This is a genomic window from Phycobacter sedimenti (assembly GCF_038148855.1).
GTDB lineage: Bacteria > Pseudomonadota > Alphaproteobacteria > Rhodobacterales > Rhodobacteraceae > Phycobacter > Phycobacter sedimenti.
In genome coordinates this window covers 1-57,671 of the sequence record NZ_JBBVGR010000009.1, presented here as the reverse complement: position 1 = coordinate 57,671, position 57,671 = coordinate 1, and the positions used below count along the sequence as shown (strand labels likewise).

Sequence of the window (57,671 nt, the reverse complement as noted above, 5' to 3'; positions counted from 1 at the left end):
CCGAACTCAACGGGGCACTGATGGCCGAAGACTGCGAAAGGGACTGAGACAGCGCACTTATTGTCGCCAAAGGTGAAACAATAAGGCGGGGTTGCCTCAATTTGGCCATGGGCACGGCGCATTGGCTGTCTAACTTCATCTCAACTCAAGAAATGAGGAGAGACAAGGATGCGCAAGTTTCTGGAACAGCTCTTAGGCGCGAAAGAGGCCGAAGCCAAAGCAGATGTGCCTGCGTTTTTGATTTCACATCAGTGCGACGGTGAGCGGCTGGACTCTGCCCATTGGCGAGAGGTGGCCCTGATGTCCTTCGACGACGGGCACAAGCCTCTGGCCTGACGCACGCCTCAAAGGGACCCTAGCCGCGAAACCCCGTGGCCACGACGAATTTCTCGGAGCTGTCCGAACGCGATGAGGGCGGCTTTACATTGGCAACCTTGGTGAACTTCTGCTTCAGGAGTTTCTGCAGTTCCCCTTCGGCACCGCCGGCAAGCACCTTGGCCACGAATGTGCCGCCTTCTTCCAGAACATCAAAGGCGAAATAGGCGGCTGCCTCGCACAGAGCCATGATTTTCAGGTGGTCGGTCTGCTTATGACCCGAACTGGCGGCGGCCATGTCCGACATCACAACATCTGCCATGCCGCCGAGCCATTCCTTGACCTTGTCGTCGGCGCCTTCATCCATGAAATCGAGCTGATGGAACTCGGCCCCCGCCAGCGGCTCCACCTCCTGCAGGTCGACGCCGATGATCCGTCCCACTGCCTTGCCCTGTTTTTCGCCCAGCGCATTGATCCGTTTGACGGCCACTTGTGCCCAGCCACCGGGCGCGCAGCCCAGGTCGACGACACGGGCACCGGGCACAAGGAAGCGGAACTTGTCGTCCAGTTCCATGATCTTGTAGGCAGCGCGACCGCGATAGCCCTCGGCCTGGGCCCGCTTGACGTAAGGATCGTTGAGCTGGCGCTGAAGCCAGCGGGTCGAGGATAGCTTGCGCCCGCGCGCGGTCTTGACCTTGACCTTGAGATCACGCTGGCCGCGACCCGAAGTGTTCTTGCCGCTCGGGCCCGTGCCGGAGGGAGTTTTTGCCATCTTTGATACCATCTTTACCAGTGCATCGATCCGCTTGCGCGGTCCATGACAGATCGGAAGCGAAAACTCAAATCGTTGGGGGCTCAGAACGGCCCGTCTTCCAGAACGCCATCCGCGCTCATCTGCGCATACAGCAGCCCCTCACGCAGGCCCCTGTCTGCCACCGACAGCCTGTCCGTGGGCCAGCACCGCAAAAGAGCCTGCAGGATCGCGGCACCCGACATGATCAGCGCCTGACGGTCCTCGCCGATGCGCGGATCGCTGCGCCGCCCCTGCGGGCCAAGGTCAAGGTAGCCGCGGATCACCTTGTCGATCTGATCGCTGGTCATCCGCAGGCCGTCCACCTTGGTGCGGTCATAGCGCTTGAGGCCAAGGTGAGACGCAGCGACCGTGGTGACGGTGCCCGAGGTGCCGACGATCTGGAACCCTTCGCGGGTCTGCTCGTCCTTGTAGGGGGCGAAATCGGCCAGGTGTTCCTCGAAAAACCAGCTCATCAGAGCAAAGCGGGCGGCGTCGTCCTCAACATCGTTAAACTGATCGCGCAAGGTTGCCACCCCCAGGGGAACCGAGATCCAATCCACGACCTTCGCGGCGGGAAAGGGGCTTTCGGGTGGATGAAACCCTGCGTGCAGGCGCATGATGGCAGAGGGGCGGTCGCGGCGCGGCACCGATGAGATGTCGATCCAGACCAGTTCGGTCGAGCCACCGCCGATGTCCACCACCAACAGCTGTTCGGTTTTGGTCGACACAAGGGGCGCGCAGGAAATCACCGCAAGGCGGGCTTCTTCCTCGGGCTGGATGATTTCAAGGGTCAGGCCGGTTTCCCGTTTGACCTGGCGGATGAACTCGCGGGCGTTCTTGGCACGGCGGCAGGCTTCGGTGGTGACCAACCGCATGCGGCGGACCTTGTTGCGCTTGAGTTTCTGCTGACAGATCCGCAGCGCCTGAATGGTGCGCGCCATGGACGAGCGGGACAGACGCCCCGTCCGTTCAAGCCCGGTTCCCAGTTGAACCGACTTGGAAAAACTGTCCACCACATGAAAGCCGCTGCCCTTGGGCTGGGCAATCAGCATGCGGCAGCTATTTGTGCCAAGATCCAATGCAGCATAAAGCGCATCCGGATCCGGACGGGCTGGTACAGGGGTTTCTACCGCTTTGGGAAACGCGCCCGCACCTTTGGAACGCCTGGGCGCCATGAGTCACGCCCTCCGATTATCGTGTTAACCTTAGAATATGCGCCGAAATCCGCCTGCGCAAGTGGCAGTGAGAGGCAAACGTGATTTGACCGGGAGGGCAGACGCCTGGCTCAGCCTTCCACCCATGCAGGCGGCTCATAAGCTTGATGAGAATTATGAGGGACAGGTTCTGTGGCCTTGGGCGGGCAAAAATTGTAACCAAGGGCAGAGCAAAACGTCGCTCACACCCCAAGTGTTGTCGAAATTCGGCGTACGCGATCCGTGCTGTCGCCGTAGAAACGCAAAAGAACAGACGAAAAGGATTGGCCAAGATGCCGGACGTCACCATCGTATACTGGCGCGATATTCCGGCGCAGGTCATTGTCGGCAAGGGGCGCCGCGGCGCCAAACGCCAGCTCGAAGAGCGTTTCGAGCAGGCCATCGACCGCGCGGCCATGAAGGTCAACGCCAAGGATGCCGATGCCTATCTGGCGGAATGGCGCAAGGCTGCGCCTTACCCGGTCGAAGGCGATCCGGCAGAGGTCGCCGAGGCCGAAGCCACCCGTCTGGAGCGTGAATACGACCAGGACCGCCTCAAGGCCCTGATCACAAATGATGGATGGGCATGAGCCTGACTGCACTATGGGAGGCCGCGATGGCTTTGTTGAACTTCAAGAAACGCGAGGCCAGCAGCCCGCAGCCGGTCAACCCTGAGGTTGAGGCCTTCCTGCGTGGCTATTCGATTGAGGTGATGCCGCGCACGGCCGCCAAGGTTGAGGATTTCCGCGATCTGCTGCCTGCGGGCACCCGTGTCTACATCGCCCATATCGAAGGCACGCCCATCGAAGACATGGTCGAGACCGCCAAGCGGCTCAACGCCGAAGGCTATCCGGTGATGCCGCATTTCCCCGCACGCATCATCAAGGATGAAGCGACCTTGGCCGACTGGATCGCGCGTTACCAGGGTGAGGCGGATGTGAAACAGGCGCTGTTGCTGGCGGGCGGTGTGGCAGCGCCTCATGGCGCCTTTGACAGCTCGATGCAGCTGTTGGAGACGGGCTTGTTCGACAAGGCAGGCTTCACCAATCTGCATGTTGCGGGCCATCCCGAGGGCAACAAGGACATCGACCCCGACGGTTCTGTCAAGAACGTGATGGAGGCGGTGCTGTGGAAACAGAAGTTCTCGGAGCGGACAGATGCAAAGATGGCGCTGGCCACCCAGTTCGCCTTTGATGCAAAGCCGATCATCCAGTGGGCCGACGGGCTGAAGGCTGCTGGTGTCGATCTGCCGATTCATATCGGGATCGCAGGTCCCGCCAAGCTGCAGACGCTGATCAAATTCGCCATTGCCTGCGGCGTTGGTCCCTCGCTCAAGGTGCTGCAGAAACGGGCGATGGATGTCTCCAAGCTCTTGCTGCCCTATGAGCCGACCGATGTGATCGCCGAGCTGGCCGCCCACAAGGCCGCAAACCCGGATTTCAACATCACCAACGTCCACTTCTTCCCGCTGGGCGGCATCAAGACCAATGCCACCTGGGCCATCAACAATGGCGGCGCCGCGGCGCAGCCGGTCAACCCCCAAGGATAAGACATGACCCGTACCGTCGTAGAATCAAAAACAAAAACCGCTGTCCTGGGCTTTGACGAGCCGTTCTGCGTGATCGGTGAGCGGATCAATCCCACGGGCCGCAAGAAGCTGGCGGCGGAACTGGAAGCGGGCGATTTCTCAACCGTGGAAAAGGACGCGCTGGCGCAGGTGATGGCGGGCGCGGATATCCTTGATATCAATGCGGGTGTTGTCTACAACTCAAACCCCAATCCGAACGAGACCGAACCGCCGCTGATGACAAAGATCATCGAACTGGTTCAGGGGCTGACCGATGTGCCGCTCTGCATTGACTCTTCGGTTCCGGAAGCGCTCGAAGCGGGCCTTGCCGCCGCCGAAGGGCGCCCGCTTTTGAACTCCGTCACCGGCGAAGAAGACCGTCTGGAGCTGGTGCTGCCGCTGGTCAAGAAATACAACGTGCCGGTGGTGGCGATCTCCAACGACGACACCGGGATCTCCGAAGACCCGGATGTGCGTTTTGCCGTGGCGAAGAAGATCGTGGAGCGCGCTGCTGACTATGGCATTCCGGCCCATGACATCGTGGTGGATCCCCTCGTGATGCCCATCGGCGCCATGGCAACCGCTGGTCTTCAAGTCTTTGCCCTGGTGCGCCGCCTGCGCGAAGAACTGGGGGTGAACACGACCTGCGGGGCGTCCAACATCTCCTTCGGTCTGCCCAATCGCCATGGCATCAACAACGCCTTCCTGCCGATGGCGATGGGCGCCGGCATGACCTCGGCAATCATGAATCCTGTGGCGCTGCCGGTGACGCAAAAGGCGATTGCCGAGAAAAAAGAGCAGGTTACCGCTGCCGGTATCATCCTTCCCGACGGTATCGATGACGAAACCTTCGTGACGCTCTTCGGCCTTGGCTCGACCCAGCCGCGTGCAGGCAAAGAGATGGAGGCGATCCGCGCTGCCAATCTGCTGACCAATAACGATCCGCACGGCGGGGCCTGGATTGCGGCGAACAAGGCACCTGCAAAGCCCGGGGAAGAGGGTCGTGGCCGTGGTGGCCGCACCGGAGGCCGCCGCCGCCGCGTCTGACCTCAGTGAAGTGACGCTTTCAGAAAAGGTCGGGATTATTTCCGGCCTTTTCTTTTGGGGTGCAGTCGAACTCGATGCACTCTGCATCGGGATCATGCAGATGCGGGATCTTTCCTTGGCAGGCGGTCGCTGGAGCTTTGCTCTGTGGGCGCGTATACCGGGCTGGCGATCCGGGTGACTGCGATCTTCAGACTCCGTTAGCGAGGATGCCATAAGAATTCCATCATGGAGCACCTGCCGTTGTGCCGGTGGGCATGTGTCTCTGTGTGTAAGGGACGTAAAGAGTGAAACGACTTCGAAAGACCGACATCTATGCTCTGTTGGATGCCGTTGGCCTGGCCGTGATCGTCCTTGAGGTGGGCGACGATGGAATCCCCAGATACGTCGCGATGAACAAACGCTCGCGTGCCATAACAAAGCTGCCCGCAGAAGGCTGGTTCGGGAAAACCGCCTTTGAGATATTCGGGGGGTCCACCGGAGAGCGTGCGCTTGCGAAGCATATCGAAGCAGCTCGCGCGGCAGAGGAAATAACCTACGAGATTGATCTCCCGTCGGTTCACAAGACACGCTACCTTCGTACAACGATGACGCCTGTGTTCGATGAAACGGGAAATCTGACCCACCTTGTGGGAACCTCATTGGACATCACCTCAGAGCGCGAACGCGACGCTGCCTTGGAACTCACACGAATTGCGCAACAAAAGGCCGAGGCGGCAAACGAGGCAAAGCAACGTTTTCTGGCCGAAATGAGCCACGAGATCAGGACACCGATGAATGGGATCCTTGGGATCTGCGAGTTGCTGAAGGAAACCGGGCTGAACGAAGAGCAGAACCTGCTCGCCGATACGATCCTGAGTTCCACAACGGCCTTGCTGAATATCGTCAATGAGGTTTTGGATTTTTCGCAGATCAACGCGGACCGGATTTCCCTGCACTATGAAGCTTTTTCGCTTCGGGACCTTGTTGCTGAGATTGTGACGCTTTTCTCGGCCAAGACCTCTTTCAAGGGGTTGGGTTTTCAACTCGACTACCCGGAGGCCGTTCCCTCGGTTTTTGTGGGGGACGCCAGCAAGACCCGCCAGATCCTCCTGAATGTGATCGGAAACGCAATAAAGTTCACCGACGAGGGCGCGGTGTCGCTTGTGGTGTCCTATGATGCGAACTCCGCCAATGGGGCGTTGGGTTTCATGGTTTCCGACACTGGTTGCGGAATTGAAGAAAGCAAGCTGGGGAAAATATTCTCTGCATATGAGCAAGCCTCAAGCTCCCCCAGGTCCCGCGAACAAGGAACCGGCCTAGGGCTTGCGATCACTCAGGCTCTTGTGGAGCGTATGGGCGGTAGCATAGCCGTCGAATCCGCACCGGGGCAGGGGGCACGTTTTTCCATTTCGCTGGATTTCGCGGCGCAAGGTGACAGCGACGTCGCGCCCAGGTCAAAGGCACCGACAGGCATCCCCTCTGAATTCGGGGCGGCCCCTTCAGCCGTGGATGCGCCTGCTGACGCCGCCTCGTCAAACCGGCTGCATGGAAAACGGATCCTTGTGGCAGAGGACAACAAGACCAACCAAATGGTCGTGGACCGGATGCTCGGCAAACTGGGAGTCGAGGTGACCTTGGTGGAAAACGGGGCTGATGCGGTGGACACCTATATCGCATCGGATTTCGATCTGATCCTCATGGATCTGTCCATGCCCGTCATGGGGGGGCTTGAGGCAGCCCAAAGGATCCGGCGCCACGAACAGGATAGCGGCCGTAGCCCCTGCCAGATCGTCGCTCTGACCGCGAATGCGCAAAAGAGCGATGCGACAGCCTGTTATGCCGCTGGAATGAACGGTTTTCTGAGCAAGCCGTTCCGGAAGAGTGAACTGCTGGAGTATCTGAGTTCTTTTGAGTGAACGGAGCGCAAATGGGTGCGAACGTGCAAACACGCGACTGACGATGATGGCTTCGGCCATGGCCTGATGGAGCGGCACCGGCCGTGTGACATGCCCGTGATCAGCATGGGTCCATCCCTCAGCTGCGTTTTCGCAGATTGGGCGGGTCATATCGCATCGCGGGATCGTTGCGGCGCTCGAAAAAGGATGAATCAATCAAGGCATCTTCGGGGATATGCCGGTACTGACCCCAGGGGATGTAGTAGCCAAGCCAGCCCTTCTGGTCGGGCCATGTGCTGCGAGAGGTCAGGCCGGGAAAGATCTCGAGGATCGGCCAACCTTTGCGCAGCTTCATCTGGCTGTGCAGCCGCGCTTTGGCGCTGGGTTTGGAGATCTCGAGTTTCATTCGCTCGGTAACCTTGTCCTCCTTCCCGCAGACATAGCGCTGGTAGAATTGTTCGCGGAACACCAGGCTGTCGACGCCGAGTCCGTCCAGCTCTTCCCGCATCCAGACCATGGTCTGCTTGGACAGCCCCGCCTCGGGCTCGGGCACGCTGCCGGCCATGTCCGTATGGGTACCGGGGAACCAGACCTGTTTCACGTCCTGCGGCGGTGGCTCCTTGCGGGTCTTGAACCGGTTGCCGTAGTACATCTGGCCCTCGCTCCAGACCTGATGGCGAAAGAAACGGCGGGTCTCGTCGATCGACAGGACATGGCGCACCGCCTGAACCGAGGGGTTTTCATCTACGCTTGAATGGGTGCCGAACTCGATCAGGCTGCCGCCGCCGATCTTGAAGCGGATCATGGAGCTGACCGTGTCCCAGAGCCCGAGAAACCGGATCGGGACGTGGCGGATGTGAAAGAACTGTTCGGCAATGCGCAGGGGGGCGTATTGCGTGCGCGGACCATCCTGGCGCAGTTTTCGCCAGGCCCTGAAGACAGGTCCGATCAAATGCAATTCATGCGGCGCGACCAGGCCAAAATCATTGATGAACCCAGCCAAAACCCGCGCCGTATAGGCGCCGCGCGAATAGCCGAAGAAATAGAGCTTGTCGCCCTCGCGGTAGTTCTCGCAGAGGAAGGAATAGGCATGCAGCACGTTGGCATGGAGGCCAAGACCAAAGGCGAGCCCAAGCACGAGCCGGGTCTTTGCGAACAGGGGCTGGGCAAAGGGGCGAGGGGACAGGGTTCCGACACCCGGCTCATAGTAGATCAGCTGGTTTTCGTCATGCTTCAGGCACTTGTAGAGCCGCAGGATATTGCTTTCGTTCTTTTCGACCTCATTGCCCGTGCCATCGAGGCAGATGATCAGTTTGCGTGACATGAAAAGGCTTTCCGGGAATCCCTGCCGGAAAGCCTAGCCCCAACTCTCCCCGGAACGCAATCTTTGGTTGATCGCCTGTCAGCCGCGCCGCCGTCTGCGTCTGCGCCCGCCTTCGGCCGCGCCATCGCCGCCGCCGGTGTTGAAATTCACCTCTGGCAGGGTGACGACGGTTTCAAGGATCGGGAATGGCTCGACCGAGTTCGGGATGGCCGAGGCATTGACGAAATGCTCCTGGAAACGTGGCTCGACGGCTGTTTCCACCTTTTCGATCTGGCGCACGGTGTTCTCGATCTCGCGGCGGGCCTTGGTGTTCAAAAGAGCAATCCGCGCGCCCGTGCCGGCGGCATTGCCTGCGCTGGTGACCTTTTCCAGCGGGCAATCTGGGATCATCCCCAACACCATCGCGTGTTTGGCCGAGATATGCGCGCCAAAGGCGCCCGCCAGAACCACCCGGTCCACGGTATCGACCCCGAATTTGTCCATCAGCAGGCGCGCGCCCGAATACAGGGCCGCCTTGGCCATCTGGATCGCGCGGATGTCCGGGTTGGTGACAGTGATGGTCGGCCCGCCATCGGCAGATCCGTCCCACAGAACATAGGCGTTGGTGCGCCCGTCCTCTATGCAGCGCGCAGACCCCGTCTGCTCGGCCGAGCCGATCAGACCGGAGGCATCCAGAACACCGGCAAGACGCATCTCGGCAATCGCCTCGATAATGCCTGAACCACAGATGCCGGTGATCCCGGTGGTCGCAACCTCGGTTTCAAAACCCGGATCATCCGACCACAGGTCGGATCCGATGACGCGAAAGCGGGGTTCCTTGGTCACGGCGTCGATCTCGACACGTTCGATGGCTCCGGGCGCGGCGCGCTGGCCACTGGAAATCTGCGCGCCTTCGAACGCTGGCCCCGTGGGCGACGAACAGGCGAGAACCTTTTCGGTGTTGCCAAGCAGGATTTCCGCATTGGTGCCCACATCGACCACCAGCACAAGGTCCTTGGATTTGTCGGGCGCCTCGGACAGGGCAACGGCGGCGGCGTCGGCCCCCACGTGTCCGGCGATACAAGGCAAAAGGTAGACGCGTGCGGCCGGGTGAATGTTGAGATCCAGCTCACTGGCGCGTAGTGACAGGGCATTTGAAGTGGCCAGGGCAAAGGGCGCCTGACCCAGTTCGAACGGGTCGATACCAAGGAAAAGGTGGTGCATGACCGGGTTGCAGACAAAGACCGCATCAACAATCAGATCGGTCGAGATGTCAGCCTCTTCGGCGATCTGGGTGAACAGCTGCCGCATCCCCTCGCGCACTGCGCGGGTCATTTCCTGATCACCCCCTTTGTTCATCATGGCGTAGCTCACCCGGCTCATCAGGTCTTCGCCAAATCGGATCTGCGGGTTCATGATGCCCGAAGAGGCCACGACCTCACCGGTTTTCAGATCACACAGATGGGCCGCGATGGTGGTGGATCCCAGATCCACTGCCAGCCCATAGAGCGCGCCCTCGTACAGGCCGGGCCAGATGTGCATGATGCGGGGCGGGGTGGTTTCGTCGCCCAGGTGAACGGCAACGGTGACCTTCCACGCGCCTTTGCGCAGGATCGGCTGCATCTGTTGGAGAATATGCAGATCACACTGGACTCCGTCCAGCTCCCACTGCACCCGCAGCGCCTCGACCAGGCGCTCCAGATCGCCCGAGGGCTTGTGCATGTCAGGCTCTTCCACCTCGACATAGAAGAGCCGCGTGGAGGGGTTCATCACGATATCGCGCGCTTCGGCCCGTTTGCGCACGACCTGGCGGTGAACCTGGCTTTCGGGGGGCACATCAATGACCACATCGCCCTCGATCAGGGCCTGACAGCCAAGGCGCCGCCCGTCGATGAGGCCGCGCTTGTCCTTGTAGCGCTGTTCCACCTTGTTCCAGGGGCTTAGCGCGCCTTCTTCAACCGTAACGCCAAATTTGGAGAACTCGCCGTAAGAGGGCGTGATCTGGCATTTGGAGCAGATACCGCGTCCGCCGCAGACGGAATCGAGATCGACGCCGAGCTGCCGTGCAGCGGTCAGAACTGGAGTTCCGACCGGAAACCGCCCGCGTTTGCCAGAGGGGGTGAACACAACAAGAGGATCGTCAGCCATACCTGTGCCTTGAGTGAGTGCGCTATTGACGCGGAGCATAAGTTCTTTTTGGCCAAGGGAAAGGCGGGCCGCGTCATTTTGCGGGTCGGCACCGGCATTTTTTGCAAAAGACGCATGCGGAATGTGAATGAAACCCGCTCGTCGCGGCGGCGCAGGTGTCAGCTTTGCTTTAGCCAGTCCAGGATCGCGGCCCGGTCCCCATCCAGGCGCGGCGCCGGGGCGCGGGTCTTTGGGTCCACAAGGCCGGACATCTTGATGGGGTTGCCCGCCGCCGTATAGGCGGGCTTGCCGCTCTCATCCAGCACGTCCACCACCATGTTGCGGGCCAGGATCTGGGGGTCCTGCAACACCTCTGCCACGTTCTGGATCGGGCCGGTAGGAATTCCCGCGGCCGTCAGAAGCGTGATCCAATGATCGGCAGGCTGGCCGATCGTAACGGCCTCGATCAGGCGCTTCAGCAGGCGCGCGTTCTTGCAGCGTTCGGGGTTGGTGGCAAAGCGGGGATCCTCCGCCAGTGGAAGCTCAAGGGCCTCGCATAGTTTCGAAAATAGCGTATCGTTGCCGGCGGCGATGACAAAAAGCCCGTCGCTGCCGTGAAATGTCTCGAACGGGGTGATGGAAGGGTGGCGTGCACCCGAAGGGCGCGGGGGCTCTCCGGTGACCGAGGTGATGGCTATGGCGTGTTCCAGTAGCGCCAGTTGGCTGTCCAGCATGGCCACGTCGACCTTCTGGCCCGCGCCGGTTTTCTCCAGATCGATCAATGCGGCCAAAACGCCTTGAACCAGATACATCCCCGCGACGATATCCCCGATCGACGCACCAACGCGCACAGGCTCGCGGTCTTTCTCTCCGGTGATCGACATCACCCCGCCGCGCGCCTGCACGACCATGTCATAGGCCGGTTTCAACGCATCGGGGCCGGTATGACCGAACCCGGAAACGGCGCCGTAGATCAGCCGGGGGAAACGGACCTGCAGGTCGTCCCAGCCATAGCCCAGCCGCTCCATCACACCGGGGCGGTAATTCTCAAGCAAGACATCTGCGCGTGCCAGAAGCCGGTCAAAGATGGCGCGGTCCTCTTCCGCCTTCAGGTCTAGCGCGATGCTTTCCTTGCCATGGTTGATCGTTGCGAAATAGGCGCTTTGGCCGTCCTTGAAGGGGGGGAAGCTGCGGGTGTCGTCACCGATGCCGGGGCGCTCGACCTTGATCACCTTGGCGCCGAGATCCGATAGGATCATCGTGGCATAGGGCCCGGCCAGCACATGAGTGAGATCGAGGATGGTGATACCTGCAAGAGGTCCGGGCATGGCGGAGGGTCCTTATTATTGTTCGAGCGCGGTTCTAATCCAAACCGGGATACAGATGCTTTGTGACAGGGGCTTGCGGCATCGACCTTGACCCAGATCAGGGCCTTGGGCCAGCCGCAGGCGGGAATAATTGTCGCGGCCTCTTTTACCTGCCGGACTTCTGTGCAATAGGGTCACCGCCAAACGGTGTTTTGCATGGGGATGACAAATGCAGATTCGTGAGGCTCTCACCTTTGATGACGTTCTTCTGGTTCCAGGGGCATCCGAAGTGCTGCCCAGCACCGCCGACACGCGCACCCGCGTCACCCGGTCGATCTCTCTCAATATTCCGCTTCTGAGCTCGGCCATGGACACGGTCACCGAGGACCGTATGGCTATTGCCATGGCGCAGGCGGGCGGCATGGGCGTCATCCACAAGAACCTCGATGTGGCCGAACAGGCCCGTCAGGTGCGCCGGGTGAAGCGTTTCGAAAGCGGGATTGTCTACAACCCGATCACCCTGACGGCCGATCAGACCCTGGCTGACGCCAAGGCCCTGCAGGAGCGCTACAGCGTCACCGGCTTCCCCGTCGTGGACAGCAACGGCCGCGTTGTGGGCATCGTCACCAACCGTGACATGCGCTTTGCCAGCGACGACCGCACGCCGGTATCTGTGATGATGACCTCTGACAAGCTTGCGATCCTGCAGGAACCCGCAGACCGCGAAGAGGCCAAATCCCTGATGAAGTCGCGCCGGATCGAAAAGCTGCTGATCACCGACAAGAACGGCAAGCTCACCGGCCTTCTGACCCTGAAGGACACCGAACAGGCCGTTCTGAACCCCACCGCCTGCAAGGACGATCTGGGCCGTTTGCGGGTGGCGGCGGCCAGCTCGGTTGGCGATTCCGGTTTTGAGCGCTCCGAGGCGCTGATCGACGCGGGCGTGGATATTGTCGTCGTGGATACCGCCCACGGCCATTCCGCCGGGGTGATCGAAGCGGTCAAGCGGATCAAGGCGCTGTCCAATGAGGTACAGGTCATCGCGGGCAACGTGGCCACCGCCGAAGCAACCCGTGCCCTGATCGATGCGGGCGCGGATGCCGTGAAGGTCGGTATCGGGCCGGGTTCGATCTGCACCACCCGCATGGTGGCCGGTGTCGGCGTGCCGCAGCTGACGGCGATCATGGATTGCGCCGGTGCGGCGGGTGATACTCCGGTCATCGCCGACGGCGGGATCAAGTTCTCGGGCGATTTTGCCAAAGCGATCGCCGCCGGTGCGTCCTGCGCCATGGTGGGGTCGATGATCGCGGGCACGGATGAAAGCCCGGGTGAGGTGATCCTCTACCAGGGCCGGTCCTTCAAATCCTACCGCGGGATGGGTAGCCTCGGCGCCATGGCGCGCGGCTCTGCCGACCGCTACTTCCAGAAAGATGCCGCCAGCGACAAACTGGTGCCCGAGGGGATCGAAGGTCAGGTGCCTTACAAGGGGTCGGCCAGCGCGGTGATCCACCAGCTGGTCGGTGGCCTGCGTGCCGCCATGGGATACACCGGCTGCGCAACGGTGGAAGACATGCGTCACAAATGTGAATTCGTGAAGATCACCGGCGCGGGCCTCAAGGAAAGCCACGTCCATGACGTGCAGATCACCCGCGAAAGCCCGAACTATCGGATCGGGTGATCCGAATGTGTGAGGGCTTTGGCATCGGGGCAGGGGCGTGACCCCTGCTGCACGCCTGCAGGCGGCGATAGAGATCCTGGACGAGGTGATCGCGGGAGTTGCAGCGGAAAAGGCGCTGACGGGCTGGGCGCGGCGCAGCCGTTTTGCGGGCTCAAAGGACCGCGCGGCGGTGCGCGATCATGTCTTTGCGTCGCTGCGGGCCATGCGCAGCTTTGCCGTTCTCGGTGGCGGCATGACCGGGCGGGGCCTGATCCTTGGCATGTTGCGCGCGCAGGGCACTAACCCCGATGAGGTGTTCACCGGGGAAGGGCATGCTCCATCGCCCGTGACAGACGCCGAGCGTGCGGATCCGCGACCCTTTGCCAGTGTGGCGGAGGAACGCGACATCCCGGACTGGCTCTGGTCCTCGTTCGAAAGCAGCCTTGGACCGGATGCGCCTGCTGCGGCAGCAGCCCTGCAAAACCGCGCGCCTGTCCATCTGCGGGTCAATCTTGGCAAGTCGGATCGGGAACAGGCCATCCGTATGCTTGCCCAGGATGGGATCGTTGCTATCCCTCATCCGGCCTCGGCGACCGCGCTGGAGGTGCAGGAGGGCGCGCGAAAACTGCGCAACGCCAAGGTCTACACCAACGGACTTGTGGAGCTGCAGGACGCAGCCAGCCAGGCCGTTGTCGACCTGTTGCCGCTGGCCGACGGCATGAGGGTTCTGGACTACTGCGCCGGCGGCGGCGGCAAGAGCCTTGCCATGGGCGCGCGGGCGGACCTTCACCTCACGGCACATGATATCGATCCGCGCCGGATGAAGGATCTGCCAGAGCGGGCAGCGCGCGCGGGTCTGTCCGTCACATGCCTGTCCGGGAGCGCGCTCAACGCGGCGGCGCCCTTTGATCTGGTCTTGTGCGACGCGCCCTGTTCCGGCTCCGGTTCCTGGCGACGCGCACCCGAAGGCAAATGGCGCCTGACCCGCGAACGCCTGGATGAAATCCGCGGGATACAAGCGGGCATCCTGGATCAGGCTGCCGCCATGGTGTCCCCCGGCGGTGTTCTGGCCTATGCGACATGCTCGATGCTGGATGAGGAAAATCAGGCCCAGGTCCAAGCCTTTCTGGCGCGCACCGAAGGCTGGGAGCTGGGTGTGCAGCGTGGCTGGCGGGTTCAGGACGGAACCGACGGTTTCTATGTTGCTCTGTTGACGCGATCAAAGCCCGATTGATAAGTATCGATCCCAATTGGGCGGGTTTGCATTAACCTCGCTTTAACCTTGATCGCTGCGTATTGGCGGCATCTTGTTTTTAAACGGAGCCGCAATGACAGGTCGCCCCACTTCCTCCGTCCCTTCATTGCGGGTCGCATCCCCCGAGCAGAAACGCCTTGCGGTGGTGGCTTTGTTGGCGGCGGCGCTGCTGGTGTCACCCTGGCTTGTGCCCGTGCCGGATTGGGTTGCACGCGGGTTGATGGCGGTTGCGCTGACTTTGGTGGCTGTTGCGCTTTTGATGGTGGTGCAGGCGCGGGTGCGGTTGAATGCGCGGGCCATGGCGGCCGATCTTTTGACCGGCTTCATCGAAAAGGATGCAACGCCCACGTTTGTCACCGATGACGAGGGAAGCATCCATGCCTGCAATGATGCCTCTCTGAAACGGTTCCAGGACGGCAAGCAGGAAACCCTTGCAGGGACGCTGCGGTCCGTGCTGGCAAACCCGACGGCGGTGCTGCTGCGTCTGCAGGGCCAGGCAGCCAAGGCTGGTTCGGCCCGCGAGGATATCGTCACGCGACGCGGGCATGTGCGGCTTGCGGTGCATCAGATGCAGGGCGGCAGTTTCCTGTGGCGGGTTGAGGATATTGCCGAACGCAGCGGCCCGGGCCGCGGTGCCGAAACCGTGCCGATCCCGATGATCACGGTCGGGCGCTCTGGCGCCGTCCTGTTCATGAATGAAGCGGCCCGAAAGGTGATCGGAGAGCGGGTAAAGTCAACCGAGCGCCTGTTCAGCGACCTGCCAGTTCGCTCGGGCCAAGTGAATACCATTGTGACCAAATCGGGCCCGGTTGAGGTTCTTGTGACCGAAAGGAACAGCACACAGGGGCGCAGGGAACTTTATATGATGGAAGTGGATACCTCTGGATTGAGCGTCTCCACGGGGGGCTTTGAGAACATGCCCGTGCCCTTCCTCAAGGTGGCGCCATCCGGGGATATCCTGTCCCTGAACAAAATGGCGGTGCATCTGCTGGGTGTGGAATTACGGGATGATCTCAAGCTCGGCCAGCTGATGGAGGGGCTTGGGCGGCCGATGTCCGATTGGCTCCGCGACACGGCGGACGGTCTTGCCTCCAACAAATCCGAGTTCCTGAGACTTTCGCGTCGGGACAAGGAGGTCTTTGTTCAGGTGACCCTGACCCGCACCTTCGAAGACGGTGTGCCGGTGCTGATCGCGGTTCTGAACGATGCAACCGAATTGAAAACACTGGAAGCGCAATTCGTTCAAAGCCAGAAAATGCAGGCCATCGGCCAGCTGGCGGGCGGTGTGGCGCATGATTTCAACAACCTGCTCACTGCGATTTCCGGCCACTGTGATCTTTTGCTCCTGCGTCACGACCAGGGCGATCAGGACTACGGAGACCTGATCCAGATCCATGAGAACGCCAACCGGGCGGCCTCGCTGGTCAGCCAGCTCTTGGCCTTCTCTCGCAAGCAGACACTGCAACCCGAAGTGCTGGATGTGCGCGACACCCTGTCTGATCTGACCCATCTGCTGAACCGTCTGGTTGGTGAAAAGGTCACGCTGACCCTGAGCCATGACCCCGTCATGCGGTCGATCAGGGCTGACAAGCGCCAGCTTGAGCAGGTTTTGATGAACCTTGTGGTGAACGCCCGTGACGCCATGCCGAACGGCGGGGAGATCCGGGTCGAGACCGAGGCCGTTACCTTGAAGGCGCCATTGGAACGCGACAGAGCCACCGTGCCCGCCGGGGACTGGGTGACGATCAAGGTCTCTGACGAAGGGGTGGGGATCGATCCCGACAAGCTGCAAAAGGTGTTCGAACCCTTCTACACGACCAAACGCACAGGTGAAGGCACGGGGCTCGGCCTGTCTACCGCCTATGGCATCATCAAACAGACCGGCGGTTTTATCTTCATCGACTCGATCAAGGGACAGGGCACGCGGTTCACGCTGTTCTTCCCGGTTCACAAGGCCGAGGCCACAGAGACCGTTTCCACGGCCCCCTCGAAACAAGACAACGCAACAGCGCAGCATGGCGAAGGGGTTGTCTTGCTGGTGGAGGATGAGGCGCCGGTGCGGGCCTTTGCATCACGGGCCTTGCGGATGCGTGGGTATACGGTGCTGGAGGCCGAGTCGGCCGAAGATGCACTGCGGACGCTCGAAGACCCGGGCCTTCACGTGGACGTTTTCGTAACGGATGTTGTCATGCCAGGGATGGACGGGCCAAGCTGGGTGCGCGAAGCCCTGAAAGACCGCCCGGACACCCGTGTTGTGTTTGTGTCAGGCTATGCGGAAGGGGCCTTTGGTGAGGCCGAGCCCGATGTTCCGAATTCGGTATTCCTGCCGAAACCCTTCTCTCTGAGCCAGCTTACGGAAACCGTGCATTCCCAATTGAACTGAGGCCACCGCCGAGGCTTGAGCGCGCCTTGATCAATGCGGGACTCCCCGCACCCCGGTTACTGAATGGATTCGTAGAGTTCGAAATCCGCCGGGCGTTTGCGGCGGAGGATCTGTTCGATCTCAGGGCTGAGTGACAGGTCCATCTCCGGGCTGGCATTCAGTTTTTCAAGGTGGAATTCGGTCTTGAGGCGGTCCTCGAGAAAGGCCTTGATCGCCGGTTGATCCTCATAGCGGAAAAGATGCGTAACCGCACAGCCGTTGGGTCTTGCTTCCAGGAATTTGGCCTGACTGCCGACATTCGCGAAAGCCGGGACATCGCCCTTGCAGTAGGCTCTGACGAAATCGTCGAAGGACAGCCCTTTTGTTGACATGGGCTTGCCATCCAGAAAAGGCCGCTGGCGGAACCTGTACCAACTGCCAAGCCAGCCTATCGGATGACGCATGACCGCCATCAATTCCAGTTCGACGCCGCATACGCGATCGAACATGGGACGCAGCCAGCGATTATACCGGTAGACCGGGGCGTGTTTCAGCTCTGGCGGATCGGCAATGACGATATCGGCTCGGTCCTTCAAGGCGGCCTGATAGGCTGTCGTGCCTGTCTTGGGAACCGAAAGAACGACAAGCCTTTCGTCATAGAAAACCATCATCTGAACCGAACTCCGTGAAAACGCAGCGCAAAAAGAGACCAACTCGCCGCGTTACATTGGCCCGAGTGCCCGGGCGCTGCAAGTTTGTTATTGCAATGTTCCTGTTTTGATCCCATAAAGAACAAGAGGCGAACAAAGCAAGTGATTGCCGCGACCCCAAGGGTATGACACATAGAAGGGGACAAGGGACTATGGCGGATCTTTTGACCATGAAAAACAAAGTGAGCGGTGACAAGCAGAAGGCGCTGGACAGCGCGCTTGCCCAGATCGAGCGGCAGTTCGGCAAGGGCTCGATCATGAAGCTTGGCGATGGCAACCCCCTGCAGGAGATCGAAGCGAGTTCGACCGGGTCTCTCGGGCTGGACATTGCGCTGGGGATCGGTGGTCTGCCCATGGGCCGGATTGTGGAGATTTACGGCCCTGAAAGCTCCGGCAAGACGACGCTGACGCTGCATTGCATTGCGGAACAGCAGAAAAAGGGCGGTGTGTGCGCCTTTGTCGATGCGGAGCATGCGCTTGATCCGCAATATGCGGCCAAACTGGGTGTCGATCTTGATGAGCTGCTCATTTCTCAGCCCGACACCGGCGAGCAGGCGCTCGAGATCACCGATACGCTGGTTCGGTCCGGCGCTGTGAACATGGTCATCGTGGATTCGGTTGCGGCCCTGACGCCGAAATCGGAACTCGAAGGCGACATGGGGGATTCGAGCGTGGGCGTTCAGGCCCGCCTGATGAGCCAGGCCATGCGCAAGCTGACCGGCTCGATCAGCCGCTCCAAATGTATGGTGATCTTCATCAACCAGATCCGGATGAAGATCGGCGTGATGTTCGGCTCGCCCGAAACCACCACGGGCGGTAACGCGCTCAAGTTCTATTCCTCCGTGCGTCTGGATATTCGTCGCATCGGTTCGATCAAGGATCGGGACGAGGTCGTCGGCAACGCAACCCGCGTCAAAGTCGTGAAGAACAAGGTGGCGCCGCCCTTCAAGCAGGTGGAATTCGACATCATGTACGGCGAAGGCATCTCCAAGATGGGCGAGCTTTTGGATCTGGGGGTCGCCGCGGGCGTCGTGAACAAATCCGGTGCTTGGTTCTCTTACGGGGATGAGCGGATCGGGCAGGGGCGTGAAAACGCCAAACAGTTCCTGCGCGAGAATCCGGAAATCGCCTATGACATCGAGGACAAGATCCGGGCGGCCCATGGGCTGGACTTCGATCGTCCAGACGGCGCGGTGGATGATGATATCCTGGAGGCCTGAGACCTTTTTCCCAGGTTCAGCAGTTCAGTGAAAAGGGTGCGGCATCGGCTGCACCCTTTTTCACTTTCAACGCAGTGGACAGTGCCCGCGCGGGGGGCTAAACCTGCCTGAAACCCTGACAAAGCCCGAAAAGGGATCCCGCATATGGCGACGCTGAACGACATCCGCTCAACTTTCCTGAACTATTTTGCCAAGCAGGGCCACGAGATCGTGCCGTCCAGCCCCCTGGTGCCCCGTAACGACCCGACCCTGATGTTCACAAACTCGGGCATGGTTCAGTTCAAGAACCTCTTCACCGGGGTCGAGCATCGCGACTACAAACGCGCGACCACTGCGCAGAAATGCGTGCGCGCCGGCGGCAAGCACAATGACCTCGACAATGTCGGCTACACCGCGCGTCACCATACGTTTTTCGAAATGCTGGGGAATTTCTCCTTTGGCGATTACTTCAAGACCGAGGCGATCCCCTTTGCCTGGGAGTTGATCACCAAGGAATTCGGCATCGACAAGAGCCGCCTTCTGACCACGGTCTACCATACCGATGATGAGGCTTTTGAAATCTGGAAAAAGGTCGGCGTGCCCGAGGACCGGATCATCCGCATCGCCACTTCTGACAACTTCTGGCAGATGGGCCCCACCGGCCCCTGCGGCCCCTGCACCGAAATCTTCTACGATCACGGCGATCACATCTGGGGCGGGCCTCCGGGCAGCGCCGATGAGGACGGGGACCGTTTCATCGAGATCTGGAACGTCGTTTTCATGCAGAACGAGCAGTTCGAAGATGGCTCCATGAAGGCGCTGGACATGCAGTCCATCGACACCGGCATGGGGCTAGAGCGGATAGGCGCGCTTTTGCAGGGCAGCCATGACAATTATGACACTGACCTGTTCAAGGCGCTGATCGAGGCATCGGCGGATGTCACCAACGTCGACCCATATGGCGATCAGAACGTGCATCACCGCGTGATCGCGGACCATTTGCGCTCCACCTCTTTCCTCATTGCAGATGGGGTGATGCCCTCCAATGACGGTCGTGGTTATGTGCTGCGCCGTATCATGCGCCGCGCCATGCGTCATGCGCACCTTCTCGGCGCCAAGGATCCGGTCATGCACCAGCTGGTGCCTGCGCTGGTGCAGCAGATGGGCGCTGCCTATCCCGAACTTGGCCGCGCCCAGGCGCTGATTCAGGAAACGCTGCACCTTGAGGAAAACCGCTTCAAGCAGACGCTGGACCGTGGCCTCAAGCTGCTGGATGAGGAACTTACCGGTCTGGAGGAAGGCGCGCCGCTGCCCGGTGAGGCGGCTTTCAAGCTTTATGACACCTACGGTTTCCCGCTGGACCTGACGCAGGACGCCTTGCGTGAAAAGGGCCGTGAGGTGGACACCGCAGGGTTCGATGCCGCCATGGCCGAGCAAAAGGCAAAGGCGCGTGCCGCCTGGTCCGGTTCGGGGGAAAGCGCCGACAGCACGATCTGGTTCGATATCGCGGATGAGCACGGCACGACCGAGTTCCTCGGCTACGAAACCGAGAGCGCCGAGGGACAGATCGCGGCCATCGTCAAGGATGGCGACATCGTGCGCGAGGCGGGCAAGGGCGATGTGGTTCAGGTGGTTCTGAACCAGACGCCGTTTTACGCGGAATCCGGCGGTCAGGTCGGCGACAGCGGTGAGATCCGTGTTGAAGGCGGGAAACTGCGTGTAACTGATACGAAGAAGGCCGCAGGCGTCTTCATCCACTTTGCCGAAGTTGTCGATGGTATCGTGACTGTCAACGCTCCGGCGCAGCTGGTGGTGGACCATGCCCGCCGCAGCGCGATCCGCGCCAATCACTCGGCCACGCACCTGCTGCACGAGGCCCTGCGTGAGGCGCTTGGCGATCACGTGGCTCAGCGCGGCTCGCTCAATGCCGATGACCGCCTGCGGTTCGACTTCAGCCACGGCAAGGCGCTGAGCGGTGAAGAACTGGCAAAAGTCTCGGCCGATGTGAATGCCTTCATTCGCCAGAACACGGCCGTAGAGACCCGCATCATGACCCCGGATGACGCCCGCGCCCTTGGCGCTCAGGCGCTGTTCGGTGAAAAGTACGGCGACGAGGTTCGCGTGGTCTCGATGGGCCGCGCCGCGACCGGCAAGGGCCACGACAAGGAAACCTATTCGATTGAACTCTGCGGCGGCACCCATGTGAAGCAAACCGGTGATATCGGCACCTTCGTGATCCTTGGCGACAGTGCGTCCTCTGCCGGGGTGCGCCGGATCGAGGCGCTGACCGGGGCGGCTGCCTCCGAATACCTTGAGGCCGAGGCGGGCCGCATGGCTGACGTTGCCGCCATGCTGAAGGCGCAACCCGCTGATGTGATGGATCGCATCAAGGCCCTGATGGAGGAACGCAAGGCGCTCCAGAACGAAATCTCGCAGTTGAAACAGCAGGTTGCCATGGGCGGTGGTGCCACGTGCGGCGGCGATACCAAAGAGATTGGCGGCAAGACCTTCCTGGGCCAGGCGCTGGAAGGCGTGTCGGGCAAGGACCTGCGTGGCCTCATCGATGCGCATAAGCAGAAACTTGGCTCGGGTGTGATCCTCTTGATCGCCAACGATGATGGCAAGGTCGCTGTTGCCGCTGGCGTGACCGAAGATCTGACCGATCAGATTTCGGCAGTGGATGTGCTGAAGGCCGCCGTTCCCGCCGTCGGTGGCAAGGGCGGCGGTGGCCGTCCCGACATGGCGCAGGGCGGTGGCAAGGATTTCGCCGGGGCCGATGCGGCCATTGCGGCGGCAGAAAAACTTTTGGAGGGATAATCATGGGCGCACTTTGGATTGCTCACGTCACCGTCACCGATGCGGAGGCCTATGGTAAATACGCCGAACTCGCTGGTCCGGCCATCGCCAAACACGGCGGTGAGTTCATCGCCCGGGGTGGCAAATTCGTGCAGCTGGAAGGCAAGGAACGGCCGCGCAACGTGGTTGCCAGGTTCCCAAGCGTCGAGGCTGCCGTGGAGTGCTACAACAGCCCCGAATACCAGGAAGCGCTGGATCACGCGCGCGGCGCGTCCGAACGCGAACTGATGGTGGTCGAAACCTCCGAGTAACGCATCGGTCCCAGGATGCAGAATCGACAAGAGCGCGGGGTGGCCTCGCGCTCTTTTTGTTTTGTCAGTATGGGTTGCGGGGGCTTCGGTCGTCTGAGAGGCTGTTCTGACGCCGCTCCACCAACAGCTCAATCGCGTCGACCAGATGCACTTCCTGAATGTTGTAGTCACCGCGCTCGACGCGGATTTTGTGGGCCTCGATCATGACGTCGGCATGGGTGCAGCCGACAGGGGGCTCGAACTTGTAGCAAGCCAGTTCAATGAGCAGCCCCATGGGATCTTTGAAGTATATCGAGTCCATGAAGCCGCGATCCTTGTGGCCGGAATGTCCGATACCCCGCTCACTCAGCCGGGCTTCGATCTGGGTGAAGGTCGCTTTGCTGACATTGAAGGCCAGATGATGAACGCATCCCGGTTCGGTCGGTGTGCGGCGTCGATCGGGGGTGCGGGTTTCATTTGTAAAGACCGTGATCAGCCGCCCGTCACCGGGATCGAAGTAAAGGTGGCCTTCGTCCGGGTCATCAAGATTGGGCTGATCAAAGACAAAGGGCATGCCCAAAAGCCCTTCCCAGAAATCAATGGATGTCTGCCTGTCGGCGCCGGTCAGCGTGATGTGGTGCACGCCCTGTACCTGGATCTTGCGCATGCCATGTCTCCTCATGTGTTTGATGGAAACCTAGCATGGATGCGAGACGGAAAAAGGCCGCCCTTGGGGGCGGCCTCTCGATTGTGATCGTCTGTCAGGATCAGGCGTTGGCCTTGGACATCCGCTTGCGTTCGTGCGGGTCGAGGTAGCGCTTGCGCAGACGGATCGAGTTGGGCGTGACTTCGACCAGCTCGTCGTCGTTGATATAGGCAATTGCCTCTTCCAGCGACAGCGTGACCGGGGTCGTCAGGCGCACGGCCTCGTCCGTGCCGGAGGCCCGCACGTTGGTCAGCTTCTTGCCCTTCAGTGGGTTCACTTCCAGATCATTGTCGCGCGAGTGTTCACCGATGATCATGCCTGTATAGACATCGACCTGGGCGCCAATGAACATCTTGCCGCGGTCCTCGAGGTTCCACAGCGCATAGGCGACGGATTGACCGTTCTCCATCGAGATCAGAACGCCTGCGCGGCGACCCGGAATCGGGCCCTTGTGCGGTGCCCAGCCATGGAAGACGCGGTTCAACACGCCGGTACCACGGGTGTCGGTCAGAAATTCGCCGTGATAGCCAATGAGCCCGCGCGAGGGCACATGGGCGATGATCCGCGTCTTGCCCGCACCGGCGGGTTTCATCTCGACCAGTTCCCCCTTGCGGGCGCCGGTCAGTTTCTCGATCACCGCGCCGGAGTATTCGTCATCGACGTCAATGGTGGCTTCCTCAATGGGTTCCATCGTCTGGCCGTCTTCTTCGCGCATGATCACCTGCGGGCGGGAGATCGACAGTTCGAAGCCTTCGCGGCGCATGTTTTCGATCAGAACGCCCATCTGCAGTTCGCCTCGGCCTGAAACCTCAAATGCCTCACCACCGGGGGTGTCGGCGATCTTGATGGCGACGTTGCTTTCGGCCTCTTTCATCAGGCGGTCACGGATTACACGGGACTGCACCTTCTTGCCGTCACGGCCCGCCAGCGGGCTGTCGTTGATGCCGAAGGTCACGGTGATTGTGGGCGGGTCAATTGGCTGTGCGTCCAGCGGCTCATCCACGGCGAGGGCACAAATCGTGTCGGCCACGGTGGCCTTGGCCATGCCCGCGATGGAGACGATGTCCCCGGCCTGAGCCTCTTCGATGTCCTGCTGCGAGAGGCCCCGGAAAGCCTGGATGCGGGTCACGCGGAACTGTTCGATCTTCTGGCCGACGCGGGTGAGGGCCTGAACGGTGGCACCCACTTTCAGCGTGCCGGATTCAACGCGGCCGGTCAGCAGGCGGCCAACAAAGGGATCGCTGCCCAGCGTGGTGGCCAGCATGCGGAAGTCTTCGCCCTGACGTTTGATCTGCTTGGGTTCCGGCACGTGGTTCACGATCAGGTTGAACAGCGCATGGAGATCCTTGCGGGGGCCGTCCAGTTCGGCATCGGCCCAGCCGTTGCGGCCCGAGGCATACATGTGCGGGAAGTCGAGCTGGTCCTCGGTCGCATCCAACGAAGCAAAGAGGTCAAAACATTCGTCCAGCGCGCGGTCAGGCTCGGCGTCGGGCTTGTCCACCTTGTTCAACACCACGATGGGGCGCAGCCCCAGCGCCAGCGCCTTGGAGGTCACGAATTTGGTCTGCGGCATCGGGCCTTCGGCGGCATCGACCAAGAGCACAACGCCGTCCACCATCGACAGGATCCGCTCCACCTCGCCGCCGAAATCGGCGTGGCCGGGGGTGTCGACGATGTTGATCCGGGTGCCTTTCCATTCGACCGAGGTCGGTTTGGCAAAGATGGTGATGCCCCGCTCGCGCTCCAGGTCGTTGCTGTCCATGGCGCGTTCCGCCACAGCCTGGTTTTCGCGGAAGGCGCCGGATTGTTTGAGCAATTCGTCGACCAGGGTGGTTTTCCCGTGGTCCACGTGTGCAATGATCGCAATGTTGCGCAGGTCCATGACGTCAGCCTTTGTAAGGAAGTTGCGCCGCGCATAGCCCGATCCCGGCCCAAAGGCCAGCGAAAATGCAAATATCGGATCGGATGCCTGCCGCGCTGCAGCGACAAAATGCCGTCAGTGGCCGGAAGAGCGGGAAAACAGATGGATTATCAGGATCCCGGCCAGAATCATGGCCATTCCCAGAACCGCCGGCAGATCCAGTCGCTGTCCAAAGACAATATAGCCGATGATGGCGATCAATACGATCCCGAGGCCCGACCAGATTGCATAAACGATACCGACCGGCATGATCTTGAGGGTCTGACCAAGCATGAAAAAGGAAAACCCGTATGCAAACAGCACGATCAGGGATGGGATAAGGCGCGTGAACTGCTGGCTGGCCTGAAGGGCCGTCGTGCCTATGGTCTCGGCAACGACAGCGACAAAAAGATAGAGGTAATGCAGTGGCATCCGTTCACTCCCGTGTCGGCGGGGGCAATCATCCTCGCCTGATAATGCCTGATTAGTTGGTATGGGAGCATCATGCCAGCCTGCAATCGACGGGGTGTGAAGCTAAAGCGCGCTGTCCGCAATCACCGGTTTTTGGAACGCACAGCAAGTGCCACTGAGATTTTTACAGAAATTCGCAAGATGCGCAGACTTTTAGCGAATTTGGTAACGGAACATGAACGCGCGAGGTGTAACTACCATACTGGAGAGGTGTTCTATGCGGTCTTTGCTCTTGGGTGGTGCGGCGTTTGTTGCGGTGGGGTTGTCCCCGCTGCTGGCCTTGGCCGCTCATCAGGGGGTTCGTGAGGGGCAACCGGTTCTGGTGATTGCCGCCCCGTGGAGCGCTGGTGCTGCCGAGGTGATAGTCCGGAGCGGGCTTGAAGAAATCTCGCCGGAGCGGGCGCCATTCGGTGCTCTGACGGTGCTTGGTGATGTCGCGGACGCGGGCCGACTAAAGCAAAATGGCGCCTTGTTCGTGATTGACGGGAAGATGATCGCGCAGATCTGCGCGGAGTGATTGAGTTGGAATAGGGGACGCATCGATATGCGGACATTGGTACAGAATATGAAACGCTCGGGTTCGGCGTCCGCAAATGAGGACGCAAGCCAGCAGTTTCAGCGGTTGACGGGTATGGCCTTGGTGCCGGTTCCGGCGCTTGTGGCCTACTTTGTGAATGGCGCAACTTCATGGTGGATGATTGGCATTCTTAGCCTCGGGCTGGGTGTGTTAGCACTTCTGTCCGGCGGTATGGCGAAGAAAACCCGCGACTACGTGATCAGCTTTTGCCTGATCGGACATAGCATTCTCTTTACAACGTCGTTCTCAGGTCACCCTTGGCAGCTGGACAGCCACATGCTGTTCTTTGCACTTCTTGCTGTTGTTGCGACGCTGCACAACATGGGCGCGGTGGTCTTTGCCACCGGCCTGATTGCCGTGCACCACCTGTCGTTCAGCCTTCTTATGCCTAGCCTGGTTTATCCGGGCGGCTCCGTGCTCGAAAGCGTTGAGCGCACGATTATGCATGCGGTGATCGTGCTGGTGGAGGCCGGGATCCTGCTTCTTAGCATCAAACAGCGTGCTGAAGCACAAAAAGAGCTCGAAACCCAGCAGCAGAAACTGCAGGAAGAAGCGGCCAAGGCCGAAGAAGCTCAGGAAGAGGCCATGCAGGCCAAGCGCGACACCGAGACCGTCGTGCATGTCTTCGACACCAGCCTCCAGACAATGGCGTCCGGTAACCTGCGTACTCGGATCATCAACGATTTCCCGGCCGAATACGAAACGATGAAAGCCAATTTCAACGCGCTTGCCGACAGCCTGAATGCAGGCCTTGGCTTGGCGATGTCGATTTCGGGTGAGTTCCGCAGCAATGCGCAGGCTGTGTCGGACTCCGTCCAAAGCCTGTCGAGCCGCACTGAGTCCCAGGCGGCGACGCTGACGGAAACAACCTCGGCTCTTCAGGAACTCAGCGAGTCCGTCAAGAAAAGTGCTTCTGACTCTGGCAAGGCTGCCGAGAACGCCCGCAGCGCCTACACAGGCGCCGTTGAAAATGGCGACCTGATGAGCGCCGCCGTCAAGGCCATGGGCAATATCGAGAAATCCTCGACCGAGATTTCGACCATCATCAACGTGATCGAAGACATCTCCTTCCAGACGAACCTTCTTGCGCTGAACGCGGGTGTCGAAGCGGCGCGTGCCGGTGAAAGCGGCCGTGGCTTTGCCGTGGTGGCTGCCGAGGTCCGGGCCCTGGCACAGCGCACCGCAGATGCTGCCAATGAAGTGAAATCGCTGATTGGCACCAGCGCGCTTCAGGTGAAGGAAGGTTCAGAGCTGGTGAACCGCGCCGGCAGCGCGCTGCAGGATATCGTGGAGCGTGTTTCCGAAACGAGCAAGCTGATCGAAGAGATCTCCGGCACCTCGAACGACCAGGCTTCGGCTCTCTCCGAAATGGCGACAGCGCTCAGCACGTTGGATGGCGCAACCCAGACCAACGCGGCGATGGTCGAGGAAATGACGGCCATGAGTATGACAATGGACAGCAAGGCCCGTGAACTGGAGCAGACTCTGTCCAAGTTCGAATTGGATGGCGGCTCTGCTGATAAGACGTCGAACCGAAAGATGCGATTGGTCGGATGATTTTGCCATAGCAGGGCGAACGGCAACCGGATGCAGCACCCGGATGTAAGACAAGGGGACGGCGCCGCGGCGTCGTCCCTTTGATTCAGATTACGGGACTATCGGAGAAAGCTAAACGCGCCCTGCAGCTTCGAACCAAGGGCGCACCTCTGTCTGAACGTAATGCCAGACATCAGGTGCCCCGCGGGCAACCTTCAGCCCGACACGTTCCTCCAGCTGGCTCAGGCTGACGTCGTACTCCACCCAGCTGCCCCCTCCGTTCACGAGGTTCAGGAACAATGGCTGTACCCTGTCGATCGATTTGGCAAATATGGCATCGGGACTTTGGGCCGCTTCGAACTCGCTCCATAGCGTGTGAAAGGCAGTCCCGTGAGGTGGCGGAAGCAGGTTGAAAAGCCGTGTGGCAGCGGCGGCTTCCTTTGCCTCGATGGCGGCGAGCGCGGCCGGATCCTGCTGGCCGTGGATTGGCGTGTCACCAGCGTCGATCTCAACGATGTCGTGGAGCAGCAGCATCCGCAAAACACGCGCGACATCGATGTCATGGGCGGCGTGTTCGGCCAGGATCCAGCCATGGAGCATGATGTGCCAGCTGTGCTCGGCCGAGTTTTCACGGCGGCTGCCGTCGCCGAGTTTGGACGCGCGCAGCACCTGCTTCAACGCATCGGCCTCGTTCAGGAACCCGAGGCGGGCGGTCAAGTCGGGGCAGCTTTGACCGACCCCTTCGCCGAGAAGGTTCTTTGCATGGTGAAAGGCCTTGGGAAAACTGTGCTCCAGCGCGGTCGCGCGCCCCTCGGTCAGGTTCTGACGCACCACATCGATGTGGAATGCGGGCACGCTGCTGCAATAGAGGGTCTGAAAGATTGGCTGACAGTGGTCCAGCTGCTTTGCGAAGCGGGCATCGGCGGTCTCGGCGGCTTCGAACTCCAGCCAGAGGGAAAGAAGGGCATCGCCCTGATCCTGTGGCAGCAATCCAAACAGGCGCCGTGCCGCAGCGGCCTCTGCGCGCTGGACCGCCGCCCAGTCGACGTCATTGGTGATGGGATGATCGCCCACATCAATCTCGACCAGATCATGCAAGAGCAGCATCCGGATGACGCGGTCCACGTCGACATCCGGAGCGGCGAGCGGGGCAAGGGCCATGGCATACAGCGCCAGATGCCAGCTGTGTTCGGCCGAGTTTTCAACGCGCGAGCCGTCGAGAATCAGGTTTTGCCGTTCTATGCGGCGGAGTTTTTCCGCCTCGCGCAGGAATGTGAACTGGGCGTCAAGCCGTGCGCTCACGCGTCACCGCCTTGTTGCCGAGCCTCTGCTTCGGCCTGCAAGGCGGCAATCTTCCGGTTCAGGAAATCGCGCGCTTTTCGTTCCGCCAGACGCACACGTACTTCGGTCAGAAAGGCTTCTTCGAGGGATTGAGACGCGGCTCCAAGCACCTGACCGACTTCGACATAAAGCCGGTCCTCGTCGATGGCGTCCTGTATCTTCAACGTATCGACGGCCAGTTTCTGGGCCAGCGTCTCGATCGTGCCCATCAGCGGCTGGTCTCGGTCAGGCGGCGTTTGACATAATCGCTGACATTGCCGATCAGCGTGTCCATGTGCGGTTCCTGGAAGAAGTGGTCGGCACCTTCCACCTCGGTATGGGTGATGGTGATGCCCTTCTGCTCGTGCAGCTTGTTCACAAGGTTGACCGTATCGGCGGGCGGTGCCACGCGGTCGGCTGTGCCATTGATGATCAGGCCGGACGAGGGGCAGGGCGCCAGGAATGAGAAATCGTACATGTTCGCGGGCGGCGCAACCGAGATGAAGCCGGTGATTTCCGGGCGGCGCATCAGCAGCTGCATGCCGATCCAGGCTCCGAAGGAAAAGCCTGCAACCCAGCAATGCTTGGAGTTGTTGTTCATCGACTGCAGGTAATCGAGCGCCGATGCCGCGTCCGACAATTCACCAATACCCTGGTCGTATTCACCCTGGCTGCGGCCCACGCCGCGGAAGTTGAACCGCAACACGGTAAAGCCCATGTTGTAAAAGGCGTAGTGCAGGTTGTAGACGACCTTGTTGTTCATCGTGCCGCCGAACTGCGGATGAGGATGCAGGACGATCGCGATGGGGGCGTCTTTTTCTTTTTGCGGGTGATAGCGGCCTTCCAGGCGGCCTTCGGGTCCGGGGAAAATGACCTCAGGCATGTAAGCTTCGTTCCTACTCTGAATTTCCAAGACTGCCGAGCCGGGAAACTTGACGAATTCCCTAAGGCACCTTAGAACTGTTCTAATTGCTGCGAGGGCCTCGGGCACACGCGCTGTCAAGCTGAGATATGCGTTGCAGCAGTCAAGGTCAATGTTTTCGCGGCTTGGGCTGCCATTTGGGGGAATAGAAAATGAAGCTGTCGACCAAGGGACGTTACGCCATGGTGGCGCTTGCGGATATTGCCCTGCAGCCCGAAGGCTCCCTTGTCGTCCTGGCGGATATCTCCAAGCGACAGGATATCTCGCTTCCTTACCTTGAGCAGCTTTTTGTCAAGCTGCGGCGTGCCGATCTGGTCTCCTCGGTACGGGGGCCCGGAGGCGGCTATCGCCTGGCCAAACCGGCGTCCGAGATTCGCGTGGTGGATGTTCTGTCTGCGGTGGATGAAACCGTGGATGCGATGCACAAGGGGGCAGGGGCCTCGGGGGGCGCTTCGGGCTCGCGCGCGCAATCCTTGACCAATCGTCTGTGGCAAAGCCTCTCTGCGCAGGTCTATGTATTCTTGCACCAAACGCGCCTGTCGGACGTAATCGAGAATGAACTGGCGCCCTGTCCTGCGGTGCCAAACCTTTTTGCCGTGGTGGATGCGGATCAAGACTGAATGTCACGCCCGTAGGGACAGCCTTTGTCCTGGGCCCTTCTAAAAGATGACTGTATGAAACGGGTTTACCTCGATCACAATGCCACAACACCGCTCAGGGCGGAGGCGCGCGATGCGATGATCGCGGCGATGGAGATCTGTGGAAACCCGTCTTCGGTCCACGCCGAGGGCCGGGCGGCCAAATCGCTGATCGAACGAAGCCGCGCACAAATCGCCACGGCTTTTGGGGCGGATGGGGCCGACATTGTTTTTACCTCCGGGTCGACTGAGGGCGCGGCCCTGGCTCTGTCGGGGCGCGGTCTGCACGGCGCGGTGGTTGAGCATGATGCTGTAAGGGCCTGGATCAATGAAGATCTTTCCGTATCTTCAGGTGGGGCGGTAGACGTGCCTCAGCCGGAACAGGCAACCCTGCAATTGGCGAATTCCGAAACCGGCGTCATTCAGGATCTGCCTCAGGGGCTGGCAGTCACCGATGCGACGCAGGCCTTCGGCAAGCTGCCTGTGGCCTTCAACTGGCTTGGGGTCGAAATGGCTCTGCTGTCTGCCCACAAATTGGGTGGACCCAAGGGATGCGGTGCGCTGGTCCTGAGGCGCGGAACCGACTTGGCGGCGCAGATCAAGGGGGGCGGACAGGAAATGGGGCGCCGCTCGGGTACTGAAAACGTGATCGGAATCGCGGGCTTTGCCGCTGCCGCAACCGCCGCAGCACGGGATCTGGCGGACGGAAAATGGGATCGCGTCGCTGAACTTAGAAATATTCTAGAAAATGCGCTTGCAGACGGCGCTCGGCAGACTATTTTTGTCGGGAAAGAGTCACGACGCCTGCCCAACACCTCATGCTTTGCGACCCCCGGTTGGAAGGGTGAAACGCAGGTCATGCAGATGGATCTGGCCGGTTTTGCCATCAGCGCGGGCAGCGCCTGTTCCAGCGGCAAGGTAAAAGCCAGCGCCGTCCTGACCGCGATGGGATATGACGAGACGACCGCTCAGGGCGCCATCCGGGTGTCGCTTGGGCTGGAAACAACCGAAGAAGATGTGCTGCGCTTTGCCGAAGTGTGGCTTGAGAAACAAAAGAAACATCGCGCCCGCGCGGCGTGACTGCAGGAGAAGATCATGGCCGCTTTGGACCAGACCCAAGTCAAGGAAGGTGTTGACCAGGAAACCGTTGATGCGGTGGCTGAGGTGAGCACGTATAAATACGGCTGGGAGACTGATATCGAGATGGAATACGCCCCCAAGGGCGTGAACCCTGATATCGTTCGCCTGATCTCGGAAAAGAACGAAGAGCCGGAATGGATGACCGAATGGCGTCTTGCGGCCTTTGAACGTTGGGAAAAGATGGATGAGCCGAACTGGGCCATGGTCAGCTACCCGGAAATCGACTTTCAGGACCAGTATTACTATGCGCGCCCCAAATCGATGGAGGTGAAGCCGAAATCCCTGGATGAGGTCGATCCCAAGCTGCTCGCCACTTACGAAAAGCTCGGCATCCCTCTGAAAGAACAGATGATTCTTGCCGGTGTCGAAGGCGCTGAGAATGCTCCCGCCGAAGGGCGCAAGGTGGCGGTTGACGCGGTGTTCGACTCCGTTTCCGTCGGAACCACCTTCCAGAAAGAGCTGAAAGAGGCGGGCGTGATCTTCTGCTCCATCTCCGAGGCGATCCGTGAACATCCCGAACTGGTGAAGAAATACCTTGGTTCAGTGGTTCCGGTCTCCGACAATTTCTATGCCACGCTGAACTCGGCAGTCTTCTCGGATGGCTCCTTTGTCTACGTGCCGCCTGGCGTGCGCTGCCCGATGGAACTGTCCACCTATTTCCGCATCAACGCGGAAAACACCGGTCAGTTTGAACGCACCCTGATCATTGCCGATAAAGGCAGCTATGTCAGCTACTTGGAGGGCTGTACCGCGCCGCAACGCGATGTCGCGCAGCTGCACGCCGCCGTGGTCGAGATCATCATCGAAGAAGACGCCGAGGTGAAATACTCCACCGTTCAGAACTGGTATCCGGGCGATGAGAACGGCAAGGGCGGCATCTACAACTTCGTGACCAAACGCGCAGATTGCCGCGGCGACCGCTCCAAGGTGATGTGGACCCAGGTGGAAACCGGCTCTGCCGTAACCTGGAAATACCCTTCGTGCATCCTGCGCGGTGAGGAAAGCCAGGGCGAGTTCTATTCGATTGCCATCGCCAACAACATGCAGCAGGCCGATACCGGCACCAAAATGGTGCACCTGGGCAAGAACACCAAATCGCGCATCGTCTCCAAGGGGATCTCGGCCGGCAAGGCGCAGAACACCTATCGCGGCCTCGTGTCGATGCACCCTAAAGCGAAGAACTCGCGCAACTACACCCAGTGCGACAGCCTGTTGATCGGTGACAAATGCGGGGCGCATACCGTGCCTTACATCGAAGTGAAGAACAACTCTTCCCGTGTGGAGCATGAGGCGACGACATCGAAGGTGGACGACGATCAGCTGTTCTACTGCCGCCAGCGCGGCATGGACGAGGAAGAGGCGGTCGCTCTGGTGGTGAACGGTTTCTGCAAGGACGTGCTGCAGGCCCTGCCGATGGAATTCGCCATGGAAGCGCAGCAACTGGTTGCGATCAGCTTGGAAGGTTCGGTGGGCTAAGAACGTGATTGAGGCAGAGGGAATTGAGGCGATGGTCACGGCTCACAAACAAGCCGAAGTTGCCGCCGCAAAAAGATCTCTGCTTTTCTTGCTACCTTTTCTCTCTCTTGTTGTCTGCGGTTTGTTCGCGCTGACCGGCATTGAGGTAATCGAGCCATGGCATTGGTTTCTGGGCCTTTTCCCGGCATTGTTGCTCGGCTGGACCGGATGCCGTCGGCTCGCAAGGGTAAAAAAGGTGAACCAAGAGGCCTTGAGAATAGCTGTGGAAAGCTTGGAAAAGAGGATCCGCAAATGATCGTAACAACCACTAACTCGGTCGAGGGCTATCAGATCGCCGAATACAAGGGCATCGTCGTGGGTGAGGCGATCATGGGCGCCAATGTGGTGCGCGATGTCTTTGCTTCGATCACCGATATCGTCGGGGGCCGCTCTGGCGCCTACGAAAGCAAGCTGCAGGACGCGCGCGAAACGGCGCTGGCAGAGCTGGAAGACCGCGCCCGCGCCAAGGGGGCAAACGCCGTGGTCGGCGTTGATCTGGATTACGAAGTGGTGGGCCAATCCATGTTGATGGTCTCCGCCAGTGGAACGGCCGTGCTACTCGGCTAAGGAATTCGCCCCTTGGGGCATGGGAACAACCGGGGGCAGCCCCGAAGAGACAAAAACGAGGAAATCATGCTGGAAATCAAAAACCTGCAAGTGAAACTTGAAGAAGAGGACAAGCAGATCCTCAAAGGTGTGGACCTGACGGTTGAGGCTGGCAAGGTGCACGCGATCATGGGGCCGAACGGGTCGGGTAAATCGACCCTCTCCTATGTCCTGTCGGGCAAGGACGGCTATGAGGTCACCGGCGGCTCTGCGACCTTGGATGGTGAGGATCTGCTGGAGCTGGAGCCGGAAGAGCGCGCCGCCGCTGGCCTGTTCCTTGCGTTTCAGTACCCTGTGGAAATCCCCGGCGTGGGCAACATGACCTTCCTGCGTACCGCTGTAAACGCACAGCGCAAGGCGCGCGGCGAGGAAGAGCTTTCTGCCGCCGATTTCCTCAAAGAGGTGCGCGCAAAGGCCAAGACGCTCAAGATCGACGCCGAGATGCTGAAGCGCCCGGTCAATGTGGGCTTTTCGGGCGGTGAGAAAAAGCGCAACGAGATCCTCCAGATGGCCATGCTGGAGCCGAAGATGTGCATCCTGGATGAAACCGACTCCGGCCTTGATGTGGATGCGATGAAACTGGTGGCCGAGGGCGTGAACGCCCTGCGCGACGAAGGCCGCGGTTTCCTGGTGATCACCCACTACCAGCGCCTGCTGGATCACATCAAACCCGACGTGGTGCACATTATGGCCAATGGTCGCATCGTGAAAACCGGTGGCCCCGAGCTGGCGCTTGAGGTGGAAAACAACGGCTATGCCGATATCCTGGCAGAGGTGGCGTAAATGGCGCTTCCAGAGGTAAAGCAAACCGCGACCGATGCGCGGCTGGCCGCGCTGACCTTGCCAACGGGCGGTTGCCTTGAGGATGCGCGCCGCGCGGCCCTGTCCCGCGTGCAGACCCTGGGCCTGCCGGGGCGCCGCGACGAGTATTGGAAATACACCCAGCCGGATACTCTGACGCAAGCTGAGGCGCCCAAGGCGGCTGTCTTTGAAACCGACGAAGCGCCGATGTTCGACGAATTCGACCGCATCAAGATCGTATTCGTCGATGGTGTGTTCTCGGCGGAAGAGTCCGATGATCTGTCCCTCGAAGGCATTTCGATTGATCGCATTTCAGATATCTGTGGCAAAGATATCCATTGGGCCAAGGACTTGTACGGCGTTCTTGAGGCTCGTGGCCAATCCCCTGTTGCGCGCCCCTTGGCGGCGCTCAATACTGCTTTTGCACAAGACGGCCTTGCGATCCATGTGACCGGCAAACCGTCAAAGCCGATCAACATGATCTATCGCCATTCGGATGACGGCTCGGATGCGATCCTGCACCACGTGATCCGCGTGGACGCGGGTGCCGAAGCCACCATTCTTGAGAACGGCCCTGCCGCCTCGCGCTTCAACAAGTGCATGGAAATCGACATCGCCGACACCGGCAAGCTTCATCTGGTCCGGGCCCAAGGCCGCGATCATGAACGCCGCGCAGCGACGCATTTGTTTGCCCGTCTTGGGTCCGAGTCCGAGTTCAAGAGCTTCACCCTGACAGTGAACGGCGTGTTGACCCGCAACGAGGCCGTCATTGAGTTGACCGGTGATGATGCCATCGCCCATATCGCGGGTGCCTGTGCTGGTGACGGCGATTTTCACCACGATGATACGGTTTTCATCACTCATGACGCGGTGAACTGCGAAAGCCGTCAGGTGTTCAAGAAGGTGCTGCACAACGGTGCCACGGGGGTCTTTCAGGGCAAGATCCTGGTGAAGGAAGGCGCGCAAAAGACTGACGGATATCAGATTTCCCAGTCTCTTCTGCTGGATGACGACAGCCAGTTCCTGGCCAAGCCGGAACTCGAAATCTACGCTGACGATGTGGCCTGTTCGCATGGCTCCACCTCCGGTGCGATCGACGAGGACGCGCTGTTTTACCTGCGCTCACGCGGGGTGCCGGAAGGCGATGCCACCGATCTGCTGACACTCGCCTTTTTGGCCGAAGCGGTAGAAGAGATCGAAGACGAAGAGATCGCCGCCGCCATCGTCACGCGCCTTGAGGGCTGGTTGGCCCGGCGTCGCTGATGGCCGTGACCACCGATATCGTGGCAACCTATCGGGGGCCGCGCCGTGTCATCGCGCGGCTCCTGTCCATGGGGCCGCGTGAGGATCGTCTGCTGGCCTTCCTGATGTTCGGCTGCACGCTTGCCTTTGTCGCGCAGATGCCGCGCCTCTCACGCGAGGCGCATCTCACGGGGCAGGAGCTGAACATGCTGCTGGGCGGCGCTCTGCTCGGCCTGATTTTCATTGCTCCCCTGGCGCTTTATACGGTGTCCTGGGTCGTGCACCTTCTGGCCCGACTTTTCGGAGGGGCAGGGGACTCCTATCGGTCCAGGCTTGTTTTGTTCTGGACGCTTTTGGCCTCCAGCCCGCTTCTTTTGCTGAACGGATTGGTCGCCGGGTTTATTGGGCCGGGACCCGCGCTCAGCAGCGTCGGTATCTTGTGGCTTGCGGTCTGCCTGTGGTTCTGGCTCTCTGGCATGATCGAGGCATATTGGACCCGGACATGACTGCCATTCTCACTCTTGGTCGTTTGACTCTGCGCAATCCCTCTGCAGCTGCGCGGATCGTTTTGGCGCAGAACTTGCGGGGAGAGGCGACTTGGACGGCGCTGTTCCTTGTCGCGGTTTTGAATGCGCTGACGTATGCGATGATGACGGTCCTGTTTCCCATTCCGGCGGAACTGGCGTTTCTGAACCCATCGCCCATTACCTATATGACCCTGTCCGCTGGCATAGTGATCGCCTTTTCCGCAGCCGTAACGGTTTCAGGGCGTATGATCGGCGGGCAGGCTCGCTTTTTCGACGTGTTGTCGATGATGATCTGGCTGCAGTTCATCCGCGTTGGCATCCAGGTCGCATTGATCGTGGTTATGGTGTTATCGCCCGGGCTTGGCGGTTTGCTGAGCCTCGCGGTCAATCTCTACCTTGTTTTTGTACTGCTCCATTTCGTGAATGAGGGGCATCGTTTCAACTCTCTCTGGCGCGCCTTTGCCGTTCTTCTGATGGCGAGTCTTCTGGCGCTTTTTGCTCTGACATTCGCTATGGGTCTCTTTGGCCCTGACAACCTGGGACTGCCCGCATATGTATGACGTCGAAAAGATCCGCTCCGAGTTTCCGATCCTGTCCCGGCAGGTGAACGGCAAGCCGCTGACCTATCTTGACAATGGTGCGTCTGCGCAAAAGCCGTCGGTGGTGATTGACGCGATCACGCGTGCCTATTCCGAAGAATATGCAAATGTTCACAGGGGCTTGCACTTCCTTTCGAACCTGGCGACCGAAAAGTATGAAGGCGTCCGGGGCGTCATCGCGCGCTTCCTGAACGCAGGCGATGAAAACACCATTGTCCTGAATTCCGGCACCACCGAGGGGATCAATCTGGTGGCCTACAGCTGGGCCATGCCCCGGTTCGAACCGGGTGACGAAATCGTTCTGTCCGTTATGGAGCATCACGCCAATATCGTGCCCTGGCATTTTCTGCGAGAGCGGCAGGGAGCGGTTCTGAAATGGGTCGAAACCGGGCCGGATGGCAGCCTGGACCCGCAGGCGGTGATCGATGCCATCGGACCCAAGACCAAGCTCGTGGCCGTCACCCAGTGTTCCAACGTCCTTGGCACCATTGTGGACGTAAAGGCGATCACCGAGGGCGCGCATGCAAAAGGCGTGCCGGTTCTGGTGGATGGCTCACAAGGTGCGGTTCACATGCCGGTGGACGTGCAGGACATCGGCTGTGATTTCTATGCGATTACCGGTCACAAACTATACGGCCCCTCCGGGTCTGGCGCGATTTACATTCGGCCCGAACGCATGGCCGAGATGCGTCCCTTTATCGGGGGCGGTGACATGATCAAAGAGGTCACACGCGATGGGGTCATCTACAATGATCCGCCAATGAAGTTCGAGGCCGGCACGCCCGGAATTGTCCAGACAATTGGTCTTGGCGTGGCGCTCGAATACATGATGGATCTGGGGATGGAGAACATCGCGGCCCACGAAAAGGATCTTTGCACCTATGCCACCGAACGCCTTTCGGGGCTCAACTGGCTCAGCGTTCAGGGGCAGACCAAGGAGCGTGCGGCGATCTTTAGCTTCACCATGAATAATGCGGCGCATCCTCATGATATTTCGACCATTCTCGATAAAAAGGGTGTCGCGGTGCGGGCCGGGCAGCACTGTGCCGGTCCGCTGATGGAGCACCTCGGTGTGGCTGCAACCTGCCGCGCGTCCTTTGGCCTTTACAACACCAAGGAAGAGGTCGACACGCTGGTCGACGCGCTTGAACTGGCCCACGAGCTGTTCTCGTAGGCCAGTTTGAGTTTCGATTGACCCTCAGGCGGTGACGACGCGGTCTCCGCCCAAGAGATCCATCCGCGGCATCAGATCCAGCAAGTGGCGCGAGTAGTCGTGGGTCGGGGCCTCGAAGAGGGTCTCGGCCTCTGCGATCTCGCAGATCGTTCCATGACGCATCACCGCGATCCGGTCACACATCTGGCGGATCACCGGCAGATCGTGGCTGATGAAGATCATCGTGAGGCCAAGTTCCTCTTGCAAATCCTTGAGAAGGTTCAGAATCGTCGCCTGGACCGACACATCCAAAGCTGACGTGGGCTCGTCACAGATCAGGATGCGCGGGCGCGATGCAAGCGCGCGGGCGATGGAGATCCGCTGCCGCTGACCTCCCGAGAATTCATGCGGGTACTTGAGGCCTGCCGCCGCTCCAAGGCCCACATGATCCAGAAGATCGCTGACCACCTGTCGGGTTTCGCTCTCGCTTCCTGTCATACGGTGATATCGGATCGGCTCTGCTACGATATCCATGACTCGCATCCGCGCATTGAGCGAGGAATAGGGATCCTGAAAGATCATCTGCAGGGCGCGGCGCGCCTGCTGTGCGGACTGGCTGCCCGGACGCGAGCTGACATCCTGCCCAAGAACCCGGATGTGCCCTGAGTCAGGTTGATAGAGCCCCGCGATCAACCGAGCGATGGTGGACTTTCCTGAGCCGGATTCTCCAACGATGCCAAAGGTTTCCCCTTCGGAGACCGAGAATGTGGCATTATTCACCGCCTGCAGCATGCGCCGGTTTTTCTTGATGAACGACTTTTGCAGCACAAAGGAGAGGTTCAGGTTTTCCACCTCGACGGCGGCCTTTCCTTCAGAATCGCTGCGGGCCTGGCCAAGCCAGTGGCTCTGAATATCGATACGCTTGAAAGGCTTGGTGTCGCCTTCGATGTAATCGACTGAGGTGAACCGGTCCAGTTTGCGGTCTGCGCGGGGAACGGCGGCAATCAGGGATTTGGTGTATTCGTGATTGGGTGCACCCAGGATCTGTGCGACATCGCCGGTTTCTACCACTTCGCCTCGGTACATTACCACGACCCGATCCGCGATATTTGCAATGACGCCAATGTCATGGGTGACGATGATGACTCCGAGGTTCCGCTCACGACACAGGCGTTTGAGCAGGTCAAGGATCTGCGCCTGGATCGAAACATCGAGCGCGGTGGTCGGCTCATCTGCGATGATCAGATCGGGATCACCGGCCAGGGCCAGGGCAATCACGACCCTTTGACGCATTCCGCCCGAGAACTGGTGTGGATAGGCCTTGAGTCGTGCCTTGGCTTCGGTGATGCCGACCTGACCCAACAACTCTTCGGCGCGGGCTACCGCCTTTGCATCTTTTAGTCCGGTGGTTTTCTCAATGGTTTCAACTAGCTGTGCGCCAATTGTCATCAAGGGGTTGAGCGAGGTCTGCGGGTCCTGAAAGATCATGCCGATCCGGTCGCCCCGGATCAGGCGCATCTCATCCTCGTCGCGCCCGCGCAGCTCTTCACCCTGAAACTGGATCGAGCCGCTCGCAACGCGCCCCGGCGCTTCGAGCAGGTCGATGATGGCATTGCCGATGGTGGATTTTCCGGCCCCGGACTCACCGACCAGACCGACAACTTCACCTGGGTTCACGGTCAGCGACACATTGCGTGCCGCCTTGACCGTGCCACGACGGGTGGGGAACTCGACATCGAGCCCTTCGATTTTCAAAAGTTCTGTCATCGTAGCTTCGGATTGAGGGCATCCCGCATCCAGTCTCCAAGCAGGTTCACTGCGAAGACCAGGACAACAAGTGCGATTGCAGGGAAGAAGGTGATCCACCAGAGGCCGGAGAAGAGGTATTCGTTACCCACCCGGATCAGCGTGCCCAGCGACGGGGTGGTGGGCGGAATGCCCTGGCCGAGGAACGACAGGGTTGCCTCTGAAATGATCGCCAGCGCAAGACCGATGGTGGCAATGACCAGAACCGGCCGCAGGGTATTGGGGAAGATGTGGCGCACCATGATCAGCCAGCGGGGTAGGCCGATGATACGCGCGGCTTGCACATATTCCTTGTTGGCCTCGACCAGCGTGGCACCGCGCGCCACACGGGCGAACTGTGGCCAGTCGGTGAGGCCAATCGCGATGATCACCACGTAGATCGCAAAATCATCCCGCAGCTCAAGCGGCAGAACCGCGCGGCCTATGCCGTTGATCAGGATGGCCAAAAGGATGCCGGGAATGGTCAGCTGGACGTCCGCGATGCGCATGATGATCGCGTCGGTCATGCCGCCGACATAGCCCGAGATCACGCCCAGCGCGACGCCAAGAACCATGCCAAGGCACACGGCCGCAAGGCCGACGATGATCGACAGGCGCCCGCCATAAAGGATCGTCGATAGCATGTCGCGGCCCTGATTGTCGGTGCCCAGAAGGTATTGCGGCTGCCCGCCTTCGGCCCAGGCCGGAGGCAGTTTGCCGTCCCATAGAGAGATCTGCGCCGGATCGAAGGGATCGAAGGGCGCAAGGATCGGGGCAAAGACGCAAGCGAGGATCATCAGGAGCGTGACGGCGGCGGCGATCACGGCTCCGGGTGAATGGAAGAAGGACCAGACGATGTCATTGTCCTTGAAGCGTTCCCAGCGCGTGGCGGGGCGGTCAGTTGGAAGGCTCATCAGGACCCCAGGCGAATTCGAGGATCGACGACGAAATAGAGGATATCGACGATCAGATTGATCAGAACAAAGAGCAGCGCGACAAAGACCAGATAGGCGGCCATGATCGGCACGTCGACGAAATCGACGGCCTGGATGAACATCAACCCGGTACCCGGCCACTGGAACACGGTTTCGGTGATCACGGAAAAGGCGATCAGCCCGCCGATGTTGAGACCGATGATGGTGATCACCGGTACCAGCGTGTTGCGCAGCGCATGGCGGAAGTTGATCGCGCGTTCGTCCAGTCCGCGGGCGCGGGCGAACTTGATGAAGTCGGTGCGCATCACCTCCATCATCTCGGCCCGTACCAGCCGCAGGATCAGCGTCAGCTGGAAAAGCGACAGGGTGATCGCGGGCAACAGGATCGCGCGCCAGCCGTCCACGGTCAGGAGCGAGGTTTTCCACCAGCCCAGATCGATAGTACCGCTGCGCCCGGATGATGGCAGCCAGCGCAGGTGTACGGCGAAGATATAGATCAGCGCGATGCCGATGATGAAGGTTGGCAGACTCACCCCGATGAGCGAGGTCGACAGGATGACCCGGCTGACCCAGGATTTGCGCCGGATCCCGGTATAGACACCCAGCGTAATTCCCACTGCCAAGGCAATGATTGCACTTACAAAAACGAGCTCAAGCGTCGCGGGCAGGCGTTCCAGGATCAGCTCGTCAACAGGGCGCTTGATCCGGTAGCTGAGGCCGAAATCTCCGCTCAGGATATTGCCCATGAACCGTGTGTACTGCGTCAGGATCGGATCGTCCAATCCCAGCTGCTGGCGGATTTCGATCCGCTGTTCGCGCGTCGCATCCTGGCCGACCATGTTGTTGACCGGATCGCCAACGAAGTTGAACAAGGAAAAACTGATAGCCGAAACCACAGCCATGACGAGCAATGACTGTGCCAGGCGTTTAAGAATGAAGGTGGTCATTTGTCCCCCGGAGCAAAAGGGGCGGACGATGTGCCCGCCCCAAGGCTCAACTTACTTCATCACGGCAAAGCGCGGGCGGAAGGCGTCATCCGCCGAGATCGGGATGTCGACCTTGTCGGAGATGCCCCAGGCCAGAACCTGGTGATGGATCGGAACATACGGGATGTCGGCTTTCACCAGATTCCAAGCCTCACCGATCAGCGCGGTGCGCTTGTCGATGTCGATCTCGGTGGTGATGGCGCTGGTGATCTCGTTCACGCGGGCGTTGTCATACCCGGTCGCGTTCCAGGAGCCTTTGCCGTCCAGAAGGTACGAGAACACATAGTGGCTGTCGAGCGTCGGCACACCCCAACCCAGCATGAAGAAGTCAGTCTCCCGCTTCTGGATCTTGGGGAAGTGCTGCGCCTTCGGGATCGCGTCCAGTTTCACGTTGACGCCAACCTTGGCCAACATGGCAACCGCGGCCTGACAGATCTTCTCGTCGTTGTTGTAGCGGTTGTTGGGGCAATCGAGCTGGATCGAGAACCCATCGGGATACCCGGCCTCTGCCAGCAGAGCCTTGGCTTTTTCCGGATCATACCCATACGAGGCGTCATTGTCCGGCGTATTGCCCAGAACGCCCGGCGGGGTGATCATGCCGGTCGGGAAAGACAGCCCTTCCATCACGACACGCTGGATCGCGGCCTTGTCGATGGCAAGGTTGAAGGCTTCGCGTACACGCTTGTCCTTGAAGGGGTTTCCTTCGACGTTGGAGCTGCGCAGCTGGTCGACGCCCTGGTCCATTCCAAAGAAGATCGAGCGGATCTGCGCCACTGTGGAGACGCCCAGTCCATCGGCGCCTTCGATCCGTTTGAGATCCTGAAGGGGTGGGTCGAGAACGAAATCGACTTCGCCGGACAGAAGGGCCGCAACACGTGTCGCCGCGTTGGAGATCGGACGATACTCGATCTTGTCGATGTTGCCGGGGAACATGCCATTGCCCCACCAATCGGCATTGCGGGCCAGGACGGTCAGTTCGTCCGGCGCGCGGCTGACAAGGGTGAACGGGCCAGTGCCATTCGAATTACGTACGGCGTAGGTTTCTTCCTTGGCCTTGAAGTCTTGCGGCGCAACCACGTTGTTGGCCTCGGACCAGCCCTTGTCCATCATGTAGATGGAGGTCAGCTGGTTCGGCAGGATCGGGTTCGGCCCGTCGGTGACCAGTTTGACGGTGTAGTCGTCGATTACCTCGACAGAAACGACGTTCTTGGCCTGCTCTTTATAGTCAGAGGCTTCATGCTTGGCGCGCTCGAACGAGAAAACCACGTCTTCGGCGGTGAAATCGGCGCCATCATGGAATTTGACGCCCTGGCGAAGCTTGAAGGTCCAGCCATCTGCGCCGGCTTCCCAGCTTTCGGCAAGTTCCGGCTGTAGGTTCAGCTCTGCATCGCGGGTGACAAGCGATTCATAGATCTGCCCGTTCATGGCGATTGTGGGACCTTCGTTCTGCGAATGGGGGTCCATGGTCAGGGCGTCGCCCTGGCTGGTCCACCGCAGAACATTTTCCGCCAGCGCGGGGCTGGCCGCGGTCATCGCCAACAACGAGACCGTAAACATTTTTCTAAGGTACATTTTATACTCCCTGTTTTACATACTGCCCCCGACCTGTCCCGGCGGTGGGCTTTAACCTTGGTACTTGGACCGTATCCCTTCTTTTTGTGGATGCGATATAGGCTGGCATGTTGGCCGTTATTCCATATCGGATCAAGACTGTTCACCGGGAGAGGGGGTATTGCCGGACTGGGGCGTGGTGCGGGGCGGCAATTGTGCTGATTATCTGGCCGTCACGCGTGATCTTTGGGAGACGCACAGAGCAACAGTCGATGGCCGTTGGAATCGCTTTCCAAAGCAGACAACATGGCCTCGACCAGAGGCCGGTTTTGGCGCTCTGATCATCTTGATCATCTTGATCATCGTGTCCCTATGCGGCCGTGAGGCGGTTTTTGTACTTTCAGAAGTCTTGGGCGCAAGTGTTCAATATTGCTCATTAATTCCATCGTTAAGTTCTCTTTCATCAACAGTTGGCGGCCCAAAAGCGGCGATTTCCTTTAAGAATTGACATAAATCAAACATATTCAGTATAGCTGATGTTACTCAAATATTGTCACGGGGAGGCTGCCCTGCGAATCCGGTCCAGGCTGTTGAGTCTGCAGGGGCTGTTGAAGACGGCATGCCTGTTTCTCCCGACACAATGTGGATTTTGGAGGACGACATGGCTACAATTATTGATCCCGAAAACGCTCAGGATGTTGATCAGCCCCTGAATACAGACCCCGATTATCGGGTGACCCATGTGTTCAGTACCGACGACGTTACCGGCACGTTCGGCGGACTAACACAAGGAGACGTCGAAGCGGGCGATATGCCGGTCGTCGATTTTTCCGCAGATCCGAAGCTCACAAAAGAGGGGATTGAGCTTTATCCCATCAACTCCGAGTTTGGTTATCACGTCACCGATTTCGAAGGTGCCGTCGCCAAAGAGTTTTCTGACGGCCTGTACGAAGAAGGGTTCATCGGTAACCTGACCAACGCGGATGGTGATCAGATTGGCGTCGTGGTGTCCGATGCGCCCACCGATACGTTCAAAACCCCGGCCGTGCTGGGAACCTGGCTTTCCGGGCTTGGCGGGAACTCCGTCAAGGCATCGACCGAGCATTATGTGGTGATGCAGAACATCCTGTCCGATCAGAAGTTCCCTGGGGATCCGGATGCGGAGTATGCTCTGGACGACAACCTGATCGTGATCGGCGGGGACTATGACGGACATGCGGTCCAGGACCTGCTGGACGGGACAGTGTCCGACGGAGCGGGCGGCTTCATCACCATTGCGGATGAAAACCAGGATGGTGTGGTGGATATCAAGGATATCCTGAACCCCAATGAAAGCACGGTCGAGTTTGATATCGCGGCCAGCTCGGATTATTCGGTGACGGTCAAGGATGACGGCAAGCTCCTTTATCGTTGGGGCAACATGATCAAGAAGCCCAATGACATCCGGCTGGAAGCTCAACTGGATCTGCCCGAAGAGTGGAGCGTGCGTCCCACCCAGGACTCGCTGCAGCCGCTTTTCCGGATTACCTCTGCCGAGGTGGTGATGCATCACACCATCACCAACAACCCGAACGACCAGATCCGTCCGGAAGATCTGGAGAACGAGGCCGCAATCGGCACGCTGCCGACCTATGAAATCGTGACCGACTACAATGAAGACGGTGAAGGCCCACGTGAAGTCTGGCGCAGCACGGACGGCTACTATGCGGGGGACGGAACCTTCTATGAGGCCGGAACGATCCTGCGGGATGCAAACCTGGCGACCAACTGGGCCGCAAGTGATCTGGCCAGCATCGGTGCCGCCGACGGTGAGCAAGGCTTCACCAACGCGTGGTACACCACAATGAACCGTGAGCCCTTTGAGCCGGTTCTGGACGGTGACGAATATGGTGATTCCGGACCGCGCTGGCGCCTGAAGCCGGACAAATACGGGCAGGATCTGCCGGGTGTCACCATTCCGACCGATCCCAGCGCCACGGCCAATCCGCAGAAAGACCAGGTCAAATACGAGGTTGGCGCAGAGACCCAGACGGTCATCAACCTGTTGGACTGGGCAACCCCTTTCTCGCCCATGTCGCTGAGCGCAGGTTTTCAGAACAATGCGGGCAACGTGTCGGCCAATGGCGTCAACATGAGCGAAAAGTTCGATCTGGCGGTCTACATCAAGGGCGACATCAAGCCGGCGACGCTCTACAGCGCTGAACTCCTTATGGATTACGAGGAGATCGCCATCCATGATGTCGGCGCGGATTTTGTCGGCGGCGCCGGTGATGACTATATCGCGGGTCAGGGCGACAATGAACTGACCGGCGGGGCCGGGAACGACATGTTCATCCTCTCCTATGGGGCTCAAGGCTCTTCCGAGATCTTGGGTGGATCAATCATCACGGACTTTACTGCGGGTGAGGACGCTCTTGGTTTCATCGGCCTGGGGGCGGATCATGTCACCCTGGATACGGCAATGGCCGCCACCAACATCACCCAGACAGTTGTTGGCGGGGATCTGTCGATCGCGATCGACGGGGTTGAGGTTGTCGTGCTGGAAGGTGTGACAGATGCGCTTGGCGCAGAGAGCTTCTACACATCGACCCAAAGCTCCGGGGCTGCCACGGTCACGGGTACGACCGGTTCGGACACCCTTGAAGGGGACGACTTTGCCAACAACATTTCCGGCCTTGAGGGCAATGACACCCTTGAGGGGCTGGGCGGTGACGACACCCTTGACGGTGGCACTGGCGACGACTCGCTGGTCGGTGGAACCGGTTCGGACACCCTGCTGGGCGGTGAGGACAATGACACCCTCTATGGCAACACCGGCGATGACGTGTTGTTCGGTCATACCGGCGATGATTACATCAGCGGCGGCGACGGTGACGACGAACTCAGCGGTGGTGACGGTGCCGACTCCCTCTTGGGGATGACCGGTGATGATCTGCTGAACGGCGGCGGCGGTGTCGACATTCTCTGGGGCAGCTTCGGAAACGATACCCTGTACGGGAATGCCGGCGACGATGAGCTTCTCGGCGGCGCCGACAATGACCAGCTGTTTGGCGGGGACGACAACGACACCCTTGATGGCGGTTCGGGCAATGACAGCCTTTATGGCAACATCGGGACCGATACGCTGGACGGCGGCGCGGGCAACGATTTCCTGCGGGGCGGTATCTATGCCGATACCTTCGTCTTCGAAGACGGCGACGGGGCGGATATCATCGATGACTTCGTCACCGGCGAGGACACTCTGCAGCTGGACGATGCGATCTGGGGTGGCGGCCTGTCGGCACAGCAGGTGCTCGATACTTACGGCTCGGTTGTCAGCAGCCTGTACACGCTCGACTTCGGCGACGGACAGACCATTACGTTCAATGGTACCGTGACGGCATCGGCTCTGGTTGACGATTTGGTTTTCGTCTGACCGTACGATCCATCCAAAGTCGGATGGAGCTTGAAAACAGCTTTGCCCGGGGTCCCAGTCGGGGTCTCGGGCAAAGCCGTGGCAGGGCTTTGTCTCTGCTCGCCTGCCCGACTTGCACTGAACGTGGGTCTGGCGCCCAGAGGCTGCGGGATCGCAAAAGGGGTTCTGGTGCGAAAATGGCCTGACGGGGAAGGTGTTCAGATTTCAGACGTCTGGCACCCAACAGGGTCTTCCGGGACCTCTTGTGCTGACGTGGTCAAATGGATGTCTCAACCCAGCACGGGCATCGGAACGGCGCAGTCGTCACCCTGGGCCTGAAGCACGGGCAGGGAGCCGCCATACGCTATTGATGAAAGCGCTGGCGGCTCAGGTGCTTTGGTCAACTTGTGCCCATTTGCGACGGGATGCGACGCGTGACGGTTTTGCCTTCCGTCAATCCGTTGACCTTTTCGACAATGGTATCGGCATCAATCCCGTGGTGGCGGTAAAGATCACCGATGGTGCCGGTCTGCCCGAAATGTTCGACGCCCAGCGGGATTGTCTGATGGCCCGCGACGCTTCCCAACCAGGCCAGGGTCGCCGGGTGGCCGTCGATGATCGTGATGATCCTGCAATGCGGGGGAAGCTCGGCCATCAGGCTTTCGATGTGAGATTGCGCTGCCGCGGTCCCGCGCGAGCGGGCGCGTTGCGCCGCCGTCCAGCCGGCATTCAGCCGGTCGGCAGATGTGACAGCGAGCACGCCGATATCCCTGCGCCCTTCGCCGATCATGCCGGCAGCCTTGATTGCCTCGGGCGCAACCGCACCCTGATAGGCAATGATCACTTCGCAATTTGGCCCCGGCTTGCGGAGCCAGTATGCGCCGTCAATGGCACCCTGGCGGAATGCGTCGTCATGACGTTTGCCCGGTTGTTCGATCGGGTTTGTGGTCAGACGCAGATAGACCGAGCCACCGGTCTCGTCACGCAGCCAGGTGCGCTCATCCGGGTCGCCCTCTCCATCGCGTTGGACATAGTCGAAGGCCCACTCCATGATCACCGCCAGCTCATCGGCGAATGCAGGTTCGAAACTGACCAGCCCGTCCTGTGACATGCCGATCAAAGGGGAGCCAACCGACTGGTGCGCGCCCCCTTCGGGAGCCAGCGTCACGCCCGATGGGGTGCCCACAAGGATGAAGCGGGCGTCCTGGTAGCAGGCATAGTTCAACGCATCGAGGCCACGCGCCACAAATGGATCATAGACCGTGCCAATGGGAATAAGCCGTTTGCCGAAAAGCGAGTGGGACAGCCCCGCGGCGCCCAGAAGCAACATCAGGTTCATCTCGGCGATGCCCAGCTCGATATGCTGGCCGTCGGGCGCGAACTCCCATTTTGCGGTCGAGGGGATGCGATTCTCGATGAATGCATCCGCCTGCGCCGTGCGGGCGAACAGCTTGCGACGGTTGACCCAGGGGCCAAGACTGGTGGTACCTGTGACATCCGGCGATGTCGTCACGATCCGCTCGGCCAACAGGCTGTCGCCTTTTGACAGGTCATCGAGGATCTTGCCAAAGGCCATCTGGGTCGATGTTTCACGGGTGGTATCGATCTGGATGGCTGGCACCTTGAGCTTGTCATCGCGGTAGCGCCGGGTGCCTTGGGCAAAAAACGGCACCTGAGACAGGAAATCACGCAAGCCTTTCGGGTCTTTGACCGTGGCCAGCGGCTCCCATTCCTCGCCTTGTGGCACCCCCATATGGGTCTGCCATTCTGCGAATTGGGTTTTGTTCATCAGCCCGCCGTGGTTGTCTTTGTGACCGGCAATGGGCGTGCCCCAACCCTTGATTGTATAAGCCAGAAAGCAGGTTGGTCGGTCATGGTCGATGGCCTCAAATGTCTGGGCCATGGTTTCGACGCAGTTGCCGCCGAGATTTTCCATCAGCGCGGCCAGCTCGGCGTCGCTGCGACGGTCGATCAGAGCGGTCACATCGCCCTGATCCCCCAGATCGTCCATCAGGCGCTTGCGCCAGACCGCACCGCCCATGAAGGTCAGCGCCGAATACTGCTGGTTGGGGCAGGCATCGATCCAGTCGCGCAGGCGGTCGCCGCCGGGCTCTTCAAAGGCAGCCCGTTGCAGCGCACCATGTTTGATGCGCACCACGTCCCAGCCGAAGGCGTCAAAGATCTTCTCGATCCGTTCGAACAGGCCCTCGCGCACGATCCCGTCGAGCGACTGGCGATTGTAGTCGACGACCCACCAGGTGTTGCGCAGATCGTTCTTCCACCCCTCCTGCAGGGCCTCGTAGATATTGCCCTCATCCAACTCGGCATCGCCGACCAGCGCCACCATGCGGCCGATCGGAGTACCTTGGCCCCAATCCTTGGCCGCGATGTAATCCTGTATGATCGAGGCAAAGGAGGTGATCGCAACGCCAAGGCCGACCGAGCCGGTGGAAAAATCCACATCATCGATGTCCTTGGTCCGGCTGGGATAGCTCTGCACCCCGCCAAAGCCGCGGAAATTCTCCATTTTCTCGCGGGTCTGGTGGCCCATCAGGTACTGCATCGCATGGAAGATGGGCGAGGCATGGGGTTTGACCGCGACCCGGTCCTCGGGGCGCAGGGCCGAGAAATACAGCGCGGTCATGATCGACACCATCGACGCCGAAGAGGCCTGATGGCCGCCAATCTTGATCCCATCCACCTTGGGGCGCACATGGTTGGCATGGTGGATCATCCAGTGAGACAGCCACAGCAGGCGCTGCTCAACGGTCTTGAGGTGTGTCTGATTGGCGGGCATGACTCTTTCCTTATTCCGCAGCGTGTTTTGTGACAGTCGGCAGGGCCTGGTCCAGATCCTGCAGGATGTCGGTGACGTCTTCCAGCCCCACGGAGAGGCGGATCAGCCCGTCGCTGATGCCATGTAGGGCGCGTTCTTCTGCGGTGTAGGTCGAATGTGTCATCGAGGCCGGGTGCTGGATCAGTGTCTCCGCATCGCCAAGCGAAACCGCGCGCTGGATCATCTTGAGACGGTTCATGAACGCAATCCCGCCAGCCATGCCGCCTTTGACTTCAAAGGCAATCATCGCGCCGGGCTCATCCATCTGGCGGGCGGCCAGATCAAACTGGTCAAAGCACTCAAGACCCGGAAAGTGCACCTGCTGAACGGCGGGATGCGCCTGGAGGTATTCAGCCACGGTTTCCGCCGAGGCGCAGTGCCGCTCCATACGCAGGGCAAGGGTCTTGAGACCGCGCAGGATGAGCATGGCATTGAAGGGTGCCATCACCGCTCCGGTCATGTCCTTCATGCCCACGAGGCGGATCTCGCTGATCTGTTCGGCCGTGCCCGCCACAAGACCGGCAACGACATCGCCATGGCCGCCAAGGTATTTGGTGGCCGAATGCACGACGATATCGGCGCCCAGTTCGATCGGCCGGGTCAGATAAGGGGTGGCATAGGTGTTATCGACAACCACTGTGGCGTCGGCGTCATGGGCAATCGCGGATGCCGCCGCGATGTCCACCAGGCGCATGTTGGGGTTGGCGGGGGTCTCGAAATAGACAACGCGGGTCTTGTCACTGATCGCGGCGCGCAGGGTGTCCAGATCGGTCATGTCCACATGGGTGATTGTCACGCCCCATTTTCCGAGCCCATGGCGCATGAAGGCAAAGGTGCAGCCATAGAGGGTTTCATCGACAATCACCTCGTCACCGGGGCTGAGAAGGGTCCAGAGCGTGGCGGTGATGGCACCCATGCCCGACGACATCGCAAGGGCAGCTTCGGCCCCTTCCAGCGAGGCGATACGCTGTTCCAGCAAGTCGCACGTCGGATTTGAGATGCGGCTGTAGATATGCCCCTCACGCTCACCGGCAAACATCTCGCCGCCCGCTTCGGCGCTTTCAAAGGAAAAGGTTGATGTCAGGTGCAGCGGCGGGGTCAAGGCCCCTTGGTTCTGCATCGGATCATAGGCATGGTGGATAGCGCGCGTGGCAAAGCCGGATTTGGTTTTCATGGTGACCTCTGTGTTCCCTATTGAAAACAGTCTGGTTGCCGCGGAAAGGCATTTAGTTGCCAATAATGCCATGTATTGATAGAATATTGGCACTATCTGCTAATGAGGTGCAGTTTGGACAGCAAAGATCGTCAGATCATCCGTGCCCTGCAAGCCAATGGGCGCATGACAAATCAGGACTTGGCGGAGCGGGTCAACCTGTCGCCCTCTCCCTGCCTGCGCCGACTGCGCCTGCTTGAAGACAGTGGCGCCATTCAAGGGTACAGCGCCGAGGTCGATGCAAAAGCCTATGGGTTGCCGATCACGGTCTTCGTGCGCGTCAGGCTTGAGCGTCACAACGAGGAAGATGTGAAGCGGTTCGAAAACCGTGTGAAGTCTATGGATGAGGTGCTTGAGTGCCATGTCCTGACCGGGGCGTCCGACTATCAACTGCGGGTCGTGGTGTCTGACCTCGACGCTTATGAGAATTTCATCCGCAATCGCATTCATCGCATCGGCGGAATCGCGACAATCGACACCAGTTTTGTCTACGGTACGGTCAAAAAGACATCGGTCTTTCCGGCAATCGCCTAGCAACCGCCCGGGCCACCGGGTGAGTAGCGCTCCTTTTTCCAGGGCGCGTCCTTGCCACACTGCTTGATCGGTGATGGCGGGCCGGAGCAGGAAACCCGCTCGCGATGGCAACAGGGCCCGATTAGATGCTGACGGCGAAACGCGCGCGGCCTGCATGACGGAATAGGGCGTCCGGTGCCCCACCCAAAGGACCACAGTCGGTACAGGACAGGCAACTGAACGGCACTGAACCATTCTGCATGTGCCCGAATACACCATTGCAGCCGGATCGCGCTGTCGCCTGAATGCTGTTAATTGCCTTGGAGCGTCAGGGAAAAGTGGCGGAGAGACAGTCCGCCGTTCAGAATTCCTAAAAAATCCATTATTGACCTGTAAGGAATTGCCACATAACGATTTTATGAGGAAGTACGTTCCAGAGAATTCCGGCGAAATCCTCGAAAATCTGGGTTTCAGAGGGGGAACGATAGGGGGGACAAGGTTATATGAACGGCAGTCTAACTGCGACATTCGTCCGCAACATAAAAGCTCCTGGTGTGTACAGTGACAAGAACGGGACGGGTTTGCGCCTGCGTGTCAAACCTGACGGACGAAAACACTGGCTCCAACGCTTCACGCTGTACGGCAAAGTCCGAGAGGCCGGGTTGGGATCCTATCCAATCGTGACTTTGGCGATGGCGCGAGAGCAAGCGCTTGAAAACCGTCGTGCGGTACGTGACGGCGTGGATCCGATCACCGAAAAACAGAAAAACCGTGCTGTCTTGACCTTCGCGGATGCTGTCGAAGAGTACCTGAAGATACGCATGACTGAGTTTCGCAACGAGAAACACAAAAAGCAATGGCGCGCTACGTTGGACACCTACGCAGTTCCGATCGTGGGTTCGATTTATGTTCGCGATCTGACACGCGAAGATGTGATCCGTGTTTTGGAGCCGATATGGAAAGACAAAACAGAGACTGCGACACGGCTGCGTCAACGTATTGAGGCTGTAATCTCCTGGGCCATTGTGTCCGGCCACCGGGAAACAACCAACCCGGCGGTTTGGAAAGGAAACCTCTCTGAAGTGCTGCCAAACCCTTCACGGGTTAAACAACAGAAGAACCACCCGGCTGTGCAGGTGACGGAAGCTGCCGATTTCTGGAAGGAACTGAGCAAGCGCGAAGGTATGGGCGCGACCGCGCTTCGCTTTCTTACGCTCACAGCCTCCCGGTCTGGCGAAGTTCGCGGGATGACATGGGATGAAGTGGATTTCGAAAAACGTCTGTGGATCATCCCGAAAGAGCGCATGAAAGCACGTCGCGAACATAGGTCGGCATTATCTGATGCAGCAATAGACTTGTTGCTCAGCATGCCCAAGCTGGAAGGGTGCGACTTCGTTTTCTTTTCCAGCAAAGGCGGCCAGTTGTCGGATATGTCCCTTTCCGCAGTGATGCGACGTATGGATGAAGCCGCACAGGCGAATGGGGGCGCGCGCTTTCTTGATGGACGGTCAAAACTACCCGCAGTTCCGCACGGTCTGCGCTCCACCTTTCGAGATTGGGCGGCAGAGAACGGTGTGGACCATACTCTCGCGGAACTTGCCTTAGCGCACAATGTTGGCAGCACTGTAGAGCGAGCATACCGGCGGTCCGATCTCGTTCAAAACCGCTTTGAGCTAATGAACCAATGGGCTGCGCATTTGGAAGGGCGAGAGAGAGGCTTGAACACTCAGAACTAGTGTGTAGTCAACGAGAAATACTGTTTCATGTCGTGTACATAGATGGCGGCTCCCAGCCCAAAGCGGACACGACTGATCTGCGCCAGGGGCGGAAAGCGGGCTTTCGCCACCAAGGCAAAAGTACAAACTACTCTAGTGGCAAGCGGATGGTCTCGCGGCAAAAAACTCAAAGCTGAAATAGTAAAACACTCTGCGCGAGGCACCACTTGGTGTTACGATCCATCGGTGTTTAGATTAAAATTGGTTTGCATTCGGGAAGTTGCGCACCTTGTAGAGCTCACTCGGAGGACAAACCGTAGATTAAACGATGTGGACTGACGGATAGCCTCCTAAATGATTGATCCCTTGAAAATTCATGGTTTTGACACCGGTAAGCGCGACTCGTTCGAGGCGCTAATAAAGGTCTTGGCGCGAAGGGAGCCGCCAGCAAACGCGCACGAATTTCAGCCGAACGATGGCCGAGGCGGCGATGGTGGAGTTGAAGCCATCTGGATACTTAAAAACGGCGACAAGGTCGGCTACCAGTCTAAGTTCTTTGAGACACTTGGGGATACCCAATGGAAGCAAATGGACAAGTCTGTTGAGCAGGCGCTAAAGACCCATCCGGAGCTCAAGAGGTATGTGTTTGCCCTGCCACTCGACTTCACGCCCAAGCGGGGACCAAAGGCGAAGGGTAAGTCACAACAAGAAAAATGGGATGATCGTGTTGTAGCCTGGAAAGCTCTGGCTGCCAAAAGTTCAATTTCGATTGAGTTCGAATGTTGGGGGGCGACCGTCATTAATGACAAGCTTTTGGTCAGCGATAATCTGGCCTTGCAGCGTTTTTGGTTTGGCGGCGATGTCCTCGATGACGCGTGGTTCAAAAGCCAAGTCGAGGCGGCAACACTAAAACTAGACGATCGTTTCAACCCTGAAGACCATGTCGAGGTTTCAATTGAAGCAATGTTCGACGCTATCGTCAGAGGGCCAAAATCGCGTGCTCGTCTTCATGATGCCTTTACGTCGTTGGCGAGCAACCGAGTGCCGTCAATCGAGTTTACCACAACATCTTTGAAACCAGATCCCAAGGTTTTGGTAGAAGCGAGTTCACTCTGGTCTGAACTTGTTGAGATGCAGGCGCTAGTCGATCAGGAACCAACGATAAAGTGGAATTTGGCAAAGGCCAAAGAAACACTGGATGAGCTGCGCAAGCTTGCGTGGAAGCTAGAGCGGCCATTTTCGACAACCAATAGCAAAAACCTGGAGGAAACCGAAAAACAGAAGTTCACGGTTGTCAAAGATAGCCTGAGAGACCTTCAGGCGGCTCTTGCCACGCTCGATGAAGCGCTCAGGCAACGTGATTGGTCTGCAGAAGCCGCTAAGTCTGCGATAGTGCTTGGCGAAGCCGGTTCAGGCAAATCCCATTCTCTAGGACAAGCCGCATCACAACGTGTTCAAGACGGTTTGCCGACCGTCGTAATTCTGGGTCAAGACTTGTCTGACGCTCCATTTTGGCCGCAACTCGGCGACCTCTTGGGGCTTGAAGCAAAAACCTCAGACGAAATTCTTGGTATTCTGGACGCAGCCGGTTCAAGGAAAGGGCAAAGAACTCTTCTCTTCTTCGACGCAATCAACGAAGGAGCAGGCTCAACCTACTGGATGCACTGGATACCTCAAGTCGTCGATGCACTACGACCATATCCGTACATCGCGGCCGTTTTTTCTTGCCGAGATGTTTACTCAAGGTATGCAATTCCAGAAAACCTTCTGAAGACTATGCCCACCTTCAGAATGCAAGGCTTCTTCAGCCTTGAAGAACGAGAACGCGCCGCAATCCAATACCTAGACAACAAGGGCATATCTCGCCCAAACACGCCCTGGCTCTCCCCCGAGTTCACCAACCCTCTCTTCTTGAAAAGCACAAGCGAAGCACTGCTTGAACGAGGTGAGTCAGAATTTCCAAAAGGTTTGCAGGGCGTTTCAGAGTTGATGGCATTTTACCTAGATGGGATCGCCTCCAGAACTGGTGTGCGCTCTGTTCGACCCGAGGATTTGTCATCGTCGCTCAAAAGGTTTGTGCAACGCATCGCGACTACCATGGCATTCAATGGGCAAGATTTTGTTGAACTTGAAGTTGCAAGTGATCTTGCACACGAGCAGTTTGGCAGTCGCCAAGCACCCGAAGGCAAATCATGGCTTGATGTCTTCATTCAATCGAGTCTGCTCCGTCGTGATCCGCCTCCTTACTCGAAGAACATCGATCCGCTGAACCCTCCTTCAGAGCTGATCAGGTTTTCTTTTCAGCGTTTTCAGGACTACCTTATGGCCGACGCGTTGGCCGAAAAAGCAGTTGCTGCTAGGGCTTCCGCTCGCACCAATTCGTGGTCGATCACTAGACTGGGGCGGATGCTCATTGAGCGGATGGGAATTCAGAAAACTCGGTCTCAATTGGGGGCGGAATTTCAGCTAGGAGGGCCGCTGAACTTCCTCTTTTATGACGGCGAACTTACGAGCCAAATTCGCTACGAGTATGCTGGACTTGTAGGCGCATTGTCGACGATCTACCCAGAAAAACTCGGCACCGAGTTCGCCACCGAGGTGCCTGACTGGGAAAGACACTGGGAATACGGCACGCTTCAACAGGGTTTTGCCGAAAGCTTCAAATGGAGAAATCTGGAAGCATTCACAAATGACACCAAAGACCTCCTGAACGCTCTAGACGGTTACTCTGTTGACCCTCAAGGCTTGCTGCTGGAAGTGTCCATCACAATCGATCATCCTTACAATGCCGAGTTTCTGAACAAGCACCTTCAAAACTTTGGAATGGCAGAACGAGACAGCCACTGGACCCGCTGGATCAACTTGGCGTCCAGAGAAGAGTTCGGCCAGATCGATCGCATCATCTCTTGGGCAATGTCGACAAAAGACCGGGAAACCGATGCCAGGCACATGGAGTTAGCTTCTTTGGTCTTGGCATGGTCCTTGTCGTCATCCCACATTACTTTGCGGGACCGGTCGACTAAGGCGCTGACCTCACTTTTCTTAAGCAGGTCGGATGTATTCGACTTTGTTTTTGAGGAGATGAATTCCTGCAATGATCCCTACGTGATTGAAAGGCTTTATGCTTCAGCTTTTGGAGCCTGTTGCATCGATCCCAGTGTGGAGCGGCTCAGGGCATACTCGAGCCTAGTCTTCGCAAAGGCTTTTGCTGAAGGTGCGCCGCCGATGTCGCTGATGACCAGGGATTACGCACTGGGGATCGTAGAACTCGCAGCACAGAAAAACGCCCTGAACTCGGATGCGAACCTTGAAGACTGTTACCCCCCCTTCGGCTCAGAAGAGCCGATTTTCGGTCTGACAAAAGAACAAGTTGAGAAAATCGCCGATGGTTGTGGCGGCAAGTCAATCTTCAGGTCGGCGTCGAGTGAGTGGGGTGACTACGGCAAGTATAGCATCCCGGGGCGAGTGCGTGGCTTCCTAACCACACGACTTTCGGAACCCAAACCAGTCGCAGCTTCAGAAGTGAAAGACCGCTTCAAAGCTGAGGTCATTGATCCCTATCCAGAAAGAGTTGCGGCGCTTGAGGCATATGAACAGGCATCAATCGTTCCAATCGAAATCATTCTACGGACGATTATCGATACGGATGGCAATGAGGCGGAAGAGGAAGCCATCGAATTGGAGGAAGAGGGAAAAGGCATTGAAATCAGCAAGGAAGACGCTCTAGCTGAACTGAACGAACTGCTCAATGAAGAAGAACGGGATCGATTGGTTGACGAGTATTTCAACGATGCTGCGGGCCACGGTGACTACGAGACAATCAGCGTTCAACAGTGCCGTCTCTGGATTACTAAGCGAGCATACGAACTGGGTTGGACAGAAGAATTGTTCCCAGAGGATGGGCAAGGTGGAAGCTACTCACGCCATGAAAACGACCTTGAGCGTATAGGGAAGAAGTATCAGCGCATCGCTCTAGATGAGCTGCAAGCAAGGTTGGCGGACAATTTTTGGGTCCTCGAAGGCTGGCCAGAGCGGCCACACAAGTATCGGTATAGCCATCATGAGTTCCGCCGAAACATCGAGCCAACCATCCTCCCTATTGCAACCGGCTACCCCTCCTCACCGCAGACTGACCTTGAGTGGATGTCCGAACCTCAGATCGTGCTACCGGAAGTGGCCGAAGAAAAGTTGAAAGAGTGGCCGTTCACCGAAGACCCCACTCAAGCAATGTCGGACAAACTGGTGCGAGAGGATGAGAACAAGAGACGATGGTCGGTGCTCTACGAATTTAGTCTGGCGGAAGAGAACTACGCAGAGCCGCAGCCTGGAGACCACGGCAAACGATACCAAGAGTTCAGGTTCATCTACTGTGTGTTTGTAAGGAAAGGGAAAGCTTCTAACTTCACAGAATATCTTGCTGCTGAAGCGAGCCTGAGTGTTAACGACTTTCAACCCCGAGATTTCACTGATGGCCCCTTTTTGCGCGAAGCATTCTGGCGCGATACTTGGAATTCAGCGAAATTCGACCAGCACGTTTGGAGGGCACCACCCGATTGTGAGTTTGCCATCCCGATCGCACACTACCATTGGGAAAGCCACCTAGACAAAACGCTGCCCGAAGGCTTCACAAGCTACATGCCGCAAAAATGGTTCGCTGAAGAACTATGCCTGACTATGTCTTCCGAGGGACCTCAGTACTGGATGGACAGTGCTGGCAACACAATTGTGCAATCCCACCGGCCCGTGAGCCATCAGACAGCGGTGGTCATAGATGAGGCTGTGCTTCGTCGGTATGCAGATGAGAGCGAAATTGAACCAGTTTGGATAATGATAGCAGAGCGTAACACATGGCCAAGGGGTGACAACGATGAGTCTTGTTGGAGAAGGTCTGAAGGTGCTGTTTGGTTCGATGGCAATGAATGGCAACAGGTTGGCTGGAACGAAGACACTAAACGATAGCGAGCTGATCAAAAAACCTCGTCACCGGTATGAGTGGCCGCTTCGACGAAACGGCAACGCGGCACGAGATAGTGTGACGACGGCAGAAATGGGCCGTTCGTGAGCTGTCACTCCCCTAGGAAGGGGAATTTTGCAAAGGGCGCTTTCTGCGCATAGCGGGCTGTTCATACTATGAGGACGGTAGAGTGTGCAGGTCTTTGTCGGAGAGCGCATGCGCGGGGCCGCTTGCGGATGAGTGTTTCTGACCGCCTTCGAGCAGACGGTTGATTCGAATTTGGTATCTACGAGCTGGTGTTGGGCCGTGGTGCGGAGGGTATTTCCAAGTTTTTCTTGTTC

General features: G+C 59.0%; 47 protein-coding genes (1 of these 47 running past the window's edge). 29 read left to right on the top strand and 18 right to left on the bottom strand.

Annotation, left to right across the window (positions count from 1 at the left end; all coding sequences use genetic code 11):
• Together AADA15_RS16040 and AADA15_RS16035 are read left to right on the top strand one after the other, a co-directional pair.
• Positions 1-47, top strand: partial view of a YihY/virulence factor BrkB family protein gene (locus AADA15_RS16040; RefSeq protein WP_341642571.1) — the 3' portion only. 814 nt of this gene lie to the left of the window's left edge; only the last 47 of its 861 coding nucleotides appear in the window; the start codon falls outside the window, past its left edge; the stop codon is at positions 45-47.
• A gap of 121 nt (positions 48-168) precedes the next feature.
• The gene (locus tag AADA15_RS16035; protein WP_341642570.1) at positions 169-336 is read left to right on the top strand and encodes a hypothetical protein; all 168 of its coding nucleotides are present in this window, start codon (positions 169-171) and stop codon (positions 334-336) included.
• Between the two features lie 19 nt (positions 337-355).
• Here the strand turns inward: AADA15_RS16035 and AADA15_RS16030 are convergent, their stop codons facing one another.
• Positions 356-1,087, bottom strand: a complete 732-nt coding sequence (locus AADA15_RS16030; RefSeq protein WP_341642569.1) for an RlmE family RNA methyltransferase — start codon at positions 1,085-1,087, stop codon at positions 356-358.
• Positions 1,088-1,170: 83 nt separating this feature from the next.
• Positions 1,171-2,283 carry a Ppx/GppA phosphatase family protein gene (locus tag AADA15_RS16025; RefSeq protein ID WP_341642568.1) on the bottom strand — a complete coding sequence of 371 codons (1,113 nt, stop codon included), beginning with the start codon at positions 2,281-2,283 and terminating at the stop codon, positions 1,171-1,173.
• A 311-nt stretch (positions 2,284-2,594) separates the two neighbouring features.
• Between AADA15_RS16025 and AADA15_RS16020 the strand changes: the two genes are divergently transcribed.
• The 4 genes from AADA15_RS16020 (at position 2,595) to AADA15_RS16005 (ending at position 6,810) form a co-directional block, all read left to right on the top strand.
• Complete coding sequence (locus tag AADA15_RS16020; RefSeq protein ID WP_341642567.1) at positions 2,595-2,891, top strand: virulence factor; 297 nt, start codon at positions 2,595-2,597, stop codon at positions 2,889-2,891.
• 26 nt (positions 2,892-2,917) lie between these two features.
• Complete coding sequence (locus tag AADA15_RS16015; RefSeq protein WP_341642723.1) at positions 2,918-3,850, top strand: methylenetetrahydrofolate reductase; 933 nt, start codon at positions 2,918-2,920, stop codon at positions 3,848-3,850.
• Positions 3,851-3,853: 3 nt separating this feature from the next.
• Positions 3,854-4,915 (top strand): dihydropteroate synthase, encoded by a 1,062-nt coding sequence (locus tag AADA15_RS16010; RefSeq protein WP_341642566.1) that lies wholly within the window; start codon positions 3,854-3,856, stop codon positions 4,913-4,915.
• 284 nt (positions 4,916-5,199) lie between these two features.
• Positions 5,200-6,810, top strand: coding sequence for a response regulator (locus tag AADA15_RS16005; RefSeq protein WP_341642565.1), 1,611 nt, complete (start codon positions 5,200-5,202; stop codon positions 6,808-6,810).
• 118 nt (positions 6,811-6,928) lie between these two features.
• Here the strand turns inward: AADA15_RS16005 and AADA15_RS16000 are convergent, their stop codons facing one another.
• From AADA15_RS16000 to AADA15_RS15990, 3 genes are all read right to left on the bottom strand, one after another.
• A complete protein-coding gene (locus tag AADA15_RS16000; protein ID WP_341642564.1) occupies positions 6,929-8,113 on the bottom strand; it encodes a T6SS phospholipase effector Tle1-like catalytic domain-containing protein in 1,185 nt (394 codons plus the stop codon).
• Between the two features lie 78 nt (positions 8,114-8,191).
• Positions 8,192-10,240, bottom strand: a complete 2,049-nt coding sequence (locus AADA15_RS15995) for an ASKHA domain-containing protein (protein WP_341642563.1) — start codon at positions 10,238-10,240, stop codon at positions 8,192-8,194.
• A 158-nt stretch (positions 10,241-10,398) separates the two neighbouring features.
• Entirely contained in the window at positions 10,399-11,547 is a 1,149-nt protein-coding gene (locus AADA15_RS15990) for a CaiB/BaiF CoA transferase family protein (RefSeq protein WP_341642562.1), read from the bottom strand.
• Between the two features lie 208 nt (positions 11,548-11,755).
• Between AADA15_RS15990 and guaB the strand changes: the two genes are divergently transcribed.
• From guaB to AADA15_RS15975, 3 genes are all read left to right on the top strand, one after another.
• Positions 11,756-13,204 (top strand): IMP dehydrogenase, encoded by a 1,449-nt coding sequence (guaB, locus tag AADA15_RS15985; protein ID WP_341642561.1) that lies wholly within the window; start codon positions 11,756-11,758, stop codon positions 13,202-13,204.
• Positions 13,205-13,241: 37 nt separating this feature from the next.
• Positions 13,242-14,417 (top strand): RsmB/NOP family class I SAM-dependent RNA methyltransferase, encoded by a 1,176-nt coding sequence (locus tag AADA15_RS15980; protein WP_341642560.1) that lies wholly within the window; start codon positions 13,242-13,244, stop codon positions 14,415-14,417.
• Between the two features lie 94 nt (positions 14,418-14,511).
• Complete coding sequence (locus AADA15_RS15975; RefSeq protein ID WP_341642559.1) at positions 14,512-16,821, top strand: hybrid sensor histidine kinase/response regulator; 2,310 nt, start codon at positions 14,512-14,514, stop codon at positions 16,819-16,821.
• Between the two features lie 56 nt (positions 16,822-16,877).
• On the opposite strand, the gene AADA15_RS15970 is transcribed toward AADA15_RS15975, so the two are convergent.
• A complete protein-coding gene (locus AADA15_RS15970; protein WP_341642558.1) occupies positions 16,878-17,471 on the bottom strand; it encodes a gamma-glutamyl kinase in 594 nt (197 codons plus the stop codon).
• Positions 17,472-17,662: 191 nt separating this feature from the next.
• On the opposite strand from AADA15_RS15970, the gene recA reads away from it, so the two are divergent.
• From recA to AADA15_RS15955, 3 genes are all read left to right on the top strand, one after another.
• Positions 17,663-18,730, top strand: coding sequence for a recombinase RecA (recA, locus tag AADA15_RS15965; RefSeq protein WP_341642557.1), 1,068 nt, complete (start codon positions 17,663-17,665; stop codon positions 18,728-18,730).
• A gap of 144 nt (positions 18,731-18,874) precedes the next feature.
• On the top strand, positions 18,875-21,526 hold the full coding sequence (gene alaS, locus AADA15_RS15960) for an alanine--tRNA ligase (RefSeq protein WP_341642556.1): 2,652 nt from the start codon (positions 18,875-18,877) through the stop codon (positions 21,524-21,526).
• 2 nt (positions 21,527-21,528) lie between these two features.
• Entirely contained in the window at positions 21,529-21,816 is a 288-nt protein-coding gene (locus tag AADA15_RS15955) for a DUF1330 domain-containing protein (RefSeq protein WP_341642555.1), read from the top strand.
• A 64-nt stretch (positions 21,817-21,880) separates the two neighbouring features.
• Here AADA15_RS15955 and AADA15_RS15950 read toward each other — a convergent pair whose 3' ends face one another.
• The 3 genes from AADA15_RS15950 to AADA15_RS15940 all read right to left on the bottom strand — a co-directional run bounded on the left by AADA15_RS15950 (position 21,881) and on the right by AADA15_RS15940 (position 24,833).
• On the bottom strand, positions 21,881-22,462 hold the full coding sequence (locus tag AADA15_RS15950; protein WP_341642554.1) for a VOC family protein: 582 nt from the start codon (positions 22,460-22,462) through the stop codon (positions 21,881-21,883).
• A 100-nt stretch (positions 22,463-22,562) separates the two neighbouring features.
• The gene (gene typA / locus AADA15_RS15945) at positions 22,563-24,383 is read right to left on the bottom strand and encodes a translational GTPase TypA (RefSeq protein ID WP_341642553.1); all 1,821 of its coding nucleotides are present in this window, start codon (positions 24,381-24,383) and stop codon (positions 22,563-22,565) included.
• A 114-nt stretch (positions 24,384-24,497) separates the two neighbouring features.
• Positions 24,498-24,833 carry a DMT family transporter gene (locus AADA15_RS15940; protein WP_341642552.1) on the bottom strand — a complete coding sequence of 112 codons (336 nt, stop codon included), beginning with the start codon at positions 24,831-24,833 and terminating at the stop codon, positions 24,498-24,500.
• A 256-nt stretch (positions 24,834-25,089) separates the two neighbouring features.
• On the opposite strand from AADA15_RS15940, the gene AADA15_RS15935 reads away from it, so the two are divergent.
• Both AADA15_RS15935 and AADA15_RS15930 read left to right on the top strand, forming a co-directional pair.
• Positions 25,090-25,389: a hypothetical protein gene (locus AADA15_RS15935; RefSeq protein ID WP_341642551.1), complete on the top strand. Its 300-nt coding sequence runs from the start codon at positions 25,090-25,092 to the stop codon at positions 25,387-25,389.
• Between the two features lie 27 nt (positions 25,390-25,416).
• Positions 25,417-27,006, top strand: coding sequence for a methyl-accepting chemotaxis protein (locus AADA15_RS15930; protein ID WP_341642550.1), 1,590 nt, complete (start codon positions 25,417-25,419; stop codon positions 27,004-27,006).
• A gap of 111 nt (positions 27,007-27,117) precedes the next feature.
• Here the strand turns inward: AADA15_RS15930 and AADA15_RS15925 are convergent, their stop codons facing one another.
• From AADA15_RS15925 to AADA15_RS15915, 3 genes are read right to left on the bottom strand one after another with little or no spacing between them, the layout of a single operon-like run.
• Positions 27,118-28,287 (bottom strand): HD domain-containing protein, encoded by a 1,170-nt coding sequence (locus tag AADA15_RS15925; protein ID WP_341642549.1) that lies wholly within the window; start codon positions 28,285-28,287, stop codon positions 27,118-27,120.
• On the bottom strand, positions 28,284-28,535 hold the full coding sequence (locus AADA15_RS15920) for a hypothetical protein (protein ID WP_341642548.1): 252 nt from the start codon (positions 28,533-28,535) through the stop codon (positions 28,284-28,286). The genes AADA15_RS15925 and AADA15_RS15920 overlap by 4 nt, the downstream gene beginning before the upstream one ends.
• On the bottom strand, positions 28,535-29,188 hold the full coding sequence (locus tag AADA15_RS15915) for an alpha/beta hydrolase (RefSeq protein ID WP_341642547.1): 654 nt from the start codon (positions 29,186-29,188) through the stop codon (positions 28,535-28,537). Before AADA15_RS15915 ends, AADA15_RS15920 begins: the two co-directional genes overlap by 1 nt.
• A gap of 191 nt (positions 29,189-29,379) precedes the next feature.
• Here AADA15_RS15915 and iscR point away from each other — a divergent pair, with 191 nt between their 5' ends.
• From iscR to AADA15_RS15865, 10 genes are all read left to right on the top strand, one after another.
• Positions 29,380-29,847: a Fe-S cluster assembly transcriptional regulator IscR gene (gene iscR / locus AADA15_RS15910; RefSeq protein ID WP_341642546.1), complete on the top strand. Its 468-nt coding sequence runs from the start codon at positions 29,380-29,382 to the stop codon at positions 29,845-29,847.
• 54 nt (positions 29,848-29,901) lie between these two features.
• Positions 29,902-30,945, top strand: coding sequence for a cysteine desulfurase family protein (locus tag AADA15_RS15905; RefSeq protein ID WP_341642545.1), 1,044 nt, complete (start codon positions 29,902-29,904; stop codon positions 30,943-30,945).
• A gap of 15 nt (positions 30,946-30,960) precedes the next feature.
• Positions 30,961-32,481 carry a Fe-S cluster assembly protein SufB gene (gene sufB, locus AADA15_RS15900; protein ID WP_341642544.1) on the top strand — a complete coding sequence of 507 codons (1,521 nt, stop codon included), beginning with the start codon at positions 30,961-30,963 and terminating at the stop codon, positions 32,479-32,481.
• A 4-nt stretch (positions 32,482-32,485) separates the two neighbouring features.
• Entirely contained in the window at positions 32,486-32,776 is a 291-nt protein-coding gene (locus AADA15_RS15895; RefSeq protein WP_341642543.1) for a hypothetical protein, read from the top strand.
• A complete protein-coding gene (locus AADA15_RS15890; RefSeq protein WP_341642542.1) occupies positions 32,773-33,087 on the top strand; it encodes a YbjQ family protein in 315 nt (104 codons plus the stop codon). The genes AADA15_RS15895 and AADA15_RS15890 overlap by 4 nt, the downstream gene beginning before the upstream one ends.
• A gap of 66 nt (positions 33,088-33,153) precedes the next feature.
• On the top strand, positions 33,154-33,909 hold the full coding sequence (sufC, locus tag AADA15_RS15885) for a Fe-S cluster assembly ATPase SufC (RefSeq protein WP_341642541.1): 756 nt from the start codon (positions 33,154-33,156) through the stop codon (positions 33,907-33,909).
• Positions 33,910-35,190 carry a SufB/SufD family protein gene (locus tag AADA15_RS15880; RefSeq protein ID WP_341642540.1) on the top strand — a complete coding sequence of 427 codons (1,281 nt, stop codon included), beginning with the start codon at positions 33,910-33,912 and terminating at the stop codon, positions 35,188-35,190.
• Entirely contained in the window at positions 35,190-35,675 is a 486-nt protein-coding gene (locus AADA15_RS15875; protein ID WP_341642539.1) for a YIP1 family protein, read from the top strand. The genes AADA15_RS15880 and AADA15_RS15875 overlap by 1 nt, the downstream gene beginning before the upstream one ends.
• The gene (locus AADA15_RS15870; RefSeq protein WP_341642538.1) at positions 35,672-36,256 is read left to right on the top strand and encodes a YIP1 family protein; all 585 of its coding nucleotides are present in this window, start codon (positions 35,672-35,674) and stop codon (positions 36,254-36,256) included. Before AADA15_RS15875 ends, AADA15_RS15870 begins: the two co-directional genes overlap by 4 nt.
• Positions 36,249-37,469 carry a cysteine desulfurase gene (locus tag AADA15_RS15865; RefSeq protein ID WP_341642537.1) on the top strand — a complete coding sequence of 407 codons (1,221 nt, stop codon included), beginning with the start codon at positions 36,249-36,251 and terminating at the stop codon, positions 37,467-37,469. The genes AADA15_RS15870 and AADA15_RS15865 overlap by 8 nt, the downstream gene beginning before the upstream one ends.
• A gap of 24 nt (positions 37,470-37,493) precedes the next feature.
• Here the strand turns inward: AADA15_RS15865 and AADA15_RS15860 are convergent, their stop codons facing one another.
• Genes AADA15_RS15860 through AADA15_RS15845 form a run of 4 tightly spaced genes read right to left on the bottom strand, consistent with a single transcriptional unit; the run spans position 37,494 to position 42,726 of the window.
• Complete coding sequence (locus AADA15_RS15860) at positions 37,494-39,215, bottom strand: dipeptide ABC transporter ATP-binding protein (protein ID WP_341642536.1); 1,722 nt, start codon at positions 39,213-39,215, stop codon at positions 37,494-37,496.
• Positions 39,212-40,147 (bottom strand): ABC transporter permease, encoded by a 936-nt coding sequence (locus AADA15_RS15855; protein WP_341642535.1) that lies wholly within the window; start codon positions 40,145-40,147, stop codon positions 39,212-39,214. Before AADA15_RS15855 ends, AADA15_RS15860 begins: the two co-directional genes overlap by 4 nt.
• Positions 40,147-41,115 carry an ABC transporter permease gene (locus AADA15_RS15850; RefSeq protein ID WP_341642534.1) on the bottom strand — a complete coding sequence of 323 codons (969 nt, stop codon included), beginning with the start codon at positions 41,113-41,115 and terminating at the stop codon, positions 40,147-40,149. Before AADA15_RS15850 ends, AADA15_RS15855 begins: the two co-directional genes overlap by 1 nt.
• Positions 41,116-41,166: 51 nt before the next feature.
• Entirely contained in the window at positions 41,167-42,726 is a 1,560-nt protein-coding gene (locus tag AADA15_RS15845; protein ID WP_341642533.1) for an ABC transporter substrate-binding protein, read from the bottom strand.
• Positions 42,727-42,886: 160 nt separating this feature from the next.
• Between AADA15_RS15845 and AADA15_RS15840 the strand changes: the two genes are divergently transcribed.
• The gene (locus tag AADA15_RS15840) at positions 42,887-43,213 is read left to right on the top strand and encodes a hypothetical protein (RefSeq protein WP_341642532.1); all 327 of its coding nucleotides are present in this window, start codon (positions 42,887-42,889) and stop codon (positions 43,211-43,213) included.
• 153 nt (positions 43,214-43,366) lie between these two features.
• On the top strand, positions 43,367-46,120 hold the full coding sequence (locus AADA15_RS15835; protein ID WP_341642531.1) for a calcium-binding protein: 2,754 nt from the start codon (positions 43,367-43,369) through the stop codon (positions 46,118-46,120).
• 379 nt (positions 46,121-46,499) lie between these two features.
• On the opposite strand, the gene AADA15_RS15830 is transcribed toward AADA15_RS15835, so the two are convergent.
• Positions 46,500-48,896, bottom strand: coding sequence for a thiamine pyrophosphate-binding protein (locus tag AADA15_RS15830; RefSeq protein ID WP_341642530.1), 2,397 nt, complete (start codon positions 48,894-48,896; stop codon positions 46,500-46,502).
• A gap of 10 nt (positions 48,897-48,906) precedes the next feature.
• Positions 48,907-50,109, bottom strand: a complete 1,203-nt coding sequence (locus tag AADA15_RS15825) for a methionine gamma-lyase (RefSeq protein WP_341642529.1) — start codon at positions 50,107-50,109, stop codon at positions 48,907-48,909.
• Between the two features lie 114 nt (positions 50,110-50,223).
• Here AADA15_RS15825 and AADA15_RS15820 point away from each other — a divergent pair, with 114 nt between their 5' ends.
• The 3 genes from AADA15_RS15820 to AADA15_RS15810 all read left to right on the top strand — a co-directional run bounded on the left by AADA15_RS15820 (position 50,224) and on the right by AADA15_RS15810 (position 57,335).
• Positions 50,224-50,682, top strand: a complete 459-nt coding sequence (locus tag AADA15_RS15820; RefSeq protein WP_341642528.1) for an Lrp/AsnC family transcriptional regulator — start codon at positions 50,224-50,226, stop codon at positions 50,680-50,682.
• Between the two features lie 482 nt (positions 50,683-51,164).
• Complete coding sequence (locus AADA15_RS15815) at positions 51,165-52,397, top strand: tyrosine-type recombinase/integrase (protein ID WP_341642527.1); 1,233 nt, start codon at positions 51,165-51,167, stop codon at positions 52,395-52,397.
• Positions 52,398-52,730: 333 nt separating this feature from the next.
• Positions 52,731-57,335, top strand: a complete 4,605-nt coding sequence (locus AADA15_RS15810) for an NACHT domain-containing protein (RefSeq protein ID WP_341642526.1) — start codon at positions 52,731-52,733, stop codon at positions 57,333-57,335.
• Positions 57,336-57,671 lie beyond the last annotated feature (336 nt).

Excerpts from the sequence above, each read along its gene's own strand:
- AADA15_RS16030 (WP_341642569.1), bottom strand. The coding sequence starts at position 1,087 with ATGGCAAAAACTCCCTCCGGCACGGGCCCGAGCGGCAAGAACACTTCG.
- AADA15_RS15815 (WP_341642527.1), top strand. The coding sequence starts at position 51,165 with ATGAACGGCAGTCTAACTGCGACATTCGTCCGCAACATAAAAGCTCCT.
- AADA15_RS15930 (WP_341642550.1), top strand. The coding sequence starts at position 25,417 with ATGCGGACATTGGTACAGAATATGAAACGCTCGGGTTCGGCGTCCGCA.
- AADA15_RS16000 (WP_341642564.1), bottom strand. The coding sequence starts at position 8,113 with ATGTCACGCAAACTGATCATCTGCCTCGATGGCACGGGCAATGAGGTC.
- AADA15_RS15845 (WP_341642533.1), bottom strand. The coding sequence starts at position 42,726 with ATGTACCTTAGAAAAATGTTTACGGTCTCGTTGTTGGCGATGACCGCG.
- recA (WP_341642557.1), top strand. The coding sequence starts at position 17,663 with ATGGCGGATCTTTTGACCATGAAAAACAAAGTGAGCGGTGACAAGCAG.
- AADA15_RS15890 (WP_341642542.1), top strand. The coding sequence starts at position 32,773 with ATGATCGTAACAACCACTAACTCGGTCGAGGGCTATCAGATCGCCGAA.
- AADA15_RS15850 (WP_341642534.1), bottom strand. The coding sequence starts at position 41,115 with ATGACCACCTTCATTCTTAAACGCCTGGCACAGTCATTGCTCGTCATG.
- AADA15_RS15855 (WP_341642535.1), bottom strand. The coding sequence starts at position 40,147 with ATGAGCCTTCCAACTGACCGCCCCGCCACGCGCTGGGAACGCTTCAAG.
- AADA15_RS15870 (WP_341642538.1), top strand. The coding sequence starts at position 35,672 with ATGACTGCCATTCTCACTCTTGGTCGTTTGACTCTGCGCAATCCCTCT.
- AADA15_RS15955 (WP_341642555.1), top strand. The coding sequence starts at position 21,529 with ATGGGCGCACTTTGGATTGCTCACGTCACCGTCACCGATGCGGAGGCC.
- sufC (WP_341642541.1), top strand. The coding sequence starts at position 33,154 with ATGCTGGAAATCAAAAACCTGCAAGTGAAACTTGAAGAAGAGGACAAG.
- AADA15_RS15995 (WP_341642563.1), bottom strand. The coding sequence starts at position 10,240 with ATGGCTGACGATCCTCTTGTTGTGTTCACCCCCTCTGGCAAACGCGGG.
- AADA15_RS15875 (WP_341642539.1), top strand. The coding sequence starts at position 35,190 with ATGGCCGTGACCACCGATATCGTGGCAACCTATCGGGGGCCGCGCCGT.
- guaB (WP_341642561.1), top strand. The coding sequence starts at position 11,756 with ATGCAGATTCGTGAGGCTCTCACCTTTGATGACGTTCTTCTGGTTCCA.
- AADA15_RS15810 (WP_341642526.1), top strand. The coding sequence starts at position 52,731 with ATGATTGATCCCTTGAAAATTCATGGTTTTGACACCGGTAAGCGCGAC.
- AADA15_RS15920 (WP_341642548.1), bottom strand. The coding sequence starts at position 28,535 with ATGGGCACGATCGAGACGCTGGCCCAGAAACTGGCCGTCGATACGTTG.
- AADA15_RS16025 (WP_341642568.1), bottom strand. The coding sequence starts at position 2,283 with ATGGCGCCCAGGCGTTCCAAAGGTGCGGGCGCGTTTCCCAAAGCGGTA.
- AADA15_RS15860 (WP_341642536.1), bottom strand. The coding sequence starts at position 39,215 with ATGACAGAACTTTTGAAAATCGAAGGGCTCGATGTCGAGTTCCCCACC.
- AADA15_RS16035 (WP_341642570.1), top strand. The coding sequence starts at position 169 with ATGCGCAAGTTTCTGGAACAGCTCTTAGGCGCGAAAGAGGCCGAAGCC.
- AADA15_RS15835 (WP_341642531.1), top strand. The coding sequence starts at position 43,367 with ATGGCTACAATTATTGATCCCGAAAACGCTCAGGATGTTGATCAGCCC.
- iscR (WP_341642546.1), top strand. The coding sequence starts at position 29,380 with ATGAAGCTGTCGACCAAGGGACGTTACGCCATGGTGGCGCTTGCGGAT.
- AADA15_RS16020 (WP_341642567.1), top strand. The coding sequence starts at position 2,595 with ATGCCGGACGTCACCATCGTATACTGGCGCGATATTCCGGCGCAGGTC.
- AADA15_RS16015 (WP_341642723.1), top strand. The coding sequence starts at position 2,918 with ATGGCTTTGTTGAACTTCAAGAAACGCGAGGCCAGCAGCCCGCAGCCG.
- sufB (WP_341642544.1), top strand. The coding sequence starts at position 30,961 with ATGGCCGCTTTGGACCAGACCCAAGTCAAGGAAGGTGTTGACCAGGAA.
- AADA15_RS15865 (WP_341642537.1), top strand. The coding sequence starts at position 36,249 with ATGTATGACGTCGAAAAGATCCGCTCCGAGTTTCCGATCCTGTCCCGG.
- AADA15_RS15905 (WP_341642545.1), top strand. The coding sequence starts at position 29,902 with ATGAAACGGGTTTACCTCGATCACAATGCCACAACACCGCTCAGGGCG.
- AADA15_RS15990 (WP_341642562.1), bottom strand. The coding sequence starts at position 11,547 with ATGCCCGGACCTCTTGCAGGTATCACCATCCTCGATCTCACTCATGTG.
- AADA15_RS16010 (WP_341642566.1), top strand. The coding sequence starts at position 3,854 with ATGACCCGTACCGTCGTAGAATCAAAAACAAAAACCGCTGTCCTGGGC.
- AADA15_RS15940 (WP_341642552.1), bottom strand. The coding sequence starts at position 24,833 with ATGCCACTGCATTACCTCTATCTTTTTGTCGCTGTCGTTGCCGAGACC.
- AADA15_RS15830 (WP_341642530.1), bottom strand. The coding sequence starts at position 48,896 with ATGCCCGCCAATCAGACACACCTCAAGACCGTTGAGCAGCGCCTGCTG.
- alaS (WP_341642556.1), top strand. The coding sequence starts at position 18,875 with ATGGCGACGCTGAACGACATCCGCTCAACTTTCCTGAACTATTTTGCC.
- AADA15_RS15935 (WP_341642551.1), top strand. The coding sequence starts at position 25,090 with ATGCGGTCTTTGCTCTTGGGTGGTGCGGCGTTTGTTGCGGTGGGGTTG.
- AADA15_RS15825 (WP_341642529.1), bottom strand. The coding sequence starts at position 50,109 with ATGAAAACCAAATCCGGCTTTGCCACGCGCGCTATCCACCATGCCTAT.
- AADA15_RS15950 (WP_341642554.1), bottom strand. The coding sequence starts at position 22,462 with ATGCGCAAGATCCAGGTACAGGGCGTGCACCACATCACGCTGACCGGC.
- AADA15_RS15880 (WP_341642540.1), top strand. The coding sequence starts at position 33,910 with ATGGCGCTTCCAGAGGTAAAGCAAACCGCGACCGATGCGCGGCTGGCC.
- AADA15_RS15970 (WP_341642558.1), bottom strand. The coding sequence starts at position 17,471 with ATGATGGTTTTCTATGACGAAAGGCTTGTCGTTCTTTCGGTTCCCAAG.
- AADA15_RS15915 (WP_341642547.1), bottom strand. The coding sequence starts at position 29,188 with ATGCCTGAGGTCATTTTCCCCGGACCCGAAGGCCGCCTGGAAGGCCGC.
- typA (WP_341642553.1), bottom strand. The coding sequence starts at position 24,383 with ATGGACCTGCGCAACATTGCGATCATTGCACACGTGGACCACGGGAAA.
- AADA15_RS15975 (WP_341642559.1), top strand. The coding sequence starts at position 14,512 with ATGACAGGTCGCCCCACTTCCTCCGTCCCTTCATTGCGGGTCGCATCC.